The 56,281-nt window shown below is 60.6% G+C and carries 53 protein-coding genes, 2 pseudogenes and 1 riboswitch (1 of these 56 cut by a window edge); of the genes and pseudogenes, 35 read left to right on the top strand and 20 right to left on the bottom strand.

Features of this window, described 5'->3' with window-relative positions; all coding sequences use genetic code 11:
• Positions 1–462: 462 nt before the first annotated feature.
• Positions 463–648, top strand: coding sequence for a transposase (locus ACN0X0_RS16515; RefSeq protein WP_417264300.1), 186 nt, complete (start codon positions 463–465; stop codon positions 646–648).
• Between the two features lie 340 nt (positions 649–988).
• Here the strand turns inward: ACN0X0_RS16515 and ACN0X0_RS16520 are convergent, their stop codons facing one another.
• The 5 genes from ACN0X0_RS16520 to ACN0X0_RS16540 all read right to left on the bottom strand — a co-directional run bounded on the left by ACN0X0_RS16520 (position 989) and on the right by ACN0X0_RS16540 (position 7,462).
• Complete coding sequence (locus tag ACN0X0_RS16520; protein ID WP_417280048.1) at positions 989–2,272, bottom strand: ATP-binding protein; 1,284 nt, start codon at positions 2,270–2,272, stop codon at positions 989–991.
• Positions 2,273–2,469: 197 nt separating this feature from the next.
• A complete protein-coding gene (locus ACN0X0_RS16525) occupies positions 2,470–2,901 on the bottom strand; it encodes a universal stress protein (RefSeq protein WP_417264298.1) in 432 nt (143 codons plus the stop codon).
• Entirely contained in the window at positions 2,898–5,513 is a 2,616-nt protein-coding gene (locus ACN0X0_RS16530; RefSeq protein WP_417280049.1) for a TRAP transporter permease, read from the bottom strand. Before ACN0X0_RS16530 ends, ACN0X0_RS16525 begins: the two co-directional genes overlap by 4 nt.
• Positions 5,514–5,587: 74 nt before the next feature.
• A complete protein-coding gene (locus ACN0X0_RS16535) occupies positions 5,588–6,553 on the bottom strand; it encodes a TAXI family TRAP transporter solute-binding subunit (RefSeq protein WP_226553795.1) in 966 nt (321 codons plus the stop codon).
• A 45-nt stretch (positions 6,554–6,598) separates the two neighbouring features.
• Positions 6,599–7,462 (bottom strand): MurR/RpiR family transcriptional regulator, encoded by an 864-nt coding sequence (locus tag ACN0X0_RS16540; protein ID WP_417280050.1) that lies wholly within the window; start codon positions 7,460–7,462, stop codon positions 6,599–6,601.
• Positions 7,463–7,598: 136 nt separating this feature from the next.
• Between ACN0X0_RS16540 and ACN0X0_RS16545 the strand changes: the two genes are divergently transcribed.
• Positions 7,599–8,933: an aspartate aminotransferase family protein gene (locus ACN0X0_RS16545; RefSeq protein ID WP_417280126.1), complete on the top strand. Its 1,335-nt coding sequence runs from the start codon at positions 7,599–7,601 to the stop codon at positions 8,931–8,933.
• The gene (locus ACN0X0_RS16550) at positions 8,930–9,697 is read left to right on the top strand and encodes a 3-keto-5-aminohexanoate cleavage protein (RefSeq protein WP_417280051.1); all 768 of its coding nucleotides are present in this window, start codon (positions 8,930–8,932) and stop codon (positions 9,695–9,697) included. Before ACN0X0_RS16545 ends, ACN0X0_RS16550 begins: the two co-directional genes overlap by 4 nt.
• A 110-nt stretch (positions 9,698–9,807) precedes the next feature.
• Here the strand turns inward: ACN0X0_RS16550 and ACN0X0_RS16555 are convergent, their stop codons facing one another.
• From ACN0X0_RS16555 to ACN0X0_RS16565, 3 genes are all read right to left on the bottom strand, one after another.
• Positions 9,808–11,340: an aldehyde dehydrogenase (NADP(+)) gene (locus tag ACN0X0_RS16555; protein ID WP_417280052.1), complete on the bottom strand. Its 1,533-nt coding sequence runs from the start codon at positions 11,338–11,340 to the stop codon at positions 9,808–9,810.
• A 57-nt stretch (positions 11,341–11,397) separates the two neighbouring features.
• Complete coding sequence (locus tag ACN0X0_RS16560) at positions 11,398–12,369, bottom strand: mannonate dehydratase (RefSeq protein ID WP_417280053.1); 972 nt, start codon at positions 12,367–12,369, stop codon at positions 11,398–11,400.
• Between the two features lie 72 nt (positions 12,370–12,441).
• The gene (locus tag ACN0X0_RS16565; RefSeq protein ID WP_417280054.1) at positions 12,442–13,170 is read right to left on the bottom strand and encodes a FadR/GntR family transcriptional regulator; all 729 of its coding nucleotides are present in this window, start codon (positions 13,168–13,170) and stop codon (positions 12,442–12,444) included.
• Between the two features lie 131 nt (positions 13,171–13,301).
• Between ACN0X0_RS16565 and kdgD the strand changes: the two genes are divergently transcribed.
• The 12 genes from kdgD (at position 13,302) to ACN0X0_RS16625 (ending at position 24,266) form a co-directional block, all read left to right on the top strand.
• Positions 13,302–14,213, top strand: a complete 912-nt coding sequence (gene kdgD / locus ACN0X0_RS16570; protein ID WP_417280055.1) for a 5-dehydro-4-deoxyglucarate dehydratase — start codon at positions 13,302–13,304, stop codon at positions 14,211–14,213.
• A 66-nt stretch (positions 14,214–14,279) separates the two neighbouring features.
• Positions 14,280–15,881, top strand: coding sequence for an ABC transporter substrate-binding protein (locus ACN0X0_RS16575; RefSeq protein WP_417280056.1), 1,602 nt, complete (start codon positions 14,280–14,282; stop codon positions 15,879–15,881).
• Between the two features lie 5 nt (positions 15,882–15,886).
• Positions 15,887–16,927, top strand: coding sequence for an ABC transporter permease (locus ACN0X0_RS16580; RefSeq protein ID WP_226553803.1), 1,041 nt, complete (start codon positions 15,887–15,889; stop codon positions 16,925–16,927).
• Between the two features lie 59 nt (positions 16,928–16,986).
• A complete protein-coding gene (locus tag ACN0X0_RS16585) occupies positions 16,987–17,832 on the top strand; it encodes an ABC transporter permease (protein ID WP_417280127.1) in 846 nt (281 codons plus the stop codon).
• Positions 17,819–18,676 carry an ABC transporter ATP-binding protein gene (locus ACN0X0_RS16590; protein ID WP_417280057.1) on the top strand — a complete coding sequence of 286 codons (858 nt, stop codon included), beginning with the start codon at positions 17,819–17,821 and terminating at the stop codon, positions 18,674–18,676. Before ACN0X0_RS16585 ends, ACN0X0_RS16590 begins: the two co-directional genes overlap by 14 nt.
• On the top strand, positions 18,673–19,428 hold the full coding sequence (locus ACN0X0_RS16595; RefSeq protein WP_226553806.1) for an ABC transporter ATP-binding protein: 756 nt from the start codon (positions 18,673–18,675) through the stop codon (positions 19,426–19,428). Before ACN0X0_RS16590 ends, ACN0X0_RS16595 begins: the two co-directional genes overlap by 4 nt.
• A gap of 10 nt (positions 19,429–19,438) precedes the next feature.
• A complete protein-coding gene (locus tag ACN0X0_RS16600; RefSeq protein WP_417280058.1) occupies positions 19,439–20,671 on the top strand; it encodes an AGE family epimerase/isomerase in 1,233 nt (410 codons plus the stop codon).
• Positions 20,672–20,932: 261 nt separating this feature from the next.
• Positions 20,933–21,064, top strand: coding sequence for a hypothetical protein (locus ACN0X0_RS16605; protein WP_417280059.1), 132 nt, complete (start codon positions 20,933–20,935; stop codon positions 21,062–21,064).
• The gene (locus ACN0X0_RS16610; RefSeq protein ID WP_417280060.1) at positions 21,061–21,510 is read left to right on the top strand and encodes an SAM-dependent methyltransferase; all 450 of its coding nucleotides are present in this window, start codon (positions 21,061–21,063) and stop codon (positions 21,508–21,510) included. Before ACN0X0_RS16605 ends, ACN0X0_RS16610 begins: the two co-directional genes overlap by 4 nt.
• Entirely contained in the window at positions 21,507–22,571 is a 1,065-nt protein-coding gene (locus tag ACN0X0_RS16615) for an ABC transporter substrate-binding protein (RefSeq protein ID WP_417280061.1), read from the top strand. The genes ACN0X0_RS16610 and ACN0X0_RS16615 overlap by 4 nt, the downstream gene beginning before the upstream one ends.
• Positions 22,558–23,604, top strand: coding sequence for a FecCD family ABC transporter permease (locus ACN0X0_RS16620; protein WP_417264282.1), 1,047 nt, complete (start codon positions 22,558–22,560; stop codon positions 23,602–23,604). The genes ACN0X0_RS16615 and ACN0X0_RS16620 overlap by 14 nt, the downstream gene beginning before the upstream one ends.
• Positions 23,595–24,266, top strand: a complete 672-nt coding sequence (locus tag ACN0X0_RS16625; protein ID WP_417280062.1) for an ATP-binding cassette domain-containing protein — start codon at positions 23,595–23,597, stop codon at positions 24,264–24,266. Before ACN0X0_RS16620 ends, ACN0X0_RS16625 begins: the two co-directional genes overlap by 10 nt.
• Here the strand turns inward: ACN0X0_RS16625 and ACN0X0_RS16630 are convergent.
• Positions 24,243–25,649, bottom strand: a complete 1,407-nt coding sequence (locus ACN0X0_RS16630; RefSeq protein WP_417280063.1) for an MFS transporter — start codon at positions 25,647–25,649, stop codon at positions 24,243–24,245. The genes ACN0X0_RS16625 and ACN0X0_RS16630 overlap by 24 nt on opposite strands.
• A gap of 88 nt (positions 25,650–25,737) precedes the next feature.
• Between ACN0X0_RS16630 and ACN0X0_RS16635 the strand changes: the two genes are divergently transcribed.
• Positions 25,738–26,583, top strand: a complete 846-nt coding sequence (locus ACN0X0_RS16635; RefSeq protein ID WP_417280064.1) for a helix-turn-helix transcriptional regulator — start codon at positions 25,738–25,740, stop codon at positions 26,581–26,583.
• A gap of 88 nt (positions 26,584–26,671) precedes the next feature.
• Here the strand turns inward: ACN0X0_RS16635 and ACN0X0_RS16640 are convergent.
• The 6 genes and pseudogenes from ACN0X0_RS16640 to ACN0X0_RS16665 all read right to left on the bottom strand — a co-directional run bounded on the left by ACN0X0_RS16640 (position 26,672) and on the right by ACN0X0_RS16665 (position 31,687).
• Positions 26,672–27,141: pseudogene (locus ACN0X0_RS16640) on the bottom strand (Lrp/AsnC family transcriptional regulator).
• A 379-nt stretch (positions 27,142–27,520) separates the two neighbouring features.
• The gene (locus ACN0X0_RS16645) at positions 27,521–28,240 is read right to left on the bottom strand and encodes a sulfate/molybdate ABC transporter ATP-binding protein (protein ID WP_226553814.1); all 720 of its coding nucleotides are present in this window, start codon (positions 28,238–28,240) and stop codon (positions 27,521–27,523) included.
• 11 nt (positions 28,241–28,251) lie between these two features.
• The gene (locus tag ACN0X0_RS16650) at positions 28,252–29,007 is read right to left on the bottom strand and encodes a sulfate ABC transporter permease (protein ID WP_417280065.1); all 756 of its coding nucleotides are present in this window, start codon (positions 29,005–29,007) and stop codon (positions 28,252–28,254) included.
• A complete protein-coding gene (gene cysT, locus ACN0X0_RS16655) occupies positions 29,000–29,839 on the bottom strand; it encodes a sulfate ABC transporter permease subunit CysT (protein ID WP_417280128.1) in 840 nt (279 codons plus the stop codon). Before cysT ends, ACN0X0_RS16650 begins: the two co-directional genes overlap by 8 nt.
• Before the next feature lie 2 nt (positions 29,840–29,841).
• Positions 29,842–31,050 (bottom strand): sulfate ABC transporter substrate-binding protein, encoded by a 1,209-nt coding sequence (locus ACN0X0_RS16660; RefSeq protein WP_417280066.1) that lies wholly within the window; start codon positions 31,048–31,050, stop codon positions 29,842–29,844.
• Positions 31,051–31,219: 169 nt separating this feature from the next.
• The gene (locus tag ACN0X0_RS16665; protein WP_417280067.1) at positions 31,220–31,687 is read right to left on the bottom strand and encodes an RrF2 family transcriptional regulator; all 468 of its coding nucleotides are present in this window, start codon (positions 31,685–31,687) and stop codon (positions 31,220–31,222) included.
• A 216-nt stretch (positions 31,688–31,903) separates the two neighbouring features.
• Between ACN0X0_RS16665 and ACN0X0_RS16670 the strand changes: the two genes are divergently transcribed.
• A complete protein-coding gene (locus tag ACN0X0_RS16670) occupies positions 31,904–32,530 on the top strand; it encodes a hypothetical protein (RefSeq protein ID WP_417280068.1) in 627 nt (208 codons plus the stop codon).
• Positions 32,531–32,539: 9 nt separating this feature from the next.
• Here ACN0X0_RS16670 and ACN0X0_RS16675 read toward each other — a convergent pair whose 3' ends face one another.
• A complete protein-coding gene (locus ACN0X0_RS16675) occupies positions 32,540–34,183 on the bottom strand; it encodes an IclR family transcriptional regulator (protein WP_417280069.1) in 1,644 nt (547 codons plus the stop codon).
• Positions 34,184–34,371: 188 nt separating this feature from the next.
• Entirely contained in the window at positions 34,372–35,886 is a 1,515-nt protein-coding gene (locus tag ACN0X0_RS16680; protein ID WP_417280070.1) for an aldehyde dehydrogenase (NADP(+)), read from the bottom strand.
• A gap of 214 nt (positions 35,887–36,100) precedes the next feature.
• Between ACN0X0_RS16680 and ACN0X0_RS16685 the strand changes: the two genes are divergently transcribed.
• The 4 genes from ACN0X0_RS16685 (at position 36,101) to ACN0X0_RS16700 (ending at position 39,032) form a co-directional block, all read left to right on the top strand.
• Entirely contained in the window at positions 36,101–36,910 is an 810-nt protein-coding gene (locus tag ACN0X0_RS16685; RefSeq protein WP_417280071.1) for a transporter substrate-binding domain-containing protein, read from the top strand.
• A gap of 73 nt (positions 36,911–36,983) precedes the next feature.
• Entirely contained in the window at positions 36,984–37,649 is a 666-nt protein-coding gene (locus ACN0X0_RS16690; RefSeq protein WP_226553834.1) for an amino acid ABC transporter permease, read from the top strand.
• Between the two features lie 14 nt (positions 37,650–37,663).
• Positions 37,664–38,317 (top strand): amino acid ABC transporter permease, encoded by a 654-nt coding sequence (locus ACN0X0_RS16695; protein WP_226553835.1) that lies wholly within the window; start codon positions 37,664–37,666, stop codon positions 38,315–38,317.
• On the top strand, positions 38,310–39,032 hold the full coding sequence (locus tag ACN0X0_RS16700) for an amino acid ABC transporter ATP-binding protein (RefSeq protein ID WP_417280072.1): 723 nt from the start codon (positions 38,310–38,312) through the stop codon (positions 39,030–39,032). Before ACN0X0_RS16695 ends, ACN0X0_RS16700 begins: the two co-directional genes overlap by 8 nt.
• 97 nt (positions 39,033–39,129) lie before the next feature.
• On the opposite strand, the gene ACN0X0_RS16705 is transcribed toward ACN0X0_RS16700, so the two are convergent.
• On the bottom strand, positions 39,130–40,164 hold the full coding sequence (locus ACN0X0_RS16705) for an Ldh family oxidoreductase (protein ID WP_226553837.1): 1,035 nt from the start codon (positions 40,162–40,164) through the stop codon (positions 39,130–39,132).
• 54 nt (positions 40,165–40,218) lie between these two features.
• Positions 40,219–40,863 (bottom strand): helix-turn-helix domain-containing protein, encoded by a 645-nt coding sequence (locus ACN0X0_RS16710; protein ID WP_417280073.1) that lies wholly within the window; start codon positions 40,861–40,863, stop codon positions 40,219–40,221.
• A gap of 150 nt (positions 40,864–41,013) precedes the next feature.
• Between ACN0X0_RS16710 and ACN0X0_RS16715 the strand changes: the two genes are divergently transcribed.
• Genes ACN0X0_RS16715 through ACN0X0_RS16730 form a run of 4 tightly spaced genes read left to right on the top strand, consistent with a single transcriptional unit; the run spans position 41,014 to position 45,883 of the window.
• Positions 41,014–42,693 carry an aconitase X gene (locus ACN0X0_RS16715; protein ID WP_417280074.1) on the top strand — a complete coding sequence of 560 codons (1,680 nt, stop codon included), beginning with the start codon at positions 41,014–41,016 and terminating at the stop codon, positions 42,691–42,693.
• A 15-nt stretch (positions 42,694–42,708) separates the two neighbouring features.
• Entirely contained in the window at positions 42,709–43,668 is a 960-nt protein-coding gene (locus tag ACN0X0_RS16720) for a dihydrodipicolinate synthase family protein (protein WP_417280075.1), read from the top strand.
• Positions 43,659–44,573, top strand: coding sequence for a proline racemase family protein (locus ACN0X0_RS16725; protein ID WP_417280076.1), 915 nt, complete (start codon positions 43,659–43,661; stop codon positions 44,571–44,573). The genes ACN0X0_RS16720 and ACN0X0_RS16725 overlap by 10 nt, the downstream gene beginning before the upstream one ends.
• Positions 44,574–44,632: 59 nt before the next feature.
• A complete protein-coding gene (locus ACN0X0_RS16730; RefSeq protein WP_417280077.1) occupies positions 44,633–45,883 on the top strand; it encodes an NAD(P)/FAD-dependent oxidoreductase in 1,251 nt (416 codons plus the stop codon).
• A 32-nt stretch (positions 45,884–45,915) separates the two neighbouring features.
• Here the strand turns inward: ACN0X0_RS16730 and ACN0X0_RS16735 are convergent, their stop codons facing one another.
• Positions 45,916–46,950, bottom strand: coding sequence for a trans-3-hydroxy-L-proline dehydratase (locus tag ACN0X0_RS16735; protein ID WP_417280078.1), 1,035 nt, complete (start codon positions 46,948–46,950; stop codon positions 45,916–45,918).
• Positions 46,951–47,391: 441 nt separating this feature from the next.
• Between ACN0X0_RS16735 and ACN0X0_RS16740 the strand changes: the two genes are divergently transcribed.
• The 10 genes and pseudogenes from ACN0X0_RS16740 to ACN0X0_RS16785 all read left to right on the top strand — a co-directional run.
• Positions 47,392–48,246 carry a sugar phosphate isomerase/epimerase family protein gene (locus ACN0X0_RS16740; protein WP_417280079.1) on the top strand — a complete coding sequence of 285 codons (855 nt, stop codon included), beginning with the start codon at positions 47,392–47,394 and terminating at the stop codon, positions 48,244–48,246.
• Positions 48,247–48,471: 225 nt separating this feature from the next.
• Positions 48,472–49,422 (top strand): annotated as a pseudogene (locus ACN0X0_RS16745) (TRAP transporter substrate-binding protein).
• Between the two features lie 114 nt (positions 49,423–49,536).
• A complete protein-coding gene (locus tag ACN0X0_RS16750) occupies positions 49,537–50,112 on the top strand; it encodes a TRAP transporter small permease subunit (protein WP_417280080.1) in 576 nt (191 codons plus the stop codon).
• On the top strand, positions 50,112–51,599 hold the full coding sequence (locus ACN0X0_RS16755; protein WP_417280081.1) for a TRAP transporter large permease: 1,488 nt from the start codon (positions 50,112–50,114) through the stop codon (positions 51,597–51,599). The genes ACN0X0_RS16750 and ACN0X0_RS16755 overlap by 1 nt, the downstream gene beginning before the upstream one ends.
• A riboswitch (TPP riboswitch) is annotated at positions 51,573–51,693 on the top strand. Its footprint overlaps the gene before it by 27 nt.
• 120 nt (positions 51,694–51,813) lie before the next feature.
• A complete protein-coding gene (gene thiC / locus ACN0X0_RS16760) occupies positions 51,814–53,601 on the top strand; it encodes a phosphomethylpyrimidine synthase ThiC (RefSeq protein WP_417280082.1) in 1,788 nt (595 codons plus the stop codon).
• A complete protein-coding gene (locus ACN0X0_RS16765) occupies positions 53,598–54,530 on the top strand; it encodes an FAD-dependent oxidoreductase (RefSeq protein WP_417280083.1) in 933 nt (310 codons plus the stop codon). The genes thiC and ACN0X0_RS16765 overlap by 4 nt, the downstream gene beginning before the upstream one ends.
• A complete protein-coding gene (gene thiS / locus ACN0X0_RS16770) occupies positions 54,520–54,717 on the top strand; it encodes a sulfur carrier protein ThiS (protein ID WP_417280084.1) in 198 nt (65 codons plus the stop codon). Before ACN0X0_RS16765 ends, thiS begins: the two co-directional genes overlap by 11 nt.
• A 1-nt stretch (position 54,718) precedes the next feature.
• Positions 54,719–55,480 carry a thiazole synthase gene (locus ACN0X0_RS16775; RefSeq protein WP_417280085.1) on the top strand — a complete coding sequence of 254 codons (762 nt, stop codon included), beginning with the start codon at positions 54,719–54,721 and terminating at the stop codon, positions 55,478–55,480.
• Positions 55,477–56,085, top strand: a complete 609-nt coding sequence (locus ACN0X0_RS16780) for a thiamine phosphate synthase (RefSeq protein WP_417280086.1) — start codon at positions 55,477–55,479, stop codon at positions 56,083–56,085. The genes ACN0X0_RS16775 and ACN0X0_RS16780 overlap by 4 nt, the downstream gene beginning before the upstream one ends.
• A protein-coding gene (locus ACN0X0_RS16785; RefSeq protein WP_417280087.1) for a ThiF family adenylyltransferase crosses the window boundary here: on the top strand, positions 56,082–56,281 show its 5' end (the start). It continues 715 nt past the right edge of the window; the window shows 200 of its 915 coding nt (coding positions 1–200); the start codon lies at positions 56,082–56,084; its stop codon lies beyond the right edge, outside the window. Before ACN0X0_RS16780 ends, ACN0X0_RS16785 begins: the two co-directional genes overlap by 4 nt.

Below are 56,281 nucleotides of genomic sequence, written 5' to 3' on the forward strand. Positions count from 1 at the left end.
GCCCGAGACCAACGAGGATAACACGCGTGTCGCCGAGATCGTCAAAACCGTCGTCGGCTACGCACTCTACATGCGCGATAACCGCCTTGAGATGCCCGATGTCAGCGATCTTCTGATTGAGTGACCCGGCAAGCTCGCAACAAACCCTACTCCCGTCTTCAGAATTTCAGTTGTCGCTCTCTAAGTCTCAACATTCGATCAGGGAAGCAGACATAACCGAGCCACCCAAGGCGAATTCCGGCCATTGGCAGCGTATTGCCGAGGCCAAAGGTTACACATTTCTCGGTAGGATCATCGACCGATTACACGCCCTGCTCCACTGTCACCGCTACGTCGGCACGATGCGCAAACGTTTGAATGTCGCGCTCACATATGCGCCAGACTGCGCCCCCCAGAAAATCTGGACACTCACGTATGCTACGACTTGTTGTCTGCTGATTTTCGACGAGAAGGAGATCAGAGATGTCGAAACGGAAGCAGCATTCGCCTGAGTTCAAGGCGAAGATGGCGCTTGAGGCGCTGGAGAGTGCGCAAACAGTGGCCGAGTTGGCCAGCCGGTTCAGGGGTCATCCGACGATGATCCACACCTGGAAGCGGGGGGTTGCTGGAAGGCGCATTGTTCGAGCGCGGCGGCAGGCAAACCCCTGAGATTGACGGGGAGCCGGCTGGGCGGAACCTGAAATACGCGTGCATCTATCTGCACGCGTGGAAAACCGGATCAGAGCCTAAGGCGGGCGTCGGAAATGGGATCGCGTTCTACATCCGCAAGCACCCCCATTCCGTCCTTGGCGGCAGACCGCCAGCCATGGTCTATTGGCTGAGAACTGACAAAACCCAACCCGATCAGCAGGAACAGAGAGTAGCTTAATCTACACCAGAAACTGTCCAAGAGATGGGGGGAGTTCAGACAATGCACCCAGATATGAGCCGCATGGGCCAGACCTGAGCGGAAACAAACACAGCCTCCCACTCGACAATCATGATGTAACTAAAGCACCTGCGCCCAAAGCGCGCTGAGCGGCAGAGCAAAGGTTCCCTCTCCCATCGTCAGCTTTTCCTGCCCGAGGTAAAACACGATCCCGACGGTGCTGCGGCCTTTGCCCGGTCCATTGTTGGCAAACCAATTCAAATGCTTGAAATCATCGGCCGCAACCGTGGTCGCGGCTTTGACTTCGATACCAACCAACCGATGGCCGCCGTCGATCAGAATATCGATCTCGCGACGATCCGCACTGCGCCAATGATAGAGACGATAGTCTTCGTCTTGCATCGGCAGAGCGCGTTGGAGTTCACCGACGACAAAGCTCTCCAACAGCCCGCCCAAGGCTTCGGGACTGTTGCCGATGTCAAAGGATCTGTCATTCAATCGACGAAGCGCGCTGGCAATTCCGCTGTCCACGAAATGGAACTTTGGCTGTTTGATGTCCCGTTTGCTCTCCCCCGGCATCCATGCGCTCAGCTTGGTCACCAATGAGAGCCGCATGAGAATGTCGAGGTACTGATCCACCGTTTCGCGTTTGAGTTTCGCCAGTTTTGCCAGCTCGGAGGTGTTGATCTCTTGTGCGGTCCGCGCCGCCATTTGGTCGATTAGAAACCGAAGCGCATCGGGTTTACGAACCGGCATGATGTCTGCCACGTCGCGATCCACCACCGCATCGATATAATCGCGGTACTGCCGTTGCCGTGATCGGAGTGGCAGGGCGCGGATTTCGGGGTAACCGCCCATGAGGACGAGATCGACATAGTCTTTGCGTCCCAGATGTGCAGGTTCAGAGATGTGCGACAGCTTTGGGTCCGGCTGCATCGCCCAGTCGATCAACCTGTTGACCGGCGCCCGATGGACCTCGGATGTCGTCAACGGCCAGAGTTTGAGCGTCTGCATTCGGCCCGCCAGAGAGTCCGCGACCTCCGCCGTTGTGAAAACGTTGGAGGAGCCGGTCAGGACAAACTGTCCTTTTCGGCGATTGCGGTCGACGATTTTCTTGATGGCGAGAGCAAGTTTCGGAGACCTTTGGGCCTCATCAATGATCACCGGTGCATCCGGCTGTTCCTCGGCAAGGCTCGTCAGCTGACCTTCGGGGTCCGCCTCCATCGCCGCCAGAATGGCCGCATCGTCCAGCGTGAGGAAACGACCCTGTTGAAACAGATCGCGCACAAGGGTCGTCTTGCCAACCTGACGTGGTCCGACAAGGTTGACAACGCGTGCTGTTGCCAAGGCGTCCTGCAGCTCAGGCGTCAGGTGGCGCGGGAGATATTCATCAGCATCATTCATGTCACGAGATGACTACCAAGAGGCTCACCAAATGTCCATTAGGACTTTCACGATATGACCTTTAGTGTCCGCACGAAACAACCATTACTCTCCCGGCACGTCATTCTGCGTGCACCGCAAGCAGTGAGACTGACGGTGCAAAGCGGGCAGGTTTGACATCCTGAGTGGCAACCTGCCCTAAAGTCGCTCCAAAGAGTTCAGCGCACAACGTAGACCGACGATTTGGAATGACGCACGACGCGCGCGGCATTCGGGCCCAAAAGGTAGTCTTTGAGATCTGGACGATGCGCCCCAAGGATAATCAAATCCGCCTCGTCCTTTTCTGCGGCTTCAAGAATTTCATGGTAGGCGGTGCCGACGGCCACGATATGGCGCACCTGGGCGTTCACTTCGGCACCGAGCACCTCTTCGACGAAGTCGAACAAGGTTTTCTTGACGCTCTCGCGGACCTCTTTGGTGCGGTTTTCGTCGAAATAGCCACCCACCCAACTCATGCCATAGTCGGGGAGCACCGTAATGACATCGAGCTGCGCATTCTCCACCGCGGCAAGCCGCTGCGCGGTCTCCAGCACTTTGATCTCATCTTTTGGACGGTTCACATCAATGGCACATAGAATGGTCTTGATCATGCCAGTTCTCCTTTGAGTTCACGCGAAGAGGCCGCCCGGCCACGTTGCAGGACGGTTACAAGGCCCAGAAGGAGGAGCGCAGGGATGAACATCAACTCTTTGGGGAGCTGGTCGGCCGGGGCCTGCACGGCGGTCAGACGCACGGGCTCGTCGCCATAAAAGTCAAAACTGGCCAACTTGTCCGACAGATCGGTGCCGAACATCGGTTCGTCCATGATCATCGTTTCGCCCTCAGGCATCAGCATCAGACCAAGCGCATCGAGGCGCGCGGCCCCGCCCGGCTCTTCCGGGACGATCAGCGCAAGATGAAGCTCTTTCTCTTCAAGCGTGTCGAAATCCGGCCCCGTGACGACCACACGCAACTGCGATCCGGCAGGCGCTTCGGCCAGAGCCTCTTCGACGGCGGTGGGGGCAATGTCGTGATAGGGCGATTGGATCATGTCCATGAAAAAGCCCGGTCGGAACAGGGCAAAGGCCACAAGCAAGAGCGCCGCAGTTTCCCAGATCCGCGACCGCGTGATGTAAAAGCCCATGGTGGCCGCCGTGAACACCAGAATGCCGATGGTCGCGATGACAAAGACAATGACCCCCTGCAGCCAAGTCACGTCGATCAACAACAGATCGGTATTGAAGATGAACACGAACGGCAGGGCCACGGTGCGCAGACTGTAGAAGAAGGCGGTAAAGCCGGTGCGGATCGCATCACCGCCCGAGACCGCCGCCGCCGCGAAACTCGCAAGCCCCACAGGTGGCGTCACATCCGCCATGATCCCGAAATAGAACACGAACAGGTGCACGGCGATCAGCGGCACGATCAGACCCGATTGCGCGCCAAGCTCGACGACGACCGAAACCATGAGCGAGGACACAACGATATAGTTGGCCGTGGTCGGAAGGCCCATACCGAGGATGAGCGAGAGGATCGCCACGAACAGCAACATGAGAATGAGATTGCCGCCGGACAGGAACTCGACGAAATCCGCCATCACCTGACCGATGCCGGTCAAGGACACGGTGCCGACGATGATCCCGGCGGTGGCGGTCGCAAGACCGATGCCGATCATGTTGCGCGCCCCGTCGATCATACCTTCGACGAGATCGACCACACCCTCTTTAACCTTCTGGCCCGCACCGCTTTCCCCCCGGAACATTGCCTTGAGCGGCTTTTGCGTCAGCAGGATAAAGAACAACAGAAAGGTCGCCCAAAACGCCGACAGACCCGGCGATTTGCGTTCGATCATCAGGAAATAGACCAGAACGATGATCGGCATCAGGTAGTAAAGCCCGGCTTTCCAGAGCTTTGCCACATCGGGCAGCTCCACCACCTCGGCATTCGGATCGTCGGCCTCCAGCTCGTCGGCATCGGCGGCGAGCTTGATCAGCGCGACATAGATCACCCCGAGCAAGACGGCGAGAACCCAGCCAGAACCTTCCGGCACGGCAGAGGTGATCAGCCGGACCGGGAATTGCGTGGCATAGCACAGCGCACCAAAGCCCGCGAAGAACAGGAACATCCCCATGATCGTGCGCCAGAGCGACACCACCTTGTTGCCAATCGTGGGCATGTTGTTTTTCACCGCTTCGAGGTGAACGATATAGACCAGCGCGATATAGGAAATGATCGCGGGCACGAAGGCGTGCTTGATCACCTCGAAATAGGAAATGCCGACGTATTCCACCATGAGAAAGGCCGCTGCCCCCATCACGGGCGGCATGATCTGACCGTTCACAGAGGACGCGACCTCGACCGACCCGGCTTTCTCGGCCGAGAAACCCACGCGTTTCATCAGCGGAATGGTGAAGGTGCCGGTGGTGACCACGTTGGCAATGGAGGAGCCGGAGATCAGGCCAGTTGCAGCAGAGCCGACAACAGCGGCCTTGGCCGGACCGCCACGCAGGTGCCCCAGGGCGCCAAAAGCCATTTTGATAAAAAAATTCCCGGCCCCGGCCTTATCGAGCAAAGCGCCGAACAGGACGAAGAGAAACACGAATTGCGTCGAGACGTTGAGCGCGATGCCAAAGACGCCCTCGGTCGTGATCCACATATGCGACATCGCCTTGCGCAGCGAGGCGCCCGCCCAGCGGATCGAATCCGGCACGACCTCGGACGACCCAAAGAACACATAGGCCAGAAACACGATGGCCAGCACGACCATCACCGGACCGAGCGTCCGGTAGGCCGCAATGAACAAAAACGCCAGACCTGCCAAGGCGAAATAGGCGTCGCTTGCGTCCGCGAGCCCGCCATTCGCGACGATTTTTTCGTAGAACACATAGCCATACATGGCCAAAAAGGCCCCGCCGAGACCGAGGATCCAGTCATACCACGGAACCGACGTCTTGGAGGCGGATTTGAACAAAGGATAGGACATGGCCGACAGAAAAATCGCAAAGGCGAGGTGAATCTGCCGCGCGTTGTTGATCATGTCGCCGGGCAGCACTTTGAGCCCGATCGGAGACGCCAGGAGCACTTGGAAAACCGACCACAACAGCGCAACTGTCGCAATCACCTTACCCAATGTTCCCGGCACATTGCGTGCGCCACTGTCAGAGGCAGCAACCAGTTCCTGGAGCTCTTCCTCGTTCAACGCCCGTTTTTCAGCGTCTGCCATGTGTAACCACCCTGATATTATTTTTTTGGAAAAGGGCGGCACTGATGCGCCGCCCTCGAACTGTTAGGAGCGGATTATTCCATCCAGCCCTGTTCTTTGTAGTACTTCTCAGCACCCGGATGCAGCGGAGCGGAGAGACCGTCTTTGATCATTTCTTCCGGCTTCAGGTTGGCGAAGGCCGGATGCAGACCTTTGAAGTCTTCAAAGTTGTCGAACACGGCGGACACCACGGCGTAAACCGCATCTTCGGACACGTCCGCAGAGGTCACGATGGTCGCGCCGACACCGAAGGTCTGCACGTCTTCGTCATTGCCACGGTACATGCCTGCCGGAATGGTCGCGGTCCGGTAGTAGGGGTTGTCGGCAACCAGTTCTTCAATCGCCGGGCCTGCGACTTCGACGAGCACGGAGTCACAGGCGGTGGTGGCCTCCTGAATGGACCCGGACGGGTGACCCACGGTGTAGACCATGGCGTCGATCTGGTTGTCGCACAGCGCCGCAGATTGTTCCGCCGGCTTCAGTTCGGTCGCCAGAGCGAAATCGTCGGTGGTCCAACCAAGCTTGTCCATGACAACTTCCATGGTCGCGCGTTGACCGGAACCGGGGTTGCCAATGTTCATGCGCTTGCCTTTGAGATCTTCAAAGGTTTTCACGCCGGAATCTGCGCGCGCCACAACGGTGAAGGGCTCGGGGTGGATGGAGAACACGGCACGCAGGCCATCGAAGGGTTCGCCATCGAACTGCACGACGCCGTTGAATGCGTTGTACTGGATGTCGGATTGCGCAACGCCGAATTCCAGCTCGCCTTCCTTGATCGTGTTCACGTTGTACACCGAACCGCCCGTGGATTCGACCGAACAACGCACGCCGGTTTCTTTGCGGTTCTTGTTGACCAGACGACAGATCGCGCCGCCGGCCGGGTAATACACACCGGTCACACCGCCGGTGCCGATGGTGACGAACTCTTCAGCCATCGCAGAGCCCGCAATCATCGCGGAAGCAGCAGCGGCAGCGAGGCCGAGTTTCATGTGTTTGGTCATAAGTGACTCCCTTAGTGTTTTTGGTCATCCCGAGGCATCCTCGCCTCAGAGATCGACCACTTCTCCAAGCGCCCGGTTGTGGCGCTCGATCTCTGATATGCGTTCCACAACATCCGGTCCGGCGTGTTGCGCAAGCATGGCCATGAGCATTTCAAGAAAAAATACCGTGGTGGTGTAAGTGTTAAAAAAGTTCGGAGTTTCCCCTGGAATGATGACCGAAGTATTGGCGTAACGCAATGCGGGGGAGGCATAGCCATCCGTGATTACCGTGACATGCACCCCTTGACGTCGCGCAACCTCAGCCGCGTGGACCGAGACCCGCGCAGAGGGGGTCATGGTGATGACCAACATGGCGTCCCGTGCGTCCATCTCGCTCAGCGCTGAGCCGTAGGACGCCCCCATACGCCCGGCAAGCCGCCACTTATCGCCAAGAAAATTGGCCATATACCCGGCATATTCCGCAATCCCCGTAGAGCCCAACGCCCCCACGATCAGCACGCGGCGGGCCTTGTGCAACACCTCGACCAGATCCGCGAGACGCGCAGGATCAAGCCCCCGCACAAGCTCATCAAGGTTGTGATGGGCCGTCTCCAGAGAGCGCATCAAAAGCCGCTCCGATGCGCCCTGTTGATTCTCCCTAAGGTCCTTCGCGCGTGTGGCGAAGGTCGAAACCTTGAGGGAAAGCTGGGTGCGTACGGCTTCGCGCAGGGTTTCAAATGTTTCAAACCCCAAAGCGCGGGCCAGACGGCTGAAGGTCGCCGGGGCGATTCGCGCCTCCTCTGCGAGGGCCCGCAGCGACCGCGTCGCCACATCCAGCGGGTTTTCGACAAGATAATCCCCGGCCTCGCGCAAGCGCGGGCTCAAATCGGCGTAATGTTCCGCCAGCCTTTGCTGATAACTCGCCGACAATCTGCCATCCCGCGCATGTGATGTGGTTCTCAGGACTGTTTCAATTGTTTCAATTATTGTCAACTCTCGAACCATGTGTTTCATCATGTGAAAGGTGACCGCTTCAGGCGGCCTCTTCTCACCCGGAGCACAGATGATGACGCATGTTTTCTACCGCAATTCCCGCACCACACCGCCGACGGCCGTCCGTGGCGAAGGCGCTTACATTTATGACAGCACCGGCAAGCGGTATCTGGATGGCTCCGGCGGCGCGGCGGTGTCTTGTCTCGGGCATTCCGATCCCGATGTGATTGCGGCAGTGCAGGCACAGGTCGGAACGCTCGAATTTGCCCACACCGGCTTTTTCACCTCGGACCCTGCCGAAGCTCTGGCCGAACGCCTGATTGCCCATGCCCCCGACGGGCTTGATAAGGTCTATTTCCTGTCCGGCGGCTCGGAAGCGGTGGAAACCGCGCTCAAAATGGCGCGGCAATATTTCGTCGAAACCGGCGAACCGCAACGCACGCGGTTCATCTCACGCCGCCAAAGCTATCACGGCAACACTTTGGGCGCGCTCGCGGCGGGCGGCAATGTCTGGCGCAAGGCGCAATTCGCCCCGCTTCTCGCGGAAACCTCTCATATCGCGCCGTGTTATGCCTATCGCGAACAAGAGGCGGGCGAGAGCCTTGAGGCCTACGGTCTGCGGGCTGCCAATGCGTTGGAAGAGGAATTGCTGCGGGTCGGGCCAGACACTGTCATCGCCTTCATCGCGGAGCCGGTTGTCGGGGCGACGCTGGGCGCGGTGCCCGCTGTGCCCGGATATTTCAAACGCATCCGGGAGATTTGTGATCGCTACGGTGTGCTTTTGATCCTCGATGAGGTGATGTGCGGCATGGGGCGCACCGGCACGCTTTTTGCCTGTGAACAAGACGGCGTCGCCCCCGACATCCTCACCATCGCCAAGGGGCTCGGTGCCGGGTATCAGCCGATCGGCGCCACGCTCTGTTCCGCCCGCATTCACGAGGCATTTGTGCAAGGCTCCGGCTTTTTCCAGCATGGCCACACCTATATCGGCCACCCGGTCGCCTGTGCGGCAGGCGATGCGGTCGTGACGAAACTCACGGAGGGCGGGCTTGTCGAACGCGCGGCCCGGATGGGCGACACCCTCGATCACGCCCTGCGCGCCGCGTTTGCGGATCATCCCCATATTGGCGACATGCGCGGGCGTGGCATGTTCCGCGGTCTGGAAATCGTCGCGGATCGCGACAGCAAAACCCCCTTCGATCCGGCGCTTGGGATCAACAAAAAGGTGAAAGCCGCTGCCTTCGAGGCCGGGCTGATCTGTTACCCGATGGGGGGCACAATCGATGGGCAAAAGGGCGATCACGTGCTCCTCGCGCCGCCCTTCATCTTGACCGATGATCAGGTCGGGGAGTTGGTCGAAAAACTCAGCACCGCGTTTGAGAGCGCTTTGACCGGAGCCCTCTCGTGACCGCCCTGCCCCGCATCATGGTCGCCCCCAATGGTGCATCAAAGACCAAGGCCGACCACCCTGCGCTTCCGATGTCCCTTGATGAGCTGACCGACACCGCGCGTGCCTGCCAAACGGCAGGCGCACAGGGGCTGCATTTCCATTTGCGCACCCCCGAGGGCACGCACCTCCTTGACAGCGGCGCCTATCGCGAAGCTTTGGCGCATCTCTCGGAGCAGGTTCCGGGGCTGGCGCTTCAGATCACGACGGAGGCCGCAGGCATTTACCATCCGCCACATCAACGCCATGTCGCGCTGCACTCGGGCGCCTCGCTGGTCTCTGTCTCCCTGCGCGAAATGTTGCGGGATGGGGCGGAGGTGGCCGGACGTTTTTATAGGGACTGCGCGGACGCCGGGATCACTGTCCAACATATCTGTTACGACCGGGAGGATGCCGAACATCTCACCCGCGTGCTGCCATGTGAGCAGTTCGAAAATCCCGCGCTGCAACTCCTGTTCGTGCTGGGGCGCTACACGGCGGGGCAAATTTCCTCCCCCGACATGCTCACCCCCTTTACGCAATGGATGCGCAGCCGTGGGATCGACCCCGATTGGGCGGTCTGTGCCTTTGGGGCGGGGGAAACGGCCGCGCTGACAGCTGCGGCTGCGCTGGGTGGGAAAATGCGAGTGGGCTTTGAAAATTCGCTGTGGCATCCTGACGGGACATTGGCCGAAAACAATGCCGCGCGGGTCGCGAACCTCTGTGCAGCCTTGGCGTTGAGCTAGGGGGAGGTTCCATGGAGTGACGACGTGCGTCGGGCGCGTGATATGAAAACACGCGCCCGTTGAGAGAGATATTCGGCCCGATGTGGGTCTGGTCTGAAAAACCGCGCCTTTTAGAGCGAAGCAATATCCTCAGGCAGGACGCCCTCCGGGATGTTCTGGAAGCAAACCGGGCGCAGGAAGCGGCGGATCGACAAGGTGCCGACCGAGGTCGCGCCAAAATTTGTCGACGCCGGATAAGGCCCGCCGTGCACCATGGCATCGGCCACTTCGACACCTGTCGGAAAGTTGTTCGCCATGACCCGACCTGCCTTGCGCTCCAACACCGGCAGAAGTTTGCGCGCCAGCACCGCATCGCCTGCGTCCATGTGCAGCGTCGCGGTCAACTGCCCCTCAAACCCCTTGGCCAACTCCACCATCTGCTCCGGCGTCTCGGTGCGGATGACCAGTCCAAGCGGCCCAAAGACCTCTTCGCCCAGAGCATGATCCTGCAGATAGGACTGTGCATCGGTTTCATAAAGGTTCGGACTAACTTCACGCCCGGCGCTTTCGGTCTCGAACACCGCACGGACAGAGTTGCGGTCGTGGAACCGCGCCTTGCCCGCGGCATAAGCCGAGGCGATGCCATCGGTCAGCATGGTCTGTGGCGCAACGGCGCTCAGGGCTTTGGCGGCGGCGGCCACGATGGCGTCCCCTTCCGACCCTTTGGCAATCACCGCGATGCCGGGGTTGGTGCAGAACTGCCCTGCCCCCATGGTCAATGATCCGGCCCAGCCCGTGCCGATGGCCTCACCACGCGCGGCGGCCGCTTCGGGCAGGATGAACATCGGGTTCACAGACCCCAGCTCCCCAAAGAAGGGGATCGGCTCAGGACGCTGCGCACAAAGATCGAACAAGGCCCGACCACCGCCCAAAGAGCCTGTAAAGCCCACGGCCTTGACCAGCGGATGCTGCACGAGCGCGACCCCGACCTCGCGTGTGCCGCCCTGAATGAACGAAAAAATACCCTTCGGCATGCCCGTCTTTTCAATCGCGGCATGGATCGCTTCGGCAATGATTTCGCCGGTGCCCGGGTGGGCAGAATGGCCTTTGACCACGACCGGACAGCCCGCCGCCAGTGCCGCAGCGGTATCCCCGCCTGCGGTGGAAAAGGCCAGCGGAAAGTTCGATGCGCCGAAAACCGCAACGGGGCCAATCGGACGCTGGATCATCCGCAGTTCCGGTCGCGGCAGGGGCTGACGATCAGGCAGCGCCTCGTCGACACGGCGGTCGAGATAGGCGCCTTCACGGATATGCGTCGCGAAGAGGCGCAACTGCCCGGTGGTCCGGCCACGCTCACCTTGCAAACGGCCCTCCGGCAAGCCGGTTTCCTGTGTGCCGATCTCGGTGATCGCCTCGGCACGGGCTTCGATTTCATCTGCGATGGCCTCAAGAAAGACCGCGCGTTCCTCGCGCGACGTGTAGCCATAGCTCCAAAAGGCCTCTTCTGCCGCCTCACAGGCAGCATTCACCAGATCAACCGTGCCGACACTAAATCTATGCGACGGCCCGTGGGCGGGTTCGGAGGCAAAGGTCTCGGCACTGGCGATCCAGTCGCCCGCGACCAGATGTTTGCCATGCGGGGTAAAGACAGAGCTGTCCGTCATACTGCATCCTTTCAAAGTGTATTGTCTCATCAAAACGGGGCACAAAACGCGTCCCGATCACGCACCTTTCGCGTGCTGAATGGCGGCGGCGATATAACCGTAGGAAAATGCGAAAGCGGCCCCTTCCGGGTCCACGGCGTCGATCTCGGGCACATGATCCGGCATGACCATATATTGATAGCCGACCTCTTCGAGGACCCGCAGCACGCGCAACATATTCACATCGCCATCGTCGGGCAGCACCTCTGAGAACCCTCCTTTGCCGCCCTGAATGTTCCGGAAGTGAATGTTGAACAACTTTCCGCGCGTCCCGAACCACCGGATGATGTCGTCCATCTCGGCATCCGGCGCATCCAGGTTTTCGGCCATCGTTCCGATACAGAAGTTGAGACCGTGATAAGGGCTTTCGTGGGTCTCGACAAAACGCTTCATGCCTTCGAACGTGCCCAGAATACGGGTCACGCCACGATAGCCGGGCGGGGTCCAGGGGTCGTGCGGATGACAGGCCAGCCGGACCTTGGCGCTGGTCGCGACCGGCACAACATGGCGCAGAAAATACTCGGCCCGCTCCCAGATCTCTTCTTCTTCCAGAGGCTCACACGGCGGCGCGGCGTCAGGGTCCATTTTGTCCCAGAAGAAGGACGGCAGGCGCGCACCGCCGCGACCGATCTCATCTTCGCTGCGCGGGATGCCAATGTAGTTAAAGTTGTATTTGGCCGCCGGAATACCGGCCCGGGCACAGTTCTCGATGAGCTCACAGATGCCCGCGATCTGACGGTCCCGCTCCGGCCCGGCCAGAAGAATGTCGGCGCAGGGCGCGCGATCCACGGCCACCGAAGGCAACGGCAATTGGATCATATCCAGGGTCATGCCATGAGATGCGACGTCATCACGGTGCCGCTCCAATGCCTCAAGCGTCCAGTCCGTCCACGGCCCGGGCGGGTCCAATGAAATATGGCTGACACCGAACTGTGTCAGCATCTTAAAGTCGGTGGCATGACGCGGTTCGCGCTGTGTTCCGATATACATGGGGCTCCTCCCGAATCTTATGTCAGGACAAGTCATAGTATGACTTGGCGCACCTGCCTAGCCCCAACTCGATCAGCTGTCGGTCGCTTCACTGAGAGCAAGGGACAGGGCGCGGTAGCGGGCCTGGGAATTCTCCAGATGCGCGCGCATCGCCGTCCTTGCCTCAACGGCATCCTGGATCGAAATGGCGTGAACGATGCGATCATGTTCCGCCTGAATAGTTTCAAGGTAGGTCTGGCTCCGCGCCTCGGTCAGATTTGGCAGCGAAGCACGCGGGATGGCCGAGGGGCCGAACTGCGACAGGGCCTGAGGAAAATAGCCGTTGTTGGCGGCCGTTGCGATCGCCATATGAAAATCGAAATCCGCTTGAGAGGTGCGGTTCTCATCCAGAATTGATTTTTTCATTATTGAGTTTTTTGACATTATATCAAACTCTTGAGAGCTAGTCCGGCGCAGCGCGGCCAATCCAGCGGCCTCCACCTCTATCGCCGTACGAAACTCGATCAACTCAATCGTACGAGGGATCGAGCGGCGTTCGTCCTGCGAAAGAGTCAAAAGAGCGTTGGGCAGTTTCTCGGCCACGAAGACGCCTTTGCCCTGCACCGGATTGACGATGCCTGCGGCTCGCAGCTCGGCAATGGCCTCGCGGATGACGGTGCGACTGACGCCAAAGGCCTCCATCAGCTTGGGTTCTGTTGGAAGCTGGGCGCCAAGCGGCGTGCGCCCGCTTTCAATATCTTGACGGATCTGCGCCACGACACTTTCTGCCAGGCGGGCCTTCGTTTTGCGTACTTCGAGCATATTTTGAGACTCATGTTGCGTATAGAATGGAATCATACTATGACTCATCGTATGAATTATTGATATCATCCCTTAATGCTCTCACCAAGTCAAATGTGGGACAGGGGTGAGCAGAGAGGAAGCATCGCGCCATGGATACGCAAGAGATCAAATCCGCACTCGGAGGGGGACTTCTTTCCTTTCCCGTCACACCGTTTGACAGCGAAGGCGCCTTTGCCCCTGATGTTTATGCCGAGCACATCGAATGGCTGTCAGGCTATAATGCCTCGGCACTGTTTGCGGCGGGTGGCACGGGCGAGATGTTCTCGCTGCGGCCCGATGAGATCCCGGAGATCGTGCGCGCCGCGAAATCCGCCTCCGGCAATGTTCCGATTGTTTCCGGCTGTGGCTGGGGAAGCGCGGTGGCCGTGGACTTGGCCCGCGAGATCGAGAAGGCCGGAGCAGACGGAATTCTGCTCCTGCCCCACTATCTGATCGACGCGCCGCAAGAGGGGCTTTATGCCAATATCAAAGCGATTTGCGATGCCACGGGCCTGGGTGTGACCGTCTACAACCGTGACAATTGTGTCCTCGAAGCCGACACGCTGTCGCGTTTGGCAGACGATTGCCCGAACCTGATCGGCTTCAAGGATGGCACGGGAGATCTGGCCCTCGTGCGCAAAATAACAGCAACGCTGGGGGATCGACTGACCTATATCGGCGGAATGCCGACAGCCGAGCTCTTCGCCGAGGCGTATCTTGGCGCAGGCTTCACAACCTATTCCTCTGCCGTGTTCAACTTTGTGCCCGGCCTTGCGCAGGAATTCTACAAGGCACTCCGAGCCGAAAAGCGCGATGTATGTGAGCGTATTCTGAACGAGTTCTTCTTCCCCTTTATGGATCTTCGTGCCCGCAAGCCCGGGTATGCCGTCTCCGCCATCAAGGCGGGTGTGCGTCAACAAGGCTTTGCCGTCGGCAAGGTGCGTGCGCCCCTGACCGATTTGACGGGGGAAGAAGAAGAAATGCTTCAGGACCTGATTGCACGGTCAAAGCAGGCAGCCTGAACCACGAACCCGTTTGGCGACCAAGGAGGATTGGCGCCAAACAGGAACAACCCAAGGGAGGAAACGATGGGTGTACAATCTTTGAAGTCCGGGGGCGCCGCTGGCATTCTGGCGGCAAGTCTCGCCGCGAGCGGCATAACCCCCGCCATGGCAGCAACGCCAGAAGACACGCTTGTGTACGGCACGTCTTTGGCACAGGTGATTTCTCTCGATCCGCATCAGGGACAAGAGGTGACCTCGCTGGAGATCATGGCAAATCTCTATGACCGCCTCGTGGCCTCCGATGCGGCAGGCAATCTGACGCCGCAACTGGCCGAAAGCTGGGAGATCACCGAGGACGGGATCACATTCCATCTGAAGGACGCCGTGTTCAACAACACCGGCAATCCCGTGACCGCTGAGGATGTGGTCTGGTCGATCCGCCGGGTGTTGAAACTGAATCAGGCGCCAGCCGCCAAACTTGGGTCGACGGGATATACGGCGGAGAATATCGACAGCCTGACCGAGGCACTTGATGACCGAACCTTCCGCATCGCATTGACCGGCGAAGTGGCGGCGGACTTCCTGCTGTATCGCCTCTCCGAAGTGGCCGCCTCCGTCGTCGAGCGGGCCGAAGTGATGGAGCATGAGGCAGATGGCGATATGGGCAACGGATGGTTGCGGACCCATGCCGCCGGTTCCGGCCCCTTCGATCTGCAACGCTGGGCGCCGAATGACATCGTGATCATGAATGCCGATGAAGACAACTGGAGCGGCGCGCCCATCCTGAAACGCGTTGTCATGCGTCACGTGCCCGAAAGTCAGGCCGAGCGCTTGATGCTGGAGCGCGGCGACATCGACATCGCCGGCGCTTTGTCGCCCAAGGATATCGCATATTTCTCGGACAAGGACGGGGTCGACGTGCGCGGCATTTCCACCGGCGGGTTCTACGCGCTGGCCATGAATGTCACTCAGGAGCCCTATTCCAACCCCAAAGTGCGCGAGGCGATTTTCCACGCCATCGACTACGACGGGATCGAGCAGGCGATCATGGGTCCTTACGGCAAAAAGCGCCTGCTTCCGGTGCCGATGGCCTATGAGGGCGCTTTGCCGGACCCGGATTGGGACTACAACCCCGAGAAGGCACGCGCCTTGCTGGCCGAAGCGGGCTACCCTGACGGCTTCACGACCAACATCAAGGTGATCGCCCAAACGCCACGGGTCGAGCTTTCGACGGCCATTCAGGCGGGTCTTGCCGACATCGGGATCGATGCGTCCATCACGCAGGGCAGCGGCGCGGACATTGTGCCGGATCACCGGGCGCGGAACTTTGAACTTTTGGTGCCGCAAACCGGGGCCTATATGCCCAACCCGATGGGCGCGATGGAGCAGTTTTCGAACAATCCCGACAACAGCCCCGAAGCGAACAATGCGGGCAATTTTGTCTGGCGCTCCGGCTGGGACATCCCCGAGCTGACGGAATTGACCGCCCGCACCATGAAGGAAAACGACCCTGAGAAACGTGTCGCCATGTATGGTGAGATGCAGCAGGCCTTCATCGACGCGGTGCCCGCGATCCTGCCGATGTTCGAACGGTTTCTGCCGCTGGCGATCTCGACCGACGTGAAAGGCTACGAAGGGCATCCGCAGCAGGTGACACGCCTCGACAAAGTCTCGAAATCGGAGTGAACTGAATGGCACGGTCTGTCATGAAATCCGTGGCGTCGATGAAGCTGGGTCAGAGAGTGATCCAGCTTCTCCTCAGCCTGCTTGTGCTTATCGCGGTGACATTTGTGATTGGCCGTGTTTTGCCCACCGACCCGGTGGGCACCTTGGTCGGAGAACTGGCCGACCCCGAGGCCTATGCCGCGATGCGCGCGCGCCTTGGGTTGGATCAGCCTGTGCTGGTGCAGTTCGGACACTATGTCTGGAACATGCTGCACGGCGATCTCGGGGTCGCGGCGCTGACCGGAAACCCGGTCGCCGAAGACCTCTGGCGCGCCTTCCCGGCAACGCTCGAACTGGCCACACTGGCGATCGTGTTGTCGATGCTCATCGGGGTGCCCCTCGGGTTGACCGCCGCACTGCGCCGCGACACATGGGTCGATCAGACGATCCGTGTGATTTCGCTCGTGGGGCATTCGGTTCCTGTGTTCTGGCTTGGAATGATCGGCTTGCTGATCTTCTATGCGATCCTGCAGGTCGTGGGCGGCCCCGGCCGGATCGATGTCTATTACGAGGGCATCGTCCCCAATGTCACCGGTATGATCCTTGTCGACAGCCTTTTGGCCGGTGAGACCGACATCTTTCGCAATGCCCTGACTCATATCATCCTGCCGGCCTCGATGCTGGCCTATGCGGCCATGGCCTATATCACCCGCATGACACGCAGCTTTGCGTTGGAACAATTGTCGCAAGACTATGTCATCGCAGCGCGCGCCAAAGGTGTCAGCCCGGCGAAAATTCTCGGGCGGCATATCCTGCCCAACATTGGCGTCCAACTCATCACCGTCGCCGCGATTTCCTATGGCAGCCTGCTCGAAGGCGCCGTGGTGACCGAAGTCGTCTTCTCCTGGCCCGGCATTGGGCAGTATATGACCAGCGCCCTGTTGATCGGCGACATCAATGCAGTGGTCGCAGCCACGATCATCATCGGAGTGGTGTTTATGCTTCTGAATTTCCTGTCGGACATTGCCTACACCCTTCTGGACCCCCGCACCAAGGAGGCAGCATGAGCACCCCATCCATGTCTCACACCACTGAGGGCGCCCTGAGCAAACGCCCGAATATCGCGATGCGGTTTCTGCGTCATCCATTTTGGGGCAACTTGGCACGCGAGCCCTTGGGGCTCACCGGTTTCATCCTGATCGGCCTTTTGGTCTTGATGGCCCTGTTCGCGCCGCTTCTGGCCCCTTATTCACCGAACCGTCAGGTTTTGTCCGATGCGCTTTCGGCGCCCTCGGCGGCACATTGGGCCGGCACAGATGAATTCGGCCGCGATATTCTCAGCCGTCTGATCTGGGGCGCACGTTTGACACTGCGCACGGTGCTGTCGGTTTCCGCCATTGTCGGCCCCATCGGATTGGTCATCGGCGTCGTCGCCGGCTACTTCGGCGGCTGGACCGATACGATCCTGATGCGGATCACCGATATCGTGCTGTCCTTCCCGTCGCTCGTCCTCGCGCTGGCCTTTGCCGCCGCCATCGGCCCCGGCCTGAACACCGCAATCATCGCGATCTCGCTGACCTCCTGGCCGCCAATCGCACGTCTGGCACGGGCGGAAACGCTGGTGGTCCGCAATTCCGATTACGTCTCGGCAGCGCGGGTCTATGGCGCAGGCCATCTGCGCCTGATCGCGCTCTATGTGACGCCCATGTGCATTCCGTCCGTCGTGGTGCGACTGACGCTGAATATGGCGGTGATCACCCTGACGGCGGCCTCTCTCGGGTTCTTGGGACTGGGCGCACAGCCGCCAGCCCCCGAATGGGGCGCGATGATTTCCGCCGGGCGACAATATATGATCGACTACTGGTGGGTGGCCGTGATGCCCGGCATCGCGATCCTGCTGACCAGCCTTTCCTTCAACATCGCAGGCGACGCCCTGCGCGACATCCTGGATCCGCGCCATGACCGTTCGTGATACAAAGCCCGCCGCCCCGACCCTGCGCGTGCAGGGGCTGAACGTCCGCTACGGTCGCGGCGCGCTCAAGGCCGTCAACGGCGTCGACCTCACGCTCTCCGCAGGCCGTCTCGGCATCGTCGGGGAAAGCGGTTCCGGCAAGTCCACCGTGGGGCGCGCCCTGATGCGACTTCTGCCGCCCTCGGCCACGGTCGAGGCCGATCTGATGGAGCTTGAAGGGCGGGATTTGCGCAAGTTGAATGAAAGAGGCTTTCGCAAACTGCGCGGCAAGGACATGGCGCTGATCATGCAGGACCCGCGCTATTCCCTGAACCCTGTGCGCTCGATCGGCGATCAGGTGGCCGAAGCCGCAAACCTGCACCTCGGGCTGAAGGGCCGTGCCGCGCGCAACGCCGCCGCAGAGATGCTTGACCGGGTGCGCATTCGCAACGTTGCCAGCGTCATGGACCTCTACCCTCACCAGATTTCCGGCGGTATGGGCCAGAGGGTGATGATCGCGATGATGCTGATTGCCCGGCCCCGCCTTGTCATCGCGGATGAACCGACCTCGGCACTGGATGTCAGTGTCCGCGCTGAGGTTCTGGAGTTGCTCGACGAATTGGTGCGTGAACAAGGCTCCTCCCTGATCCTGATCAGCCACGACATCCGCATGGTTGCCGCCTTTTGCGACGAGGTGGCGGTCATGTACAAGGGACGCGTGGTCGAGATGATCCAAGATCTGACGCAGGCCAAGCACATCTATACCCAAGGGCTCTTGTCGGCGCTGCCCGATCCTTCCAATCCCGTGCGGCGCCTTCACGTGCCGGATCGCAAACGGCTCGAACAGATGGAGGCTCAGTCATGAGCACCAAAAACCATGCCATTGAAGTCAGGGGACTCGACGTTGTCTATGGCGAGGGCGAGCATCGCAACCATGTGGTCCGCGCCTTGGATTTTGACGTCCGGCGCGGCGAAACGCTGGGGATCGTCGGGGAATCCGGCTGCGGCAAGTCCACCGTGCTGCGGTGCCTAACCGGCCTTGAGCGCGGCTGGAGCGGCGAAATTCGCGTCGAAGGCAGCCCCGTCTCGCACCGCCGCACCCAGGAAGAATTGCGCCGGTTGCAGCTGGTGTTCCAAGACCCCTTTGCCTCTTTGCACCCCCGCCACCGCATCCGCCGCGCGATCACGGAACCTTTGCGCTGCATGGGGCTTGCCGTGCGGCCCGGACAGGTGGAAGACGCACTGGAACAGGTCGGCCTGCCGGGCAGTTTCGCCGAGCGTTTCCCACATGAGTTGTCGGGCGGCCAGCGCCAGCGCGTGGCCATCGCCCGCGCTTTGGTTTTGAACCCGCCCATCCTGTTGCTGGACGAACCGACCTCGGCCTTGGATGTCAGCGTTCAGGCCGAAGTGCTCAACCTCTTGTCGGATAAGAAAGACGCCGAAGCACTTACCTATGTGATGGTCAGCCATGACCTGTCGGTCATCGCGCATATGTGCGATCGTATTCTGGTGATGAAGGACGGCCGATTTGTCGATGAGTTCGCACCAGAGGCCATTGCCGCGCGTCGCGCCACTGACCCCTATGCCCAGCATCTGATCGATGCCAGTTTTGTCTGAAGGAAATGCCGTGACACTGCCTCATACCACATTGACCGACGTGCATGATCCAGCCTTTGTGGCGCGACTAAAAGAGGACGCGCGCGGCCAACTTGATCTGTTCCGCGCCAGTCTGCGCCCGGATGGAAGATTGGCGGTTCTCGACCGCGACGGGGCCGCCATCGAAGGCCCGCAGGAGCTGATCACCACAACGCGACTGGTGCATTCCTACGCCTTGGGACATTTGGCGGGGCATCCCGGCTGCATGCCCTTTGTCGATGCCGGGATGCGTGCCCTATGGGACAACCATCGGGACAGCGAGTATGGCGGCTATATTTGGTCTTTCGACGCGAGCGGCCCGGTCGACACCGACAAGCTGGCCTATGGTCACATGTTTGTTCTGCTGGCAGCCGCCAGCGCCGAGGCCGCGGGTCATGCGGACGCCAAACGTTTGCGCGATGATGTCACGAAGGTGATCTCTGAACGCTTTTGGGACGAACCTGCAGGCTTGATGCAAGACGAATTCCGCCGGGATTGGAGCATCTTTTCGGACTATCGCGGCATGAACGCGAATATGCATGGAATCGAAGCGCATTTGAGTGCGTTTGAGGCCTCGGGCGAGGCCGTTTATCTCGAACGCGCCGGTCGGATTTTGTCCTTTTTCGTCGATCACATTGGGGCCTCCAACGGCTGGCGATTGCCGGAACATTACCGTGCGGACTGGAGCGTGGACGAAACCTATGAGGGCAATCCGATGTTCCGCCCCTATGGCACAACGCCGGGCCATTCCTTCGAGATCGGCCGCCTCCTTTTGCAGCATTGGGACCTCTCGGGACGCCCCGACACCGGGGCGCTGCAGAAGGCACGGGCGCTGATCGAAACCGCGCTCAATGATGCTTGGTTGCCCGAGGGAGGGTTTGCCTACACGCTCGATTTCGATGGGTCGCAGCGTGTGCGTGACCGATATTGGTGGCCTGTGGCCGAAGCGATTGGGGCCGTTGCCACACTTTTAAAAGTGGACGGGCGCGCCTCGGACCACGCGTGGTACACCCGCCTTTGGGACACCGCTTTTACCTTATTTATCGATCAAAAGGGCCATGGTTGGTTCCCGGAAATCGATGCACAAGGCCGTCCCTGCGACCGCCAGTTCACCGGTAAACCGGACATCTATCACTCCCTTCAGGCCGTTTTGTATCCGCTGCATGATGGGGTGTCGCAGCACTATAAGGGCATCACCGGGCTGCTTTCCGAAACCTCTGAGTAGGAAGATGCGGGCCTTCGCAAGCAGCTTTTGCGCGGGTACAAACGGCCCCTTGTGAAATCGTACTGCATGACCCGACGCGCCGACGTACTTCATGGACGCATGGTGCAAAGGCCAAAGCGCATGGGGCATGGGGCATGGGGCATGGACAGCCAGCGTTATTTCCCTATAAACATAACGAAGATGACGGGGGCAGAATGCCTGCCCGGCGCCTGTGCCGACAGTGGCCAGGGCCATACTGTCGAACAAGGTAGGGAATTTCCAATGAAACGCAGCGCCCGCAACACGCTTTCCGGCAGCGTAACCGAAGTGGCCCCCGGGGCCGTGACCGCCCGCGTTCGGATCGACGCTTGCGGGATCACGGCCAGCGATGTCATGGCGGACAAGGCCGAATGACCCAAGCTGATCTGCGACCCGGCGAAATGACCGGCCCCGTGCCGGACCGAAGCGATGCCAGCCTGCTGTTCATCGGCACCTTGCACACCCCCTGGACCACTTCGCGTGACTGTCCCAAGCGCGGAGATGCCGAGACAGGTCCGCTCTGCCGTGCCGAGCTTGATCCGATCTGGCAGGAGGCGCTCAAAGGCGTAAAGCCCGGCCCGATGCAACTGCTCTACTGGATGCATCTGGGGCGGCGGGATCTGCGCCAGCAATCGCCGCGAAATGACGGGCAGACCATCGGCACTTTCGCCATCCGCTCGCCCATGCGGCCCAATCTGATCGCCTCGTCCATCGTGCAGCTTGAGCGGATCGAGGGCACCACGCTTTGGCTGCGCGGGCTCGATTGCGTGGATGGCACCCCGCTTCTGGATATCAAACCAAGTCATGGAGTTTTGAAATGACGATTGTTCGGCGCGCAATGTGCCCACAGAAGCCTTTGGGAATCCTGCGCAGCGCGCTGGTCGTGCTGGCCCTCGTGCTTGTCGTCCCCCTGCAAGCCCGCGCTCAGACGCATGAGATTGTGGACGCCACAGGCCGCACCGTCACCATTCCCGATGCCCCCACACGCGTCTTCGCCGCCGGACCTCCGGCCGCCGCGCTGCTCTATGCGCTCAACCCCGATGCGATGATCGGCTGGGTCCGACCGCCTGCGGAGGCGGATCTGCCCTATCTTCTGCCCCAAACCCATGACTTACCGACCCTTGGTCGGCTCACGGGGCGCGGCGATACGCTGAACCTTGAGGTGTTGCTGTCGGCCGAGCCGGAGTTGATCCTCGATTTCGGCACGGTGAACGATACCTATCTCGATCTTGCCGCGCGCATTCAGGAACAGACTGGCATTCCTTATGTGTTGATCGACGGCTCCTTCGACAACACCCCCGCCGCCCTGCGCCTTCTGGGTGACATTTTGGGCGTGCCCGAGCGCGCCGAAGAGCTTGCAAGCTATGCCGAAGAGACCTTCGCCATGGTCGACAGCACGCTGGAGGGCATCCCCGAGGCAGACCGCCCCGGTGTCTATCTCGCGCGCAGCGCCGACGGGCTGGAAACCGCCGGGCCAAATTCGCTCAATGCCGAGATCATCTCGCGCGTCGGTGCGCGCAATGTGGTCGAGGCGTCCAATGATGGGCTGTCCAACATCTCGCCGGAAAATGTGCTCGCCTGGGCGCCCGATGTGATCGTCACGATTGATGCGGGCTTTGCCGAGACCGTCGGCAGCAATCCGGCCTGGGCCGATGTGCCCGCCGTGGCCGATGGCCGGGTCTATCTGGCCGCACGCGCGCCCTTCGGCTTTATCGACAGCCCGCCCTCGGTCAACCGGCTGATCGGCCTTCGCTGGGCGATGAACACGCTCTATCTCGAAGAAGCCAACAGCGATCTGCGTCAGGATGTACGCGATTTTTACACGCTCTTCTATCAGGTCACCCCCGATGACGAGGCGCTGACCGCCCTTGTCGGAGAGTAACACAGCATCGCGCGCGCCGGTCGCAGGCGCCGCACAGGGCAGACCCGTCATGCTTGTGGCGGGTCTGGTCGTGTTGGCCGTTCTGTTGCTCGGCGCGCTGATTGGCCCCTACCACCTGCCCCCGAAGGATGTGCTGCGGCTGATCGCGCTGGGGCTCAGCGGGCAAGAGACCTCCGGCCCGCAGGCAACCGTCTTGTTCAATATCCGTCTGCCCCGTGTGCTGGCAGCCGCTTTGGTTGGCGCGGCGCTGGCGGCGGCCGGGTCGGCCTATCAGGTCACCTTCCGCAATCCGCTGGTCTCGCCCGATATTCTGGGCGTTTCGGCCGGAGCCGGGCTTGGCGCCGTGCTGGGGATCTTTCTGGGCCTGCCGGTTCTTGCCATTCAAGGGCTGAGCTTTGCCTGCGGCCTTGGCACGGTGGCGTTGGTCATGCTTGTGGGCCGCGCGGTGGGCGGACGCGCCGAGACATTGCCCCTCGTGCTCTGCGGCATCGCCATCGGGGCGCTGGCCGGAGCGGGAATTTCTCTGCTCAAGGTCTTGGCAGACCCGGACGATCAGCTCCCGGCGATGACCTTTTGGCTGCTTGGCAGCCTTGCGGGCATTCAGCGCGGAGATGTCTGGCTGATCGTGCCGCCGATGCTGTTGGGCCTCGTGCCGCTGTTCCTCCTGCGCTGGCGCATCGGCGTCTTGGCACTGGGCGAAGATGAGGCCAAGGCTCTGGGGGTCGACACCCGCCGCCTGCGCTGGCTGGTGATCGGGTCTGCCACACTGATCACATCGGCGGCTGTGGCGGCGGCGGGCACCATTGGCTGGATCGGGCTGATGGTGCCGCATATGGCGCGGCTGGCCATCGGCGCACGGTTCGATCGTGTCTTGCCTATGTCGCTGATCCTCGGCGCCGGACTTATGGTGCTGATCGACACGCTCGCCCGCTCCATCGCCACCACCGAAGTGCCGCTCGGCGTTCTGACTGCGGTGATCGGCGCGCCGGTCTTTCTCGTGTTGCTTGCACGAAGGAACACCGGATGGAGTTGATCCGCACCACCGGCCTTGCCATCGGCGCCGCGCAGAAGACCGTGGCACGGGGTATCGACATCACGCTTTGCCGGAACGAAATTCTGGGCGTGCTCGGCCCCAATGGCGCGGGCAAGACGACACTCTTTCGCACGATTCTCGGGCTCGCCCCGGCGCATGACGGCGATATTCTACTCGGTGGAACCCCGATGGCGCAGCTCACCCGCCGCCAGATTGCCCACCGCATCGCCTATGTGCCGCAGAGCATGAGCGCGCCTTTTCCTGACAAGGTGAGCGACTATGTTCTGGCTGGCCGCACAGCCCATCTTGGCCCCTTTGCGGCTCCCGGCGCGGCTGACCGGGCAAGGGCCGCCAGTGCCCTCGCCGCGCTGGATTTCGGCAAACGCGAACACCTGGCACAACTGCTGCAAGGGCTGGCGGCACAGGGCTACGGGCTTATCTTCACCAGTCATGATCCGTTCTTCATTGAACGGGTTGCAGACCGTGTTCTGACCATCGACAGACAGGGACATTGCCGCAGTGGCCGGGCAGACGAGATGATCACCGATGCCCAGCTGTCAGCGCTATACGGGATGGCAGAGCATGATGTGCGACAGGCACGTCGTGGCCGACGAGCAGAAACGGGGACTGGGCGCATGTCACGTATGGATACCAGCGCGTGACCTGCGCCGTGTCAGCCACACGATGCCTATCGCCGCCAGCATCAGCGCCAGAATGTTATAGATCAAGCTTCCGGCGAATGCGTTGGCATATCCTGCATTGCTCAGGAGCTGGCGAAAGAGGATTGCGATCACGGCCACGCCGATCGCGCCGCCGACCTGCTGCATGGTCGAGAGGATGCCGCCCGCCATTCCTGCCTCATCTTCCGTTGTGAAGCCGAGGGTAAAGTTCAGCAACGGTGTCATCGAAAGGCCTTGGCCGAATCCGAACACGATCAGAGCGGGGATCATCCATGCTACGCTCCCGTTGGCCAAAGCAGTCAGGGCGACGGCCACGGTTCCGGCGAGGTAAATTACCGCGCCACCGGCAATGCTTGTGGTGCCGAACCGCGCAACGACACGGGGCGCCATCATGGAGGCCGTGACAAAGGCCACACTTGCAGGTGCAAACAAGGCGCCCGCTGCGAAGGCCGAAAGTCCAAGCCCTTCCTGCACCAGCAGCGCAAAACCAAGGAAGAAGGATGTAGAGGTGGAATAGACCAGGAGCACGACGCCTGAGCCGACGGCGAAACTACGGTTGGCGAACATGGCCGGGTCCACCGCAGCTGCGCCGCCATTTGATGTCACTCGCCGCTCCCATGCCACAAACACCATCACGGTGATGGCCGAGGCAAGGAAGCTGACCCATGTCCAGAGCGGCCATCCTGAATGCGCGCCTTCCAGAAGCGGCACAAGCAGCAAGAGCAGCGCGAGCGTGGCGAGGAGCGTCCCTGCCCGGTCGATCCGCGCTGCGTTGGACTGACTGTTCTCCGGCAACCTGAACGCGCAGAGCACACCGACAAGCCCGACCGGAAGGTTGCTCAGAAAGATCATCCGCCACCCGAGGCCCGCGATATCCGCCGTGACGATCCAGCCGCCCAGCACCTGCCCCGCGATGGCCGCGAGGCCTAAGGCCATGCCCAGAAGGCCGAACGCGCGCGGGCGCCGTTCTTCATCAAGGAGTACGCGCAGCATGGCGTAAATCTGCGGGAACAGAATCCCCGCCGCCGCGCCTTGCAGCAGCCGCGCAGCAATCAGGGCCTCTGTGTCGGGCGCCAAGCCACAGAGAACTGATGTCAGGGTGAAAGAGATCGTCCCGAGTATATACACGCGGCGCCGTCCATACCGATCGCCAAGTCTTGCGCCGGCGATGAGAAGCACGCCGAAGGTCAGTTCGTATCCTGCAACGATCCAGCCGATCCCCGACAGGTCCGCCTGCAGGTCGGCGCGGATGGAAGACAGCGCGACATTCACCACGAACAGGTCGAAAATGGTGATGAAGCCACCAAGCAACAGGGCGAAAAGCGGGGCCACGCTAAGGTGGCGAGGGGTGGGTTCGGTCGGCATGACAGCTCCTTCTTCGAGATCATGACGTCCTTTCGCGCAGCTTTTATTCTGTTACTATGGGGTAAATTATCCTATTACTGGCAGCACCATGACCACCCGTCTTTCCCGCACCCGTCAGGATTTGGCGGAATTCCTGCGCCACAAACGCGCCAGCGTACAGCCTGAGGATGTGGGCCTGCCGCGCAGTGCACGCCGCCGCACCCCCGGCCTGCGGCGCGAGGAGGTCGCGACCGTCGCAGGGATCGGCCTGAGCTGGTATACGTGGCTGGAGCAGGGACGAGACATCCGTGTTTCGGCCCATCTTCTCGACAGCGTCGCGCGCGCCCTTCGGATGAGCCCCGAAGAACGCCAGCACCTGTACCTTCTTGCGCAGAACCGTCCGCCCTCGGCCCCGGCAGATACATGGTGCGAGATGCCACCGTTGATCCGGGTGCTGCTGGACGACTTGACGCAGCGACCTGCGTTCGTGATGAACCTTCGCTGGGACGTGATCGGATGGAATGCCGCAGGCGACGGCCTGTTCGGGTTCTCGGACTACCCGAAAGACCAACGGAACATGCTCTGGATGTATTTCGCAGATGAACGGCTGAGCTGCCGCGTGCAGGACTGGCCTCGGCAAGCGGCCCAGATCGTCGCCAGCTTCCGACGTGACTATGCTGCCGGACATCACCGGAGCGACATGCAAGACTTGGCCGATCATTTGCAAACGGCGTCCCGCACCTTTCGTCGCCTGTGGCGCGACCATGACGTGCAGGGTCGATGTGAGGGGCGTCGCAGTTTCGAGATGCCAGACCGAGGTCAGGTTGCATTCGACCATACAACGCTGATCGTCGATCAGGACCGGCATCTGCGCCTCGTATATTACGTGGCCGTAGCGGGATGCCTTCAAGACACCCCAAGAAATGGCCATGCTCTCGATCTTGCATCTGACTGATAGGGGTTCGAAGCGGTCCTGCGCCGTCGCCGCAGACGCCTCGCCCGGATGGGTCAGGGCCGGGCACGATCTAGCTTTCACAACAGGTTCAGGCCGTCTCCGTGTCGATGGGCCATGCGGTCGAGGCAAGGATCACTTCCATCGAGAACTTCGACGTGATGTTGCGGCAGGGAAGCCTGCGCGTGAACTCAAGATAGAACCCATCAAATGCGCCCATATCCGGCACGACGACTTTGAGCATATAGTCGATATCCCCGGCCATCCGGTGAACTTCAACGATGGAGGGGAACTGGGGGATAACCTTGCGGAACTCGGCGCGCCATTCCGGTGTGTGGTCGGACGCTTCGATCTCCACGAACACGGTGCAACCCTGACAGGATCGACAAGCGCAACCCGGCCCGTGATGACGCCGGCGGCTTCCAGCTTCTGGATGCGCTTCCAGCAGGGCGTCTGGGACAGACCAACCCGCTCCGCGAGCTGCGCCACGGGCAACGTCGCGTCCCGCATCAATTGGTTCAGAATCTTCCTGTCAATTCTGTCGAGTGTCAGATCGCTCATCGGTATCGCCTTGCCATCATATTGGTCCAGGGGGGAGCAAGCCGGGCGAAAATCTCTCGCTCGGCCTGAAGAAGGAGCCGAGGGTCCGGCTCATCGGGGCAAAGCCCGACCGCATGTAGCCGCTGATGCAAAAGCGCCTGCCAAATTGGATCATCCCATCCAATCCATGGCTTGGGCAGGACAATCGCGCACAAACGGCGTTGTGCATCGACGTGACCACGCCAGACAATCCACCACTTGGGAACAGCCGTGCGAACACGCCACCCCGTGACCGCAAAAGCCCCCTCCGCCGGGACGGAAGACGTCGTGAGCCAGAGAGCCACCCGAAGCCAAGTTGACGCGGCGATATGTGTTGGACTTTGCATCCACCCACGCAGTCCTAAGCTGCAGTAAACGCGCGCACGAAATCGCTCGCTGGGTTCGCGCGAATGTCTGACGGTTTGCCGACCTGTTCGATCCGGCCCATCGACATCACGACCACAAGGTCGGCGAGTTCCAAAGCCTCCTCCTGATCGTGCGTCACAAAAACCGTGGTCAGGCCGGTGGTGTCGTGGATTTCGCGCAGCCCCTGACGCAGCTCTTTGCGCACCTTGGCGTCCAGGGCGCCGAAGGGCTCGTCGAGCAAAAGCATACGCGGCTCGATCGCCAATGCGCGCGCGAGGGCCACCCGCTGGCGCTGACCGCCCGAGAGTTGGCTGGGGTAGCGCGCGCCGATATCCGGAAGCTGGATGAGGTCCAGAAGCCGGTTCACGCGACGCCCGATCTCGGCCTCGGCCGGGCGCTCGCCGCGTGTGCGCGCGCGCAAACCATAGGCCACGTTCTCGAATACGGTCATGTGCCGAAAGAGGGCGTAATGCTGGAAAACAAACCCCGCGCGGCGATCTTGCACGCTGAGCCCTGTCGCATCCAGCGCATCGAACATGACACGGCCTGAGGTCGGGAACTCCAGTCCGGCCAAAATCCGCAGAAGCGTCGTCTTGCCGGACCCCGAGGGGCCGAGCAGCGCGATCAATGCTCCAGAGGGGATGCTGAGCGATACCGGGTGAAGCGCACGTTGATTGCCGAATTCTTTAGCGATTTCTTCGATTTGAACAAACATGTTGGCTCCTTTCAGTGGCGTCGGGTCGCGGCCAAAAGGCCCGCATAGCGCCATTCGAGCAGGGATTTCAGAAGAAGAGTGAGCAGTGCAAGGAGCGCCAGAACGGCGGCCAGAGAGAAGGCGGCAACCGAAAGATACTCGTTGTAAAGCATCTCGATCATGATCGGCATGGTCGTCGTCTCACCTCGGATTTTGCCGGAGATCACAGCGACGGCGCCAAATTCACCCATGGCCCGGGCATTACATAGCAGCACCCCATAGAGCAGCGCCCAACGGATATTCGGGAGCGTGACCGTGAAGAACGTTCGCCAGCCCGACGCCCCCAAGGTCAAGGCGGCCTTCAGGTCGTGGGCGATCAGCCAGGCCCCGAGCCAGGAATTTGTGCCGAACAGCATCACAAGGGCCAAACCCGCCACAACCGGCGAGACCGAAAAAGGCAAGTCTATCAGCGTGATCAAAAGGGCTTTGCCACGGAAGTCGAACTTGGTGATCGCCCAAGCTGCCGCGATGCCGAAAGCGGCATTGAGAGGCACAGCGCTTGCCGCCACAATCAGTGTCAACCGGATTGCGGCCTGCGCATCGGGCGAGGCAAGACCTTCGAGCGAGGCGGCCCAGCCGCTGCGCAAGGCCTCGGCAAAGACAGCGATCAGCGGCGCGAACAGCAGGACCGCGATCAGGATCATGACCACCCCGATCACAATCCGCCTCGTCAGAGCGGTCTCTGTGGTGACCGAGGTCGCACGGGGGGTGAAACTCACTTCAGACATCGCCAATCCTCCGTCTGCTCCATATCTGGATGATGTTGATGACCAGCAGCATCGCGAAAGAGATCAGCAACATGGCGAGCCCAATCGCGGTGGCCGCGTCGTAGTTGTATTCTTCGAGCCGGATCACGATCAGCAGCGGCGCGATCTCGGTCTTGAACGGCAGGTTCCCGGCAATAAAAATGACCGATCCGTATTCTCCGACCGAGCGGGCCAACGCGAGGGCGAAACCAGTCAGCAAGGCCGGGGCGAGCATCGGCAGGATCACCCGACGCAAGGTATAGGCCCGGCTGGCCCCCAAGGTGGCGCTGGCCTCTTCGACCTCCCGGTCGATCTCCTCGATGACCGGCTGAACCGTGCGCACCACGAAAGGGAGCCCGATGAAAATCAGCGCCAACCAGATGCCAATCTCGGTATAGGCCACTTTGATTCCCAACGGCGCAAGCACCTGACCGAGGGCGCCGTTTGGCGCATAAAGCGCCGTCAATGCGATCCCTGCCACCGCAGTCGGCAATGCGAAAGGCAGGTCAATCGCCGCATCAATCAGGCGACGTCCCCAAAACCGATAGCGCACCAGAACCCAGGCCAACACAAGCCCAAACACCAGATTAAACAGGGATGCCACCAAGGCCGCGCGAAACGACAGGGCGAGTGCTGCGCGAATGCGCCTTGTGCCCACCATCTCCCATAGCTCTGCCGGCCCGATCATCACGCCGCGACCGACAAGCGCCATGATCGGCAAAAGGACAACAACGGACAGCGCCGCCATCATGATCCCGAAGCTCAGCCCAAACCCCGGCAAGGGTGAGGGCGAGCGTAGAATGCCCGCCCGCATGGTCATTGCTCCTCATAGATCTGGTCGAAAACACCGCCATCGCCAAAGAAGGTGGGCTGCACGTCTGCCCATCCGCCGAAATCGTCGATGGACAGCCGCGTCACCTCAGGAAAGCGGGCGATATCCTCTTGCGAGGCGGCGGAGGTATCCCAGGCCCGATAGTAATTTTGCAAAGCGAGCGCCTGCGCTTCGGGACTATAGAGGTGCTCAAGATAGGCATAGGCGACGTCACGCTGGCGCTCTGATGTGATGTTGCCATCAACCAGCGTCACGGGTGGTTCGGCGAGCATCGAAACCGAAGGCACGACAATGTCGAATGCACCGTCGCCTTGCTCGGCCAGAGCCAGGAAGGCCTCGTTTTCCCAGGCCAGCAAGACATCCCCAATCCCGCGTTGAACGAAGGTGTTGGTCGCGCCGCGTGCCCCGGTGTCAAGCACAGGGACGTTGCGGAACAGCGTGCCCAGATAGGCGCGCGCCTGCGCTTCGTCGCCGTCATATTCCTCCATGGCCCAAGCCCAAGCCGCCATGAAGTTCCAGCGCGCCCCGCCAGAGGTCTTGGGGTTCGGGGTGATGACTGCGACGTCGTCACGAGCAAGGTCATCCCAATCCTCGATGCCGAGAGGATTGCCATCCCGGACCAGAAACACGATCGTTGACGTGTAGGGCGAGGAATTGTGCGGCAGGCGCGATTGCCAATCTTCCGGGATCTTGCCTGTGCGTTCGGCAATGGCCGAAATGTCAGCCGAAAGCGCGAGTGTCACCACAGTCGCCTCCAGCCCATCGATGACGGCACGCGCCTGTCCGCCGGAGCCGCCATGCGACTGTCGCAAGGTCACAGGCGCGTGGCCTTCGCTTTCCCACCATGCGCTGAAAAGCTCATTGTATTGCCGATAGAACTCGCGCGTCGGGTCGTAGGACACGTTGAGGATCTCTGTGCCCTCCTGCGCGCCCGCAGGCATCACGACCCCGAAAGTTAGACCGAGCGAGGTCAATGCCGCCACGACACCTCGGCGCAAACTGATGCGAGAAAAGGTTTTACGGAATGCTCCGTCGCGAACCTTGGTCATGGCCTTTGGGTGCCAGCCACGCGCAATCGGGCGACCAACCATACGGCAATTGCCCGCGTCAATTTCGATCTGGCCGTCATCGAGACGGCGAATGAAAGTGCCCTGTGCCAGCACATGGCTGCCGATCTGAATCGTGCGAAGCATGTGATCTCCTTTGCTCATCGCTGTCGAATTCGTCGTGTCAGGACGATGGGGACATCTCGGGTTTTGGCCCGAGAAAGCGTCCTGCACCGCCTGACACGTTAATAACGACAGGGTTAGTCGTGTTTTGCAAAGGAAAAATCACGTCTAATTTGATCGTGATTATAGAATATTATTCTCCGCCCCCAAGCCCCGGCAGGCCAAAGCGTTCGAGCGGTCGCGCCTCACGCATCAGATCCGACAGAGTGAGTGATTCGAGCATGAGGATATAGGTCGTGTAAAACCCCCCGAACACGGCACGCACGCTACAGCTCACTTCGTCCTTGCAGTCCTCGCAGCGCTGATACGCATTGCGAGACAAGCACGGAAACGGAGCCAACGGGCCGTCAATCAGGCGAAGCACCTCCGCCAAAGATACGCGCCGAGGGTCCTTGATCAGTTCGTATCCCCCATTTCTACCGCGACGGCTCCCGATCAGACCCGCCCGCTTCAGATCGAGAAGAATGTGCTCAAGGAAGCGTTTGGGGGCCCCGGATCGCTCCGCGATCTCTTCGATCCGCAGAGCCGTTCCATCCTGCGCCCGCTCATCGGCCAAGACCGTCAGAGCCTTCAGCGCATATTTTGTCTTTTGAGTGAGCATCGCGCCGCCCCTTGCACATATTACGACTAGATCGATCAATATTTACAAGAGATGGCGTCTCGGCGGAATCTGTTTTTTGCCGGGACGCCAGAGACCATGCCATGCACTTGGGCTCGCCTGACCTGCGCGCCAGCTCCGCGAGCGTGCTTGTGGAAAAATCTCCGCTTTCACCTTCTGGCAAGGTTGCGCGCTCACATATTTCCGGTCGCGTGGCCGATGTCGAACGGCGGCACATCTGATGTGAACCATCCGGGACGATATGGTCGCCGCTACAACGAGGGCGACGGCACCCTGCCGCGCTATTTCATGTTCTACCCGACCTCCGACATCGACGCCTTTGCGACACTCGCCGCCAAGCCTTGGCCTGAACATCCGGGTGGGACCTCGGATTGGTTCAACTCGATCCTCGATCAGTACCGCGACTCCTGGCGCAACACCTGTCAGCTTCTGGGTCAGATCGGCGGCGGCACGGGCGGTGTCGCACTTTCGGTGATCATGCCGATGGGGGAGAATCTGAAATCCATCGCCGTGGTGCAAGAGCTCTTGGCCGACCTGATCAAGATTCCCGAAGTGATCGCGGCGCGGCTCGGCGAAACGCTCCCTGAGATTGAACCGAACCGCCCGCCACTGAGCGCGGCCGATCCTAACGTCGCCGTGCTGGTGGTCGAAGGTTTTAACCGCGCGCGTCTTGCCCGCCGTCTAGTCCAGATTCTCGACCTGCTGAACGCCAAAGGCGTGGACACCGACAAGGCCACCTATGGTCTCTACAATCTGGCCTATGAGCTTCGTCACGAGGCGCTGGATGACCTTGAGGCCTTCGACGGCCATGCGCGCCGCTGGTAAGGGCGGTCGCTATTGAGCCGCGTTGCCCGCCTGATCCTCTTCTAGCAGGCAACGCGTGCTCGTATATCCCAAGTCGGCGGACAGCGTGCGCGTTGTCTTCAGAAGCATCGGCACAAAGACATCCTCGCTTTTTGGGAGAATGTAGGAATCGCGTCCGATGATGGTAAGGGCGAGCGCGATTTGTCCCGTATGATCAAAGACTGGCGCAGAAAAGGCGCAGACGCCCGGCACGGTGCCCGGACTGACCGTCGCATAGCCTTGGGCGCGAATGGCATCGAGTTTCTCGTCGTCCGGCACAAGCCTCGCGCCCACACGATAGCTGTCCGAAGGGTCGAATGTTTCGCGCTCAAGCGCGTCTCTGACGGCCTCAGGTGACAGATAGGCGGAATAGACAAGACCCGTCGCCGTCCCCCCCATGGAATACACCGTGCCCGGTCGCGTATCCATGCTGATCTGGCTGCCACTTTCATGGACCTGAACCACATTCGGGCCAAAGGACCCCCAGATCGCGACAGCCACATTCAGGCGCGTGGCCTTGGACAGCGCATGCGCGGCATCAGAGGCAAGGCGCATCGGATCGGTCATCCGCATGGAAGACATGCCGAGGTAAAGTGCGACACGCCCGAGACGATACCGCCCGTTGGCTTCGATTTGCTCGACGAGACCGATATTGCGATAGCTCGCGATATAGGCGTGGGCCTGCCCGGTCTCGACCCCCGCAGAGGCGGCCACATCGCGCAGCATCATCGGCCCGCTGTGTTCCGCAATCCCATGCAGCAACCGCGTCCCAAGATAGATGGAGCGCACACCACGCCCGGAGTCGCGTTCGATCGGTTCCTCAGCGACAGGCAGAGGGCGCAGCTCTTTCTTTTCAGGGGTGGTCACATCGGGAACTGTCCTGAGACGCGCGCTCAGGGCGCAGAGTCGCCTAGCCGCCTCACTGTCTCGGTCAATCGACAGGGTATCGTGGCCACCGATCAGCGTGATTGCAAATTCCAATTCCCCATTCGGGTCATGCACGGGGGCGGCGATGGTGTTCAGGCTCGGGAGCGGCGCCTTGGCCGTCGCCGAAAGGCCTGTTTCGCGAATATTATCCAGCAGCGCGTCAAGATCCACCTCATCACGGCTCGCGCCGAGCCAATCCCCTTTGCGCAGCAAAGTCCGCTCGTCATCTGCCCGCCCTTGCACCATGGGATCCGTGCTGAAGGCGGCAAAAACGCGGCCTGTGGTCGTCGAAGTGAGGGCAATCAGATCCCCCAAACGCAGATTCAAACCCGTCGTCCGTGGGCCGGGAATGATATGCACAGCAGCTGGGCCGAGCGGGCCAATCAGCGACAAAAACGCCATCACCCCCAATTCGGAGGCCATAGGGTGAAGCGCCTCGATTGCCGCCTGAATGCGCGGGTTCTCGGCCAACCATCTCACCCCCAGGTGAATCGCGAAATGACCGGTGTGATACAGGCCCGTTGCCGGGTCCTGATGCACGAGGCCCACATCTTTCATGCTGGTCAGATAGGCATGGCAGAGCGCGGGTTTCAGTTCTGCCTGTTCCGCAATGTCCCGGAGCATCATCGGCTCCCAAGCTTCCATGAGAGCGCTCAGAACACGCCCGCTGACCTCGATTGATTTGATTCCGCGGCCTGCGTTCGCCATGTAGGTCTGCTCGCTTCTACGACTTCTGCTTGCTGGAGGACGAAGAGAGCAGTGTCGCTCCTCAGTCCAAATATGCGCGCCGATTGCCAGCTTATGCGGCCATTCCCTGATGGGCAAGCACCGCATCGGCGCGGCGTTTCCCGGGACGTAAGATGCGCGCTTTTGGCGCGCATCTTGCAAGCCGTGATTTAGGCCAGATCGCGCGGCAAAACATCCGTCGGAATGTTCTGATAGCAGACGGGGCGCAGGAAACGGCGGATGGATAGGGTGCCGACGGAGGTGGCGCCGAAGTTGGTCGAAGCCGGATAAGGCCCGCCATGCACCATGCTGTCGCAGACCTCGACGCCTGTCGGGAAACCGTTGGCAAGCACACGGCCCGCCTTGCGTTCCAGCACCGGCAAGAGACGACGTGCGAGCGCCGCATCGCCCTCATCGAGGTGCAGCGTGACGGTGAGTTGACCGCTAAAGCTGCGGGCGACGCGGTCCATCTCGTCCGCGTCCTTGGCGACGACCACGAGACCCAGAGGGCCAAAGACCTCTTCGGACAGCGCGTGGTTGCCGAGCCAGTCGGAGGCGGCCACTTTAAAGAGGAACGGCTTGGCCTCGCGTTGGTCGCACATGTTGGTCAACAGATCCTGAACCCCCACCTGAGCGCCGATGGTCGCCGCACCGGAGCTGTAGGCTTTGGCGATGCCGTCCGTCAGCATGACCTGCGCGCCCTGTTCAGAAAGTGCTGCGCGGGTCGCCTCGACAAAGGCGTCGGCCTCACTGCCTTCGATCACCACGGCGATGCCCGGGTTGGTGCAGAACTGGCCCGCGCCCATGGCAAGCGAGCCCGCCCAGCCTTTGCCGAGCTCTGCGCCACGGGCCGAGATCGCCTCGGGCAGCATGAACATCGGGTTCACAGACCCAAGCTCGCCAAAAAACGGGATCGGAACCTCACGCTGTGCGCAGAGATCAAAGAGCGCGCGCCCTCCGGCGAGCGAGCCCGTAAAGCCCACGGCGGTGATCAGCGGGTGTTGGACCAAAGTTTGCCCGACGATGCGGTCATTGCCCTGCACGAGGGAGAAGACGCCCTTGGGCATGCCGCATGTCTCGATCGCGGCATGGATGGCTTCGGCGATGATCTCGCCGGTGCCGGGATGCGCATCGTGGCCTTTGACGACGACAGGGCAACCCGCGGCAAGCGCCGCGGCGGTGTCGCCGCCAGCCGTCGAGAAGGCGAGCGGAAAGTTCGAGGCGCCGAAAACGGCGACGGGACCGATGGGACGCTGCATCATCCGAAGGTCAGGACGCGGCAGCGGCTGACGATCCGGGAGGGCTTCGTCATAGCGGCGGTCGAGATACGCGGCGCTCAGGATGTGGCTTGCAAAGAGGCGCAGCTGGCCGGTGGTGCGCCCGCGCTCGCCGTTCAGACGCGCCTCGGGCAGGCCGGTTTCCTGCGTGCCGATCTCGGTGATCGCCTCGGCGCGGGCTTCGATCTCATCCGCGATGGCGTTCAGAAATGCGGCGCGGGCCTCGCGGGTCGTGTAACCATAGTCCCAAAACGCCTCTTCGGCGGCGTCACACGCGGCATTCACATGCGCTGGCGTGCCCTTGGAAAAGCTGTGCGACGGCCCCTGCGCGGGAGCCGATTGAAAGCGCGCGTCACCGGCAACCCAAGCGCCTGCGATGAGATGGTTGCCATGCGGGGTGAATGTCATGTCTTGTCCTTTTGTTACAAATGCCTTCGACCCCTTGTTCAGCGGTTATGAGGACCAAAACCTCCCTGAGACACGGAACCGATGAGCTGTCGCTCTTTGCGTGTGGCGTAACAATTTTTTTCTTTACGCGCTAGTATTTTTCTTATACGAAAATTCTTACCGAAAAATAGAAAATATACCTGTCTCAAACAGGATCAACAGAGAGGTCCAACTCATGAAGAAATTCGCCCTTACCGCTGTTTTACTCGCCACCACCGGCCTTGCCGGCGCTGCTCAGGCAGACAAGCTCGACGACATCATCGCGTCTGGCAAATTGCGGTGTGCCGTCGTGCTCGACTTCCCGCCGATGGGCATGCGCGACGACAACAACGAGCCGATCGGGTTCGATGTCGATTACTGCAACGACCTCGCTGCCGCTCTGGGCGTCGAAGCCGAGATCGTTGAAACCCCCTTCCCCGAACGCATCCCGGCGCTGATGTCCGGCCGTGTGGACGTGGGTGTCGCGTCGACGTCCGACACGCTGGAGCGCGCCAAAACCGTCGGCTTTACCGTGCCCTACTTTGCCTTTGATATGGCGGTCACCGCCAACTCCGAAACCGGCATCGACTCTTTCGAAGCCATGAAAGGCCACACCGTTGGTGCCGTCGCCGGGACCTATGAGGCGATTGCCCTCGAAGAATATGTCAACGCATGGGGCGAAGGCAGCACGTTCCGCCCCTACCAGACTCAGGCAGACGTCTTTCTGGCTCTCAGCCAAGGGCAATTGGACGCCACCGTCTCCACCTCGACCGTGGCACAGGCCACTGTGAAATCCGGCAACTTCGACGCCATCGAAGTCGTGGGCAAAGCGCCGTTCGACATCGACTATGTCGCTCTGTTCACCCGCCGCGATGAATACGGCTTTCTCAACTACCTGAACCTCTTCGTGAACCAACAGGTTCGCACCGGTCGCTATGAAGAGCTCTATGAAAAGTGGATCGGTGGCGAACTGCCGGACCTGACCGTTCAGGGCGTGTACCGTTAATTGACCCCGACATGTCAGGCGGCGCGGAACACCCGCGCCGCCTTTCTAATCAGCAAAGGGAAACATAGCGGACATGTTCGATTACACTTTCCAATGGAAGCAGGTGCTCGCACGGCTTCCGAAAATGCTGGACGGCGCCATGGTCACAATGGAGGTTGCGGTGCTGTCGATGTTGATCGGCATCGTCCTCGCCATTGTTCTGACCGTGATGCGCCGGTCCGGTTCGCGCCCGCTCGCCGCATTTGCGACCACATGGGTCGAAGTCGCACGTAACACCCCTGCCCTGTTCCAGATCTACATGGCGCATTTCGGCATCGCGAGTTTCGGCATTCATTTTTCGCCGTTCACCTCTCTTCTGATCGGCATCACCTTCAACAACGCGGGCTATCTCGCCGAAAACTTCCGCGGCGCTTTGAAAGCCATTCCCGAGACGCAAACACGTGCGGGCCGGTCGCTTGGCATGACGTCGAGCCAATCTTTCCGGTTCATCATCCTGCCGCAGATGCTGCGTATCGCCTTCCTGCCGATGACGAACCAGATGGTCTGGGCCATTCTCATGACCTCGCTCGGTGTCACTGTGGGGATGAACACCGACCTTTACGGTGTCACCCAAGATCTCAACGCGCTGACCTTCCGAACCTTCGAGCTGTTCGCCATTGCCGGTGTGATCTTTTACATCATCACAAAGGTCATCACCCTGGGGGCCCGCCTCGCCGCCGCGCGCCTGTTCCGGTATTGAGGGAGATTGAGACAATGTTTGATACCACTCTCTCACTCACGGACGTGATCTTCCTCGCCAAAGGCGCAGGGATTACCATTCTCGTCACTGCGATTTCCGTCGTTATCGGCACGGTGCTCGGCATCCTGTTCGGGATCATCCGTGTTCAGCTTGGTGCCGTTCTCGCCGCCCCGCTGACCTTCTTTCTCGACATTTTCCGGTCCGTGCCCCTGTTGATCCAGCTTGTGCTCGCCAATGCGTTCATGGGCATGGTGTTGCAATTGCAACTGTCGGGCTTCTTCGTCGCCTGCATGGTGCTGTCGCTTTATACGGCGGCCTATTGCGCAGAGATCGTGCGGGGTGGCATCGATGCTGTCCCGAAGACGACCCGGCGTGCCGCGCGCTCGCTCGGGATGTCTTGGGGCCAGGACATGCGCCATATCGTCCTGCCGCTCGCCACCCGCGTCGCCCTGCCGTCCTGGATCGGTTTGGCGCTCGGGGTGATGAAGGACTCGGCGCTCGTCTATGTCGTGCAGGTCACCGAGCTTCTGAAATCCACACAAATCCTCATCACGCGCCTGCAAGAGCCGCTGTTCCTGCTGCTGATATGTGGGGCGTTCTACTTTATTATCAGCTTCCCGCTTGCCCGTTTCGGCGGGTATCTCGAAAAAAGGTGGTCCAATGATTGAGATCCAAAATGTCCGCAAATCCTTTGGCCAGCTTGAGGTTCTCAAAGGCATCGACCTGAATGTGGCCAAAGGCGAGGTCGTCACGGTCATCGGGGGCTCCGGCTCCGGCAAATCGACGCTTCTGACCTGTATCAACGGGTTAGAGCCCATCGATTCCGGCAAGATCGTCGTCGATGGCACCGAAGTTCATGCCAAATCCACGGACCTGAACAAGCTGCGGCAAAAGATCGGTATCGTGTTTCAGCAATGGAATGCCTTCCCGCATCTCACCGTGTTGGAGAATGTCACCCTCGCCCCGCGCAAAGTGCTTGGCATGAGCAAGGCCGATGCCGAAGCCATCGCCGAGAAGCAACTCAAACACGTGGGGCTTGGGGACAAGTTATCGACCTACCCGACACGGCTGTCCGGCGGTCAGCAACAGCGGATGGCGATTGCGCGCGCTCTGGCCATGTCGCCGGATTACATGCTGTTCGACGAGGTCACATCCGCGCTCGACCCGCAGCTCGTCGGTGAGGTGCTTGAGACGCTCAAGATGCTTGCCGAAGAGGGCATGACGATGATCCTCGTCACCCACGAGATGAGTTTCGCGCGTGACGTATCCGACCGCGTCGCCTTTTTCCATCAAGGCATCATGGCCGAGATCGGGGCGCCGGAGCAGATTTTCGGGAATCCTCAACACGAAGAAACTCAAAAATTCCTGGCGAGTGTTCGCTAAACCGACGCGTCACATGCAAGAGTTGAGTGGCGCCTCGACAACATAAAAAGGCGCGGGATGTTGGTCCCGCGCCTTCATGTTTTCAGGACAGCCTCTCTCAGTCTGTTGCGGAGAGACCCTCGCGCAAGAAGCGATCGAGTTGCTCCATTTCGGCGGTGCTCAAAAGGATGCCATCGCGCATCGCCGCTTCGCGGGCTTTGAAACGACGTTCCGACGGCAGGCGTGCGCCCTGTGCCGGAATGGCGCTGAGCAACCGTTCGCCTTCCGCGATCGGGTCGCGCCCGGACCGCGCCGCGAAAGTCGTCGGGTCAAGCGCCAGAATGAGGGCCCCATGACGCGGCAAGAGATCTCCACCGCCCATGAAGTCCAACGCTTCCTTGCTCATGAATTCGCCAAGCAACGCGCCACTCAGCAATTCGATCATGGTCGAAATCGCCGAGCCTTTATGCCCCCCAAAGGTCAGCATGGCCCCGTCGAGCGCCGCCTCCGGATCGGTGGTCGGATGACCGTCGCGATCCACGGCCCAGCCTTCGGGAATGGGCGTGCCCGCGCGACGATGCAGTTCAATCTCACCGCGTGCGGCCACAGAGGTCGCAAAGTCGAAGACGTAAGGATATGCCCCGGCGCGCGGCCAGCCAAAGGCCATCGGGTTCGTACCGAGCAGGGGCTCTTTGCCTCCGGCGGGCGCCACAAAAGAATAGCTCGGGCACATGGAAAGCGCGGCGAGACCCTCTTCGGCGAGCGCCTCGACATCATGCCAAAGTGCCGAGAAATGCAGACAATCCCGGATCACCAGAGCCGCAAGCCCGGTGTCCTTGGCGCGGGCCACCAACGCATCTTTCGCGGCGTAAAAGGCCGGATTGGAAAACCCGCCATGCGCGTCGACTTCGAGCACGGCTTTGCCGCTGTCGACGACTTCGGGAACGGCGTCCGGGGTCACCTTGCCAGCGGCAAGAACCCGTAGGCAGCCTTCAATGCGGTAGATCCCGTGTGATTTGCAATTATCCCGTTCGCCGGCGACAATCACATGAGCCACAGCCTGCGCGTTTGCCGCCGTCAGGCCGTGAGATTGAAAGATCGAACGGACCTTGTCCTCAAGCGCTGCGACAGAAATGATCTGTGTATCGGTCATGTAGCCTCCTGCGGATATCTGAGAGTTTTCCACTGTATGTTCCACTGCGCGGCGTCAGCTGCTTTGGTTGGCAACGTCGGTATAGGTGCACGCCCAGAAGATTTTGGTTTCCGTGTCGTCGATCGCGCGAAGTCCATGTTTCAGGGTGCTGTCGAAATAGGCGCAATCGCCCTGCTCCAAGATCACAGGTTGATAATGCTCAACCACAAGCTCAACGCGCCCGGACAGCACATAGAATGTTTCCTCGCCGGAGTGTGATTCGAGCTCATCCTCGCGAAGGCTTTCGCGGCGCTCGACCGTCGTCACAAGTGGAATGATCTTTTTATCCGCCAAGGCGTTACACAAGACTTCATATTCGAAATTCTTGGCGCGAACGATCTGTCCCTGCCCGGCTTTGGTAATCGCCAACCGTGTCGTTTGATGCGCTTCATGATCTTCAGAGAAGAGACGCTCCATCCCGATGTCGTAGGCGCGCGCGATCCGCACCAGGTTTTCATAACTGGGTGAAACGCGTCCATTTTCGATCTTGTGAATGGTGGACAAGGCAACGCCAGAGCGCTGTGCCGCGGCATCCAAGGTCAAGCCTGCGGACTGGCGCACTGATTTCATACGCGCGCCAAGTTCGGCGCGGAGATGATGACGCTCCGCTTCCCAATTTGCCTCGGGATTTTGGTCGTCGCTTTTTTCCGTTTTCATCATAATTTTTCTTTTCTTACCATGTGTGATTGTTTAAGCATATATTTGCGCCAAATACAACGGCACGCAATGCGTGACGGGGTCGCGGAATAGAAAATGTTGCGAAATGCAACCACCCCCAACCACATGCGCTCTGACAACAGGAGGGTAGATATGCCAGATGTTATCGTCGCCGCCGAAGTCTCGGGGCCTCTGCTTCTCTGCGAAGAAGGCCTGAGCGTCTGGGGTGGGGTTGATCCCGCGACCGGTGAGATTATCGACGCGCATCATCCGCAGCACGGGCAATTTCTGACCGGTAAGATTGTCATGATGCCGACAAGTCGCGGGTCCTGCACCGGCAGCGGGGTTCTGCTTGGGCTCGCTTTTGCTCAGAACGCCCCTCATGCGCTGATTTTTCGTGAAAACGAAGACATCCTGACCCTCGGCGCATTGGTCGCTACCAAATTGTTCGACCGCCCTATCGCCGTCCTGCAACTTTCTGCGTCAGAGTATGACCGACTGTCCGAAGAGCCTGAGGTGACGATCCGTGAGGACGCGCTGATCGCGGGCGACATACGGTGGCCTCTGGCGAAAAAAAGCGCAGCGCTTGCGCTGACCGCAGAGGATGAACGTTTCCTCTCGGGCGCCTATGGCGAAGCGGCGCAGGTCGCGATGGAAATCATCACTACAATGGCCATGGCGCAGGGCGCCGCCCGACTGACCGATGTCGCTCGGGTGCATATCGATGGCTGTATCTACGCAAGCCCCGCGTTCCTCACCTTTGCACGCGCCATGGCCGACAAAGGCGGACGCGTGCGCCTGCCCACGACGATGAACGCGATTTCCGTAGATCATGCCAATTGGCGAAGCCAAGGCGTCGCCGAAGAGTTCGGCCTGCCCGCCAGCCAACTGGCCGATGCCTATGTCGAAATGGGCGCGAAACCCAGTTTCACCTGCGCCCCATATCTGCTCGCGGATAAACCCGCGCAGGGGGAAGACATCGCTTGGGCCGAAAGCAATGCTGTCATCTATGCCAACAGTGTCTTGGGGGCCCGCACCGTCAAACACGCGGATTTCATGGACCTTTGTATTGCGCTCACCGGACGTGCGGCCCAGACCGGCGTTTACCTCGACGCAAACCGCAGGACGCGGCGGATCATTGATGTTACAGTGCCGGAGGGGATCGACGATGCGTTCTGGCCAATGCTCGGGTGGCTCGTCGGACAAAAAGCACCGGATCGCATTCCCCTCATTCGCGGTTTGGAACACACCCCCCCGACGGAGAATGACCTGAAAGCCCTCTGCGCAGCCTACGGGACAACCTCCGCCGCGCCGATGCTGCATATCGCGGGCATCACGCCCGAGGCCGATCTGGCCCCTGCCTCCGACGCAGATCATGTGACGATTGGCCCCGCAGATTTTGCGCAGCTCTGGCAGGGCTTCAACCAAGGGGCGGCGAAGGTCGAACTCGTCGCCTTGGGCAGCCCGCATTTCTCGACCTCTGAGTGCACCGCTTTTGCCGATCTGATGGACGGCACACACGTGCATCCGGATGTCACGACAATCATCACACTCGGGCGTCAGAGCCTTGCAGAAATCACAGCATCCGGCGTCAAGGCGCGGCTCGAAGGTGCGGGCGTCAAAATTGTGCCGGACCTCTGCTGGTGCTCAATCTCCGAGCCAGTGCTCCCTCCCTCTGCCGAGACCTTGATGACCAATTCCGGAAAGTATGCACATTACGCACCTGGCCTGTCACAGCGCGCCGTCCGTTTCGGATCGCTGGCGCAATGCGCTGACACCGCCCGCACGGGCAAGGCCCCCGAACATCCCCCCTTATGGATCAAACCAGAATAACCACGGAGACCCGACATGAAAAAAGATGTGTTTTTTGGCACTATTCCCGCTCTTCTGACCCCTTGTGCCGCAGATCGCAAACCCGACTTTGACGCCCTCGTGCGCCGGGGTCAGGAGATGATGGCGGCGGGCATGTCCGGTGTGGTCTATTGCGGCTCTTGTGGTGACTGGCCCTTGCTGACCGACGAAGAGCGGATGGAAGGCGTTGAACGACTGACCAAAGCCGGCGTGCCCGTGATCGTCGGCACCGGTGCGGTCAACACGAAATCCGCAGTCGCACATGCGGCGCACGCACAAAAAGTCGGTGCCGCCGGCCTTATGGTCATTCCGCGCGTCCTGTCGCGTGGCCTGTCCGTGGCGGCACAGCGCAACCACTTCAAAGCCATCCTCGACGCAGCCCCTGATGTGCCTGCCATCATCTACAACAGCCCCTATTACGGCTACGCCACCAAAGCCGATCTGTTCTTCAAACTCCGCGAAGAGCACAAGAACCTCATCGGCTTCAAGGAATTCGGCGGCAAGGACGATCTGAGCTACGCGGCAGAACACATCACCAATCAGGACGACGACGTTCTGCTGATGGTGGGTGTCGATACGGAGGTGTATCACGGCATTGCCAAATGCGGTGCAGTGGGTGCGATCACCGGCATCGGCACGATCTTCCCGCAAGAAGCACTCCTGCAAGTGGCTCTGTCCAAGAAGGCCGCAGAAGGCAATCCCGAAGCCGATGTGCGCGCCCGCGAGCTTGAGAACGCCCTCTCCGTGATCGCCAAATTCGACGAAGGCGTCGATCTGGTTCTCTACTTCAAACACCTGATGGTTCTCAAAGGGCACGAAGAGTATCGTCTGCACATCAACGAAACCGATGCGCTGAGTCCGTCGCAAGCGAAATTCTGCGAAGCTCAGTTCCACCAGTTCAACGCCTGGTACGCGAACTGGATCAAACAAGGCGGAGTGATCTCTGAATGCATGTGATCGACAGTCATACTGGCGGAGAACCCACACGGGTGATCCTGGACGGCGGCCCGGATCTTGGATCCGGCCCTCTGACCGAACGTGCAAAGAAACTGGCGACCGAGCACACTGCGTTCTACCAGTCCGTCGTGCTGGAACCGCGTGGTCAGGTCGCGATGGTCTGCGCCCTTCTTGTGGAACCCGTCGATCCCGACTGTGTCACAGGCGTCATTTATTTCGATGCCGAAGCGGTGCTTGGCATGTGTGGGCACGGCACAATCGGTTTGGCCGTGACGCTCATGCATATGGGCAAGATCGGTCTTGGCACCCATAAGATCGAAACACCTGCGGGTATTGTCACGGTTGACGTCAAGGATGCCAACACGGTGACGGTGACGAATATCGAAAGCCGTCGCGTCGAAAGCGGTGTCGCCGTCGAGATCGAGGGGCTTGGCACAGTGACCGGGGATATCGCCTATGGCGGCAACTGGTTCTACCTCGTGGACCCCGCGCCGGTGCCTGTGACGCCTGCACATATCCCCGAACTGACCCAAGCGGCCATTCAGGTGCGCGAGGCGCTCAATGCCAAAGAGGAACGGATCGACCATGTGATCTTCTATGGCCCCGCCCTTTCGGAAAACGGGCACTCCCGGAATTTCGTGCTGTGCCCGGACGATGCCTATGACCGCTCGCCCTGCGGCACCGGCAGCTCCGCGCGTCTGGCCTGTCTGGCGGCGGCAGGACAGTTGTCCGAAGGCGAAGACATCATTCAGGAAAGCGTGATCGGCAGCACCTATCGTCTGTCCTACACCGCAGGGCCGAAGGGTGGCGTGATCCCCTCGATCACCGGCCAGGCCTGGGTCATGGCCGAGAGCAAACTGATTTTTGCCGAGACAGACCCGTTCCGAGCCGGGATTACACTGTGATCCCTCGCCCGGCGCGTTCCCCTTGTGCGCCGGGCAATTTTCACTCCATGAGGTAGAGCATGACACTGTCCAGACATCACGACATCATCGTCATCGGTGCAGGCATCATTGGGGTGACATCGGCTTTGGCTTTGCAGAAGTCGGGACATAAGGTTCTGTTGCTCGACCGCAAAGGGATCGCGGCCGAGACCTCGCGGGGCAATGCCGGGGCTTTCGCCTTTACGGATATCGAACCTCTGGCAACGCCGGGCATCATGCGCAAGGCACCAAAATGGTTGCTTGATCCGCTGGGTCCGCTCTCCCTGCGCCCGGCATATCTGCCGAAAATCATGCCCTGGATGTATCATTTCTGGCGCGCGACGGCCCAATCCCGTTATGCGGCGGCTGTCAAAGCGCAATCCGATCTGATGCACCTGTCCCGGCAGGCGCTTGACCGGCTGATCGCCTCCGTCAATGGTGAACCGCTCATGCGTCGCGAGGGTCAGCTTCAGGTCTATGAAGGCGACGCACAGTTCCGGGCCACGCTTCCGTCCTGGGAACTCCGCCGCCAGCATGGCATCGCTTTCAACCTGTTGGAAAGCCCGGAGGCGATTGCCGACATCCAGCCCGGGCTTCATCCGCGCTTCACCCATGCGGGCTTTACACCTGACTGGATGAATACAGTCGATCCAGCGCAATGGACCGAGTTTCTGGCACAGCATTTCGTCCAAAGTGGCGGGGAAATCGACCAGGCCGACATTCGGGCCCTGACGCCAAAACTCGACGGTGTGGAGGTCGAAACCACCAGCCACAAAGTGCATGCCTCACAGGTCGTGGTCGCCGGAGGCGCGTGGTCCCACCATCTCGCACGCACCTTGGGAGAGCGCATCCCCCTTGAAACCGAGCGCGGCTATAACACCACCTTCCCGACCGCAAGTTTCAATCTGCGCACCCATGTCACCTTTGCCAATCACGGCTTCGTCGTGACCCGTATCGGTGAGGGACTGCGCGTTGGTGGGGCGGTGGAATTGGGTGGGCTGTCTTTGCCGCCGAACTATAAGCGTGCCGAAATTCTGGTGGAAAAGGCCCAGAGCTTCCTGACCGGTTTCGACCCGTCAGGTGGCACGCAATGGATGGGCTTTCGGCCGTCGATGCCCGACAGCCTTCCTGTCATTGCACGCGCGAAGAAATCGGATCGCGTGATCTATGCCTTCGGTCACGGCCATCTGGGTTTGACCCAATCGGCTGGCACGGCCGAACTTGTGGCGGACTTGGCCGCGCGCCGCACACCGGAGATTTCTCTCTCACCGTTCCGGGCCGATCGTTTCTGATCCGCCCGGCAGGTGCGGCTCGGGGCCGCATCTTATCCCTTGATCCGGGGCCATGTGTCGGACAGGCGATAGCCACCCGGCCATGGATCGGACGGGTCGAGCATGTGCTGGGCCGTGCCGGTGATCCACGCCCGCCCGCTGATCTCGGGTCGGATGGCATCGACGTCGCCGAGTTTGACGGCCCCAAGGATGCGCCCATGGAATTCAGATCCGATGATCGACACGCCGGCGAAGCGGTCTTCCGGACCCATTTCGCCGCGCGCGTGCAAAATCGCCATCCGCGCGGACACCGCAGTGCCGGTCGGCGAGCGATCAAGTTTGCCCGGTTGAATCGCCACGACGGATTGTGCCCGAAGCTCATGGCCATCGCGGGTGATCGGCCCGGCAAAAAGACAGAAAGAATGATGCGCCCAATCCGGCTTTTCCGGGTGCTCGAAACGATACTGCGCATTGGCAGCATTGGTGATGCGGATGCCCAGTTCCGCAATTTCGCGCGCGTTTTCGGCCTTGAGATCGATACCAAGCGCGACCGGATCGACCACGACAAAACTGTCTCCACCAAAGGCCGTGTCCACGGTGATCTCGCCCAACCCCGGCACGGTGAGCGGGACATCAAGGCGGCTTACGAATGACGGCAGGTTCTCGACATAAATCCGCTCGGCCTTGCCATTGGCACATTCCGCGCGCACCCGTACCAGACCGCCGGGCGCCTCAAGCACCATCTCGGTGACAGGCTCGGTCATCGGTAGAATGCCGCTGTCGAGCAGGACGGTCGACACGCAGATCGAGTTCGATCCCGACATCGGAGGGGTGTCTTCCGGTTCCATGATGATCCAGGCCGCCTGTGCCTCGGGATGTTTGGGCGGCACCAGCAGGTTGACATGCCGAAACACCCCGCCGCGCGGTTCGTTCAGCATGAAATTGCGCAACGTCTCATCCTCGGCAATCCATTTGCGCTGGTCCCACACACTGTCACCGGGAGGAGGCGCCACCCCGCCGACGATCACATCGCCAACTTCGCCCTCTGCATGACATGAAACGACATGAATGATTTTTGTGCTGCGCAAGACTTGAGTTCCTATTGGCGAGAGGCTTCATCTAAGTCTTTCAGATAGCGCATTTCGCAGCGCTCGGCACCTCTGTTATCGCGTTAAACGCCGCACCATCACACCGGCACGACCTTTCGGCACAGACCTCAATCATTGAAAACATGCCGGACGCTTGCGTGCTGAACCGTCAAAGGTGCGCAAGAGATTCTAGGCAGAGCATCTGGGAAAATCATCTGGGGTCGGGCACCGAGATGACCGGCCCGAGCGCGTGCCAGCCTAAATCTGCGACCTGCAAAAAGGGGCGTCCGAAGGACTAACGCCTAAGATACGTTCAGATTTTCCCGAAAAACGTCAGAGCCGCCACATGTGCTGATAGCAAATTAATACGCCTATTTTCAATTTTGTCTTGCATTTGATTTCATACTAATAATTGCTGAACTAATTCAACAATTATTAGCAATGTGGCTGTCGGAAGGCCGCAACCACAAACGGGAGGAGAGCAGGATAATAACGCTAGGCGTGTCCACAGCAGGGTTTTGGCATTTCGCATCGCTTGAAGGATCGCTTCGGGGGATTGCCGATGCCGGCGTCAAAGGGGTCGAGTTTTTCCCCTACCCCCCGCACCTCGAATCTTCGACGTTTGACACCTATGAACGGAACCGTGTACGGCGGCTGATGGCTGATCTCGAACTGCACTGCGTGTCCGTCAATTTCACCATGGAATTGAACCTGATGGCCCTGCACGCCGGGCTGCATGAGCTTGCGATGTCGGAGTTCCGTAAGGCCATCGAGATCGGGTCGGACCTTGGCGCCCCCTGCCTTGTCCTGCCCGTCGGGCGTTTGCACAGCCTCATGCCTACACCAGAAGACCTCGCGCTTGAGTTTCTTTGCGAAGAGGTCGGCAAACTTGCCGAACATGGCGAAAAGCTTGGCGTGAAGGTCGGGCTTGAAACGCTGCCCTTCGAAATGCTCGGCACCGGACGCAAGGTCGCGGATTTGGTCGAACGGATCGGGCATGCGAACCTCGGCATCTGTTACGACTGCACCAACACCTTTGCCTTCGAAGACCCCGCCCAAGGCGTGCGTGACGTGGCGGATCACCTGATCCTCGCGCATGTCAGCGACTGCTGGGCCGACCGTTGGGCGCACACCACGGTGGGCGCGGGTGAGATCGACTTTCCGGCCTTCGCGAAGGCGCTTGATGACATCGGCTACACGGGCGACGTGGTCTATGAGCTGATGGATGGACAGGATCCGACGCCGCGCCTGAAAGGCGACGTAGAGCGGCTCGTCGGCCACGGCTACCGGCTCTGAGCTTTAAAACCCGGCAGCGCAACACAGCACGACATGCGACCGAAGCAGCCCCGCTTCGGTCACCTAGGCCAAAGCGCATCAAACACGCGCCTGGCCACGACCATAGAGGAGGAGACCCCAATGAAACTGACAACCGCCCTGAAAAGCATGACGGCCATCGCCACCGTCGTCACCGTTTTCGGCTCGGCTGCCTTCGCACAAGAAGAGCAAGACCTGCGTCTGAGAATGCACGCGGCCCATGCCACCCAAACCCCCGTCATCGGCACCATCGTGCCGTGGGTGGCGGACCGGATCGAAGTGCTGTCTGGCGACACGCTTGAGATCGACGTCTTTGAACCCGGCGCGCTCGTGCCCGGCACAGAGTTTTTCGATGCGGTGTCGCAAGGCGCCATCGACATGGCCTACGGCACGCCCGGCTATGGTTCCGGTCTCGTCCCGGCGCTGAGCGCCTTTACCTCCGTGCCCTTCGGCCCCGTTGCGACCGAGCTTTTGACCTGGATGAACAATGGCGGCGGCTACGAGATTTTCGACCGCATCCTCGCGGACCTGAATTTGAAGGGCTTCGTCTGTACGCTGAACCCGCCCGAAACATCCGGCTGGTTCAACGAGGAGATCAACACGGTCGAGGATCTGAAAGGGAAAAAGCTGCGTTACTTCGGTCTTGGCGGCAAAGTCCTGTCGAAGGCTGGCGCCTCGGTTCAGCTGATCCCGGGCGGCGAGGTTTACGCCGCACTTGAGCGTGGCGTGATCGACGGCGGCGAGTTCTCGAACCCCTCCGCCGATGAGAACATGGGCTTTTATGAGGTGGCAAAATACGCCTACTTCCCCGGCTGACACCAGCAGACCTCGGTCAACGCGGTCTATGTGAACCTCGACACCTGGAACAAGATGAGCGAGCGTCAACAGCTGGCCATCGAGACCGCCTGTGGCGAGGCCACCCTCAAGACCCTGTCCGAAGGTTCGGCCACCCAAGGTCCGGCGCTTGCCCGGATGGCCGAGAATGGCGCCGAGTTCAAAGTCTGGCCGGATGAGGTGCTCGACGAGCTGCGCACTCAATGGGCCACGGTCGTGGAAGAGGAAAGCGCATCCGATCCTCTGTTCAAGGAGGTGATGGACTCCCTGACCGCCTTCCGTGCGGAATACAAACCCTGGAACGACATGGGCTACATCCAGTAACCCGCTTCTCCCAGAGCGCGGGATCGGTTTCGGCCGGTCCCGCGCATTGACTATTCGGTACAGGCCCTCGCGACAGGGCGTTGTGACCTGAAGGGATTTGTTTCGGAGGACACCATGCGATCGCTTCTCAAGATCAGCCGCGCCATCGACGCGCTGCTTGTCGCCCTTGGAAAGATAGGGTCTTTTGCCCTTTTGGGCCTGATGATTACCGTCATGTTCAACGTTGTGACCCGGCGCTTTGCCAATCTCGGATCGACCCGGCTGCAAGAGGCCGAGTGGCATTTTCACACCATTCTGATCATGCTCAGCCTGGGTCTTGCCTATATCAAGGACAGCCATGTGCGGATCGACCTGATCCACGCGACGCTGTCCCCACGCAAAAAGGCGTGGATCGAACTTTTGGGCGGGCTTTTCCTGTTGCTGCCGTTTTGTGGCTTCGCGGGCTATTTCGCGACCCAGCTGGCTTGGACCTCCTATATTCGTGGTGAAGTGTCACAATCTGTGGATGGGCTGCCTTTTCGCTTTGCGATCAAGGCCATGCTGCCGCTTGGCATCTATCTCGTGACATTGGCCGGGATCAGTCGGATCAGTCTTGCGCTGATCACGCTCAGACGGCCTGACCTACTGCCGCCGCCCCCGACCTCGCATATGCCGCACACCACCGATGCCGCCGTGATGGAGACACGTTGATGGAGTTTTTTATCGAATATCTGCCGCTGATGATGTTTGCGGCCATGGCAGTGCTGTTGTTCACCGGCTACCCGGTCGCCTTTGTCATGGGCGGCGTTGGCGTCGGCTTTGCGACAATCGGCCTGTTGACCGGCGAGCTGATCCCGATCCAGCTTTACACCATTGCCACCCGCATCTGGGCTGGCGCGGCTGAGAACCTCGTGCTGACCACGATCCCGCTGTTCGTCTTTATGGGGGTCATGCTGGAGCGCTCCGGCGTGGCCAAAGATATGCTTCACTCGCTTCAGACCATGTTGGGCCGTGTGCCGGGCGGGCTGACCTTGGCTGTGACGCTTTTGGGCATCATCCTTGCGGCTGCGACCGGGATTGTCGGTGCCTCTGTCGTGATGATGAGCATGATGGCCCTGCCTCTGATGTTGGAGCAAAACTACTCCAAGACGCTTGCCACCGGAACGATTGCGGCCTCCGGGACGCTGGGCATTCTGATCCCGCCGTCGATCATGCTCGTGGTCATCGCGGATCTTTTGTCGAAGTCTGTTGGCACGATGTTCATGGCAGCCTTCGTTCCGGGCATGATGCTCGGTGGGCTTTATCTGGTCTATATCCTTGTGATCTCGACCCTGAGACCCAAGCTTGCCCCCCGTCAGAAAAACACCGGATCGGTGTCGTTTCTGCAATTGATCGTCACCTTGGTGATCGGTCTTGTCCCTGCCTTCCTGCTGATTTTCTTTGTGCTCGGCTCGATCATCTTTGGCTGGGCGACGCCGACGGAATCCGCGGGCGTTGGTGCGATTGGCGCGATTTTCCTCGCCTTTGTTGTGCGTCCGTTCATCTACGCGTTGCTCGCACGAACCCAATTTGCGATCCCGGATGCCGTGGCCACCAAATCGCAAGGCAACTTCGTGAAACGCTTTGCCGAAGAAAATACCGGCTGGTGGACATCACTGCGCAAGACCCTGTCGGATTCGATGCAAACGGTCGGAATGATTTTCATGACCGTCGTCTGCGCCATGGTCTTTTCGCTGACCTTCCGACTTTTGGGCGGCGAGCATCTGATCACCGATTTCATTCGCGAGTCCGGCTATGGGGCCTGGCACATCCTGATCGTCGTGATGATCCTCGGGTTCCTGTTCGAGTGGATCGAGGTGACATTGATCGTCCTGCCCGTGGTGGCACCGATCATCTTGTCGCTCGACTTCGGCGATCACGCTGCCTCTGCGGATGTGGCCTATTGGTTTGCGATCCTTTTGGCCGTGAACTTGCAGACATCCTTCCTGACACCGCCGATGGGTCCCGCGCTTTCTTATATGAAAGCCGTCCCGAGCACAGGAGGCCTAAGCCTCCCTTACGCACCGAGGATGCGCCAAAGACCCTTTCTGGCGCGCCCTTTCCCACCCCGTCGCGGGGCATCACGAAATTTGTTTTTCGCGTTGACAGCCCCGCGTCACAACGAGACTATGACGACACGTCAGGGGAGTCCCGCCTAGGGGACTGAGAGGCAGACAGGGGGAGACCCCGGTGACGCGACCCTTAGAACCTGACCCAGTTGACACTGGCGTAGGAAGACCGAAGGGCATCTCCGCAATCTCTTACACGAGGGCGGTCCTTTCGGGCCGCATGGCCCATTTGCGTTTGAACGCAGGGGCGGCGGTCCATGTCTGCTACCCGTTTCACTTGGGTCTCACATATGAGGAGACCGAAATGAAAGACACTATTCCCACCATCACCACCGGTGCTTTGCCTGCGTCGCAGAAAATCTATGTGCATGGCGATCTGCATGAGCTGCACGTGCCGCTGCGTGAAATCGCGGTGACGGGCGAGGCGCCGCTCCGGGTCTATGACAGCTCCGGCCCCTACACCGATCCGGCGGCCCAGATCGACATTGCCCAAGGCCTGCCCGATGTGCGCGGCGGCTGGCAACATCAGCGTGGTGATGTCGAAGAATACGAGGGCCGCGCGGTGACCGAGGCGGACAATGGATTTGCCACCGGCGAGCGCCTGACGCCCGCCTTCCCGCATCAACGCGCGCCCTTGCGTGCCGTGGGAGACCGTGCCGTGACCCAGCTGGCCTATGCCAAGGCCGGGATCATCACGCCGGAGATGGAATTCGTCGCCATCCGCGAGAACGAAGGCCGTCTGTCGGGCGCGAAGACCGATGGCGAGGGCTTCGGGGCCACCCTTCCCGAGTTGGTCACGCCGGAATTCGTGCGTCAGGAGATCGCCGAAGGCCGGGCTATTATTCCCGCCAACATCAACCACCGCGAATTGGAGCCGATGATCATCGGGCGCAATTTCAAAGTGAAGATCAACGCCAATATCGGCAACTCCGCTGTCACCTCCTCGATGGAGGAAGAGGTCGAGAAAATGGTCTGGGCGATCCGTTGGGGCGGCGACACGGTGATGGATCTTTCAACGGGACGGAACATCCACAACATCCGCGACTGGATCATCCGCAACGCGCCTGTGCCGATCGGGACCGTGCCGCTCTATCAGGCGCTGGAAAAGGTGAACGGCATCGCAGAAGACCTCACATGGGAGGTCTTTCGCGACACGCTGATTGAGCAGGCGGAGCAAGGCGTCGACTATTTCACCATCCATGCGGGCGTGCGCCTCCACATGATCCCGATGACCGCCAAACGCGTCACCGGCATCGTCTCGCGCGGCGGCTCGATCATGGCGAAATGGTGCCTGCACCATCACCGTGAGAGCTTTCTCTACGAGCATTTCGACGAGATTTGCGACATCTGCCGCCGTTATGACGTGTCGTTTTCCTTGGGCGACGGGCTGCGCCCCGGCTCGATTGCCGACGCCAATGACGAGGCGCAATTTGCCGAGCTGCGCACGCTGGGTGAGCTGACCAAAATCGCCTGGGCCAAGGATTGCCAAGTCATGATCGAAGGCCCCGGTCACGTGCCGATGCACAAGATCAAGGAGAATATGGACGAGCAGCTCAAGCATTGCCACGAGGCGCCGTTCTACACGCTCGGGCCGCTCACGACCGACATCGCGCCGGGCTATGATCACATCACCTCCGCCATCGGCGCGGCGATGATCGGCTGGTTCGGCACCGCGATGCTCTGCTACGTGACGCCGAAGGAGCACCTTGGCCTGCCCGACCGCGACGACGTGAAAACCGGGGTGATCACCTATAAACTCGCCGCCCATGCCGCCGATCTCGCCAAAGGGCATCCAGGGGCGCAACTGCGCGACGATGCATTGTCACGCGCGCGGTTTGAATTCCGCTGGGAGGATCAGTTCAACCTCGGCCTCGACCCGGACACGGCGCGCGAAATGCACGACGAAACCATGCCGAAAGAGGCGCATAAGGTGGCGCATTTCTGTTCCATGTGCGGACCGAAGTTTTGTTCGATGCGGATTTCTCACGACATCCGTGCCGAAGCGGCCAAACAGGAAGGCATGGCCTCTATGGCGGAAAAATTCCGCGAGGGCGGGGAACTCTACATTCCTGCTGCGGAACCGGCCGAATGATCTCGATCCTTGGATCAGGCGTGGCGGGGCTTTGCGCCGCCACCGCCCTCATGGACGCGGAGGTCGAGGTCGAGGTGATATGCCCCGACACCGCCCCCGCGCCCGCCTCCCGTTTGGCGGGCGGGATGCTTGCGCCGTTTTGCGAGGGTGAAAGCGCCCCCGACCTCATCGTCACGCGTGGACAGGTCGCGATTGACTGGTGGGCCGCTCATGTGGATGTGACCCGACACGGCACGCTGGTCGTGGCCCCGCCCCGCGACGCGCAGGAACTCGACCGCTTCGCCCGTGCCACGCGCGCGCATCGCTGGGTCACGCCCAATGCGTTGGAACCCGATCTCGAGGATCGCTTTGCCCGTGGCCTCTATTTCGAAAGCGAAGCCCATCTCGATCCAACCGCAGCGCTCACTGCGCTCAAGCGCAGGCTTTTCGCGCAGGGCGTCGTGTTTCGCGACGGCGCACCACAGGGGCGGATCGTGGACTGTCGCGGCATGTCCGCCACCGAGATGCTCCCCGATCTGCGCGGTGTGCGGGGCGAGATGCTTGAGGTTTACACGCCCGAGGTCATGCTCTCGCGGCCCGTGCGCCTGCTGCATCCTCGGTTTCCCTGTTACATCGTGCCGCGCGGCGAGGGGCGGTTCATGATCGGGGCGACCATGGTCGAATCTTCTCGCTCCGGCCCGATCACGGCGCGCGCGGCGATGGAATTGCTCTCAGCGGCCTATAGCCTTCATCCCGCCTTTGCCGAGGCCGAAATCATCATGACCGGCGCCGACCTGCGCCCGTCTTTTCCCGACAATATCCCGGCCCTGCGCCGCAAGGAAACGGGGTTTCACATCAACGGCATGTATCGCCACGGCTTTCTGATGGCCCCCGTTCTGGGCATGGAGCTGGCCGGGCTTTTGACACAGGAGAGCGCCGATGCGCATTGAATTGAACGGACAGTCTGTCGAAACCTCAGTCCCCACGCTGGCCGCGCTGATCACGGAGCAAAACTATGAGGCGCGCTCTGTCGCCTCTGCCGTTGACGGGCAATTCGTGCCGCGCGACGCGCGCGAGGGGATCAACCTGACGGCGGGCATGAAGATCGAGCTTCTTTCGCCGATGCAAGGGGGCTGACATGTTCTACGGCACCGAGTTGAAAAACCGCCTGCTGCTCGGCACGGCGCAATACCCCTCCCCCGACATCTTGCGGGCGGCCATCGCGACCTCTGGCACGGAGGTGATCACCGTCTCGCTTCGTCGCGAGGGCGCAGGCGGCGCGGGGTTTCGTGACATTCTCAAAGACAGCGGATGTCGCATCCTGCCCAACACGGCAGGCTGTCACAGTGCCCGCGAAGCGGTCACCACGGCGCAGATGGCGCGCGAAGTCTTTGGCACCAATTGGATCAAACTCGAAGTGATCGGCCATGCCGACACGCTACAACCCGATCCCTTCGCCTTGGTCGAAGCCGCGCGCATCCTCTGCGCCGACGGGTTCGAGGTCTTTCCCTATACGACCGAAGACCTGATCCTCGGCGAAAAACTGATTGAGGCCGGGTGCCGCGTGTTGATGCCGTGGGGCGCGCCGATCGGGTCCGGCCAAGGGCTGCGCAACATCGAAGGCTTACGGACCATGCGCGCGCATTTTCGCGATGTGCCTCTGGTGATCGACGCCGGGATCGGCGCGCCATCACAGGCCGCAAAGGCGATGGAGATGGGCTTCGATGCGGTGCTTTTGAACACTGCCGTGGCCAAGGCCGTCGATCCCGTGGCCATGGCAGAGGCATTTTCCCGTGCCGTAAGCGCCGGGAAACAGGCCTATGACGCGGGCCTCATGCCGCGGCGCGATATGGCTGAGGCCTCCACCCCGGTGTTCGGCATGGCGGAGCTTTTGGCATGACGCTTGATCCGTTTTATCTCATCGTCAGCCATGTCAGTCAGTTGGAACTGCTCGTGCCGCAGGGCGTGCGCCTCGTGCAACTTCGGATCAAGGATCAGCCCGACGACGAAGTCCGCCGTCAAATCCGCCGCGCCCGCGATTTTTGTGCGGTGCATCGCGCCCAACTTGTGGTGAACGACTATTGGCAGGCCGCGCTCGAACTGAAATGTCGCTTTGTGCACCTCGGCCAAGAGGACATGGACACCGCCGATTTTGCCGCGCTCAGGCGTGCCGAGGTCCGTTTCGGACTTTCCACCCATGACGAGGAAGAGTTGGACCGCGCGCTGTCGCTCGATCCGGCCTATGTCGCCTTGGGGCCGGTCTATCCAACGCTTTTGAAACAGATGAAATGGGGGCCGCAGGGGCTGGATCGGGTGCGGGCGTGGAAAGCGATGGCCGGAGACACTCCTCTGGTGGGCATCGGAGGCCTGACGCCAGAGCGCCTGCCCGGCCTCTTTGAGGCGGGCGCAGACAGTGCCGCCGTGGTGACCGACATCGCCACGGCCACCAACCCCGAGGCCCGCTGCGCAGAATGGATCAAAGCCACGCGGGAGTATGTCAAATGAGCCGCTACGCCAGACAGATATGCCTCGCCGGTGTTGGCCCCGAAGGTCAGGCCCGCCTCGGAGCGGCGCGGGTTCTGGTCGTGGGGGCCGGCGGGTTGGGGGCAACGCTTTTGCCGCAACTCGTGGGCGCGGGCGTCGGCTTTATCCGCCTGCTTGACCCCGATCTGGTCGAGGAAAGCAACCTGCATCGTCAGAC

The organism is Celeribacter sp. (assembly GCF_048270365.1).
Classification (GTDB): Bacteria; Pseudomonadota; Alphaproteobacteria; order Rhodobacterales; family Rhodobacteraceae; genus Celeribacter.

Bases quoted from the DNA above. Each gene is read 5' to 3' on its own strand.
- ACN0X0_RS16515 (WP_417264300.1), top strand. From the start codon at position 463: ATGTCGAAACGGAAGCAGCATTCGCCTGAGTTCAAGGCGAAGATGGCG.
- ACN0X0_RS16520 (WP_417280048.1), bottom strand. From the start codon at position 2,272: ATGAATGATGCTGATGAATATCTCCCGCGCCACCTGACGCCTGAGCTG.
- ACN0X0_RS16525 (WP_417264298.1), bottom strand. From the start codon at position 2,901: ATGATCAAGACCATTCTATGTGCCATTGATGTGAACCGTCCAAAAGAT.
- ACN0X0_RS16530 (WP_417280049.1), bottom strand. From the start codon at position 5,513: ATGGCAGACGCTGAAAAACGGGCGTTGAACGAGGAAGAGCTCCAGGAA.
- ACN0X0_RS16535 (WP_226553795.1), bottom strand. From the start codon at position 6,553: ATGACCAAACACATGAAACTCGGCCTCGCTGCCGCTGCTGCTTCCGCG.
- ACN0X0_RS16545 (WP_417280126.1), top strand. From the start codon at position 7,599: ATGACGCATGTTTTCTACCGCAATTCCCGCACCACACCGCCGACGGCC.
- ACN0X0_RS16555 (WP_417280052.1), bottom strand. From the start codon at position 11,340: ATGACGGACAGCTCTGTCTTTACCCCGCATGGCAAACATCTGGTCGCG.
- ACN0X0_RS16560 (WP_417280053.1), bottom strand. From the start codon at position 12,369: ATGTATATCGGAACACAGCGCGAACCGCGTCATGCCACCGACTTTAAG.
- ACN0X0_RS16565 (WP_417280054.1), bottom strand. From the start codon at position 13,170: ATGCTCGAAGTACGCAAAACGAAGGCCCGCCTGGCAGAAAGTGTCGTG.
- kdgD (WP_417280055.1), top strand. From the start codon at position 13,302: ATGGATACGCAAGAGATCAAATCCGCACTCGGAGGGGGACTTCTTTCC.
- ACN0X0_RS16575 (WP_417280056.1), top strand. From the start codon at position 14,280: ATGGGTGTACAATCTTTGAAGTCCGGGGGCGCCGCTGGCATTCTGGCG.
- ACN0X0_RS16580 (WP_226553803.1), top strand. From the start codon at position 15,887: ATGGCACGGTCTGTCATGAAATCCGTGGCGTCGATGAAGCTGGGTCAG.
- ACN0X0_RS16585 (WP_417280127.1), top strand. From the start codon at position 16,987: ATGCGGTTTCTGCGTCATCCATTTTGGGGCAACTTGGCACGCGAGCCC.
- ACN0X0_RS16590 (WP_417280057.1), top strand. From the start codon at position 17,819: ATGACCGTTCGTGATACAAAGCCCGCCGCCCCGACCCTGCGCGTGCAG.
- ACN0X0_RS16595 (WP_226553806.1), top strand. From the start codon at position 18,673: ATGAGCACCAAAAACCATGCCATTGAAGTCAGGGGACTCGACGTTGTC.
- ACN0X0_RS16605 (WP_417280059.1), top strand. From the start codon at position 20,933: ATGAAACGCAGCGCCCGCAACACGCTTTCCGGCAGCGTAACCGAAGTG.
- ACN0X0_RS16610 (WP_417280060.1), top strand. From the start codon at position 21,061: ATGACCCAAGCTGATCTGCGACCCGGCGAAATGACCGGCCCCGTGCCG.
- ACN0X0_RS16615 (WP_417280061.1), top strand. From the start codon at position 21,507: ATGACGATTGTTCGGCGCGCAATGTGCCCACAGAAGCCTTTGGGAATC.
- ACN0X0_RS16625 (WP_417280062.1), top strand. From the start codon at position 23,595: ATGGAGTTGATCCGCACCACCGGCCTTGCCATCGGCGCCGCGCAGAAG.
- ACN0X0_RS16630 (WP_417280063.1), bottom strand. From the start codon at position 25,649: ATGCCGACCGAACCCACCCCTCGCCACCTTAGCGTGGCCCCGCTTTTC.
- ACN0X0_RS16635 (WP_417280064.1), top strand. From the start codon at position 25,738: ATGACCACCCGTCTTTCCCGCACCCGTCAGGATTTGGCGGAATTCCTG.
- ACN0X0_RS16645 (WP_226553814.1), bottom strand. From the start codon at position 28,240: ATGTTTGTTCAAATCGAAGAAATCGCTAAAGAATTCGGCAATCAACGT.
- ACN0X0_RS16650 (WP_417280065.1), bottom strand. From the start codon at position 29,007: ATGTCTGAAGTGAGTTTCACCCCCCGTGCGACCTCGGTCACCACAGAG.
- cysT (WP_417280128.1), bottom strand. From the start codon at position 29,839: ATGCGGGCGGGCATTCTACGCTCGCCCTCACCCTTGCCGGGGTTTGGG.
- ACN0X0_RS16660 (WP_417280066.1), bottom strand. From the start codon at position 31,050: ATGCTTCGCACGATTCAGATCGGCAGCCATGTGCTGGCACAGGGCACT.
- ACN0X0_RS16665 (WP_417280067.1), bottom strand. From the start codon at position 31,687: ATGCTCACTCAAAAGACAAAATATGCGCTGAAGGCTCTGACGGTCTTG.
- ACN0X0_RS16670 (WP_417280068.1), top strand. From the start codon at position 31,904: ATGTCGAACGGCGGCACATCTGATGTGAACCATCCGGGACGATATGGT.
- ACN0X0_RS16675 (WP_417280069.1), bottom strand. From the start codon at position 34,183: ATGGCGAACGCAGGCCGCGGAATCAAATCAATCGAGGTCAGCGGGCGT.
- ACN0X0_RS16680 (WP_417280070.1), bottom strand. From the start codon at position 35,886: ATGACATTCACCCCGCATGGCAACCATCTCATCGCAGGCGCTTGGGTT.
- ACN0X0_RS16685 (WP_417280071.1), top strand. From the start codon at position 36,101: ATGAAGAAATTCGCCCTTACCGCTGTTTTACTCGCCACCACCGGCCTT.
- ACN0X0_RS16690 (WP_226553834.1), top strand. From the start codon at position 36,984: ATGTTCGATTACACTTTCCAATGGAAGCAGGTGCTCGCACGGCTTCCG.
- ACN0X0_RS16695 (WP_226553835.1), top strand. From the start codon at position 37,664: ATGTTTGATACCACTCTCTCACTCACGGACGTGATCTTCCTCGCCAAA.
- ACN0X0_RS16700 (WP_417280072.1), top strand. From the start codon at position 38,310: ATGATTGAGATCCAAAATGTCCGCAAATCCTTTGGCCAGCTTGAGGTT.
- ACN0X0_RS16705 (WP_226553837.1), bottom strand. From the start codon at position 40,164: ATGACCGATACACAGATCATTTCTGTCGCAGCGCTTGAGGACAAGGTC.
- ACN0X0_RS16710 (WP_417280073.1), bottom strand. From the start codon at position 40,863: ATGATGAAAACGGAAAAAAGCGACGACCAAAATCCCGAGGCAAATTGG.
- ACN0X0_RS16715 (WP_417280074.1), top strand. From the start codon at position 41,014: ATGCCAGATGTTATCGTCGCCGCCGAAGTCTCGGGGCCTCTGCTTCTC.
- ACN0X0_RS16720 (WP_417280075.1), top strand. From the start codon at position 42,709: ATGAAAAAAGATGTGTTTTTTGGCACTATTCCCGCTCTTCTGACCCCT.
- ACN0X0_RS16725 (WP_417280076.1), top strand. From the start codon at position 43,659: ATGCATGTGATCGACAGTCATACTGGCGGAGAACCCACACGGGTGATC.
- ACN0X0_RS16730 (WP_417280077.1), top strand. From the start codon at position 44,633: ATGACACTGTCCAGACATCACGACATCATCGTCATCGGTGCAGGCATC.
- ACN0X0_RS16740 (WP_417280079.1), top strand. From the start codon at position 47,392: ATGTGGCTGTCGGAAGGCCGCAACCACAAACGGGAGGAGAGCAGGATA.
- ACN0X0_RS16750 (WP_417280080.1), top strand. From the start codon at position 49,537: ATGCGATCGCTTCTCAAGATCAGCCGCGCCATCGACGCGCTGCTTGTC.
- ACN0X0_RS16755 (WP_417280081.1), top strand. From the start codon at position 50,112: ATGGAGTTTTTTATCGAATATCTGCCGCTGATGATGTTTGCGGCCATG.
- thiC (WP_417280082.1), top strand. From the start codon at position 51,814: ATGAAAGACACTATTCCCACCATCACCACCGGTGCTTTGCCTGCGTCG.
- ACN0X0_RS16765 (WP_417280083.1), top strand. From the start codon at position 53,598: ATGATCTCGATCCTTGGATCAGGCGTGGCGGGGCTTTGCGCCGCCACC.
- thiS (WP_417280084.1), top strand. From the start codon at position 54,520: ATGCGCATTGAATTGAACGGACAGTCTGTCGAAACCTCAGTCCCCACG.
- ACN0X0_RS16775 (WP_417280085.1), top strand. From the start codon at position 54,719: ATGTTCTACGGCACCGAGTTGAAAAACCGCCTGCTGCTCGGCACGGCG.
- ACN0X0_RS16780 (WP_417280086.1), top strand. From the start codon at position 55,477: ATGACGCTTGATCCGTTTTATCTCATCGTCAGCCATGTCAGTCAGTTG.